Origin of the sequence: Pseudomonas morbosilactucae (genome assembly GCF_023241665.1) — a bacterium.
Classification (GTDB): Bacteria; Pseudomonadota; Gammaproteobacteria; order Pseudomonadales; family Pseudomonadaceae; genus Aquipseudomonas; species Aquipseudomonas morbosilactucae.
In genome coordinates, this window is the sequence record NZ_JALQCX010000033.1 from 111,687 (window position 1) to 168,615 (window position 56,929).

General features: G+C 62.2%; 48 protein-coding genes and 5 pseudogenes (2 of these 53 only partly in view). 39 read left to right on the forward strand and 14 right to left on the reverse strand.

All coding sequences use genetic code 11. The annotated features are described in order from the left end of the window. The 6 genes from M1B35_RS18015 to gcvH all read left to right on the forward strand — a co-directional run. On the forward strand, positions 1–149 hold the 3' portion of the coding sequence (locus M1B35_RS18015; protein ID WP_268262679.1) for a DUF4442 domain-containing protein. The gene continues 337 nt to the left of window position 1, outside the view; 149 of the gene's 486 nt are visible here — the last part of the coding sequence; its start codon lies beyond the left edge, outside the window; its stop codon occupies positions 147–149. Between the two features lie 9 nt (positions 150–158). Continuing rightward, positions 159–1,376 (forward strand): 2-octaprenyl-3-methyl-6-methoxy-1,4-benzoquinol hydroxylase, encoded by a 1,218-nt coding sequence (locus tag M1B35_RS18020; protein ID WP_268262741.1) that lies wholly within the window; start codon positions 159–161, stop codon positions 1,374–1,376. Positions 1,377–1,527: 151 nt separating this feature from the next. Next, positions 1,528–2,529, forward strand: a complete 1,002-nt coding sequence (locus M1B35_RS18025; protein ID WP_268262680.1) for an extracellular solute-binding protein — start codon at positions 1,528–1,530, stop codon at positions 2,527–2,529. A 98-nt stretch (positions 2,530–2,627) separates the two neighbouring features. Beyond that, entirely contained in the window at positions 2,628–4,244 is a 1,617-nt protein-coding gene (locus M1B35_RS18030; protein WP_268262681.1) for an ABC transporter permease, read from the forward strand. Positions 4,245–4,399: 155 nt separating this feature from the next. After that, a complete protein-coding gene (gcvT, locus tag M1B35_RS18035) occupies positions 4,400–5,482 on the forward strand; it encodes a glycine cleavage system aminomethyltransferase GcvT (protein WP_123327732.1) in 1,083 nt (360 codons plus the stop codon). 53 nt (positions 5,483–5,535) lie between these two features. Next, complete coding sequence (gene gcvH / locus M1B35_RS18040) at positions 5,536–5,919, forward strand: glycine cleavage system protein GcvH (protein ID WP_123327731.1); 384 nt, start codon at positions 5,536–5,538, stop codon at positions 5,917–5,919. Positions 5,920–5,977: 58 nt separating this feature from the next. On the opposite strand, the gene M1B35_RS18045 is transcribed toward gcvH, so the two are convergent. After that, positions 5,978–7,117 carry a DegT/DnrJ/EryC1/StrS family aminotransferase gene (locus M1B35_RS18045; RefSeq protein ID WP_268262682.1) on the reverse strand — a complete coding sequence of 380 codons (1,140 nt, stop codon included), beginning with the start codon at positions 7,115–7,117 and terminating at the stop codon, positions 5,978–5,980. 186 nt (positions 7,118–7,303) lie between these two features. On the opposite strand from M1B35_RS18045, the pseudogene gcvP reads away from it, so the two are divergent. Further along, a pseudogene (gene gcvP / locus M1B35_RS18050) lies at positions 7,304–10,176 on the forward strand (aminomethyl-transferring glycine dehydrogenase). Between the two features lie 74 nt (positions 10,177–10,250). Here gcvP and M1B35_RS18055 read toward each other — a convergent pair. Next, a complete protein-coding gene (locus M1B35_RS18055) occupies positions 10,251–10,568 on the reverse strand; it encodes a DUF2388 domain-containing protein (RefSeq protein WP_123327728.1) in 318 nt (105 codons plus the stop codon). 210 nt (positions 10,569–10,778) lie between these two features. Between M1B35_RS18055 and M1B35_RS18060 the strand changes: the two genes are divergently transcribed. Next, entirely contained in the window at positions 10,779–11,801 is a 1,023-nt protein-coding gene (locus M1B35_RS18060) for a hypothetical protein (RefSeq protein WP_268262683.1), read from the forward strand. Between the two features lie 107 nt (positions 11,802–11,908). Here M1B35_RS18060 and tfpB read toward each other — a convergent pair whose 3' ends face one another. Next, a complete protein-coding gene (gene tfpB, locus M1B35_RS18065) occupies positions 11,909–13,714 on the reverse strand; it encodes a type IV pilus assembly ATPase TfpB (RefSeq protein WP_268262684.1) in 1,806 nt (601 codons plus the stop codon). 101 nt (positions 13,715–13,815) lie between these two features. Beyond that, positions 13,816–14,145: a hypothetical protein gene (locus M1B35_RS18070; protein WP_268262685.1), complete on the reverse strand. Its 330-nt coding sequence runs from the start codon at positions 14,143–14,145 to the stop codon at positions 13,816–13,818. 124 nt (positions 14,146–14,269) lie between these two features. Here M1B35_RS18070 and M1B35_RS18075 point away from each other — a divergent pair, with 124 nt between their 5' ends. Further along, positions 14,270–14,740 (forward strand): Lrp/AsnC family transcriptional regulator, encoded by a 471-nt coding sequence (locus M1B35_RS18075; protein ID WP_123327724.1) that lies wholly within the window; start codon positions 14,270–14,272, stop codon positions 14,738–14,740. Between the two features lie 64 nt (positions 14,741–14,804). On the opposite strand, the gene M1B35_RS18080 is transcribed toward M1B35_RS18075, so the two are convergent. Further along, complete coding sequence (locus tag M1B35_RS18080; protein WP_268262686.1) at positions 14,805–16,172, reverse strand: CYTH domain-containing protein; 1,368 nt, start codon at positions 16,170–16,172, stop codon at positions 14,805–14,807. Positions 16,173–16,332: 160 nt separating this feature from the next. Between M1B35_RS18080 and argE the strand changes: the two genes are divergently transcribed. The 10 genes from argE (at position 16,333) to M1B35_RS18130 (ending at position 26,709) form a co-directional block, all read left to right on the forward strand. Continuing rightward, positions 16,333–17,490: an acetylornithine deacetylase gene (gene argE / locus M1B35_RS18085; protein WP_268262687.1), complete on the forward strand. Its 1,158-nt coding sequence runs from the start codon at positions 16,333–16,335 to the stop codon at positions 17,488–17,490. Positions 17,491–17,627: 137 nt separating this feature from the next. After that, a complete protein-coding gene (argA, locus tag M1B35_RS18090; protein WP_123327721.1) occupies positions 17,628–18,926 on the forward strand; it encodes an amino-acid N-acetyltransferase in 1,299 nt (432 codons plus the stop codon). A gap of 508 nt (positions 18,927–19,434) precedes the next feature. Then, positions 19,435–20,772, forward strand: coding sequence for an OprD family porin (locus M1B35_RS18095; RefSeq protein ID WP_123327720.1), 1,338 nt, complete (start codon positions 19,435–19,437; stop codon positions 20,770–20,772). 267 nt (positions 20,773–21,039) lie between these two features. After that, positions 21,040–21,678 (forward strand): peroxiredoxin, encoded by a 639-nt coding sequence (locus tag M1B35_RS18100; protein WP_123327719.1) that lies wholly within the window; start codon positions 21,040–21,042, stop codon positions 21,676–21,678. Positions 21,679–21,946: 268 nt separating this feature from the next. Next, positions 21,947–22,540: an NADPH-dependent FMN reductase gene (gene ssuE / locus M1B35_RS18105; protein ID WP_123327718.1), complete on the forward strand. Its 594-nt coding sequence runs from the start codon at positions 21,947–21,949 to the stop codon at positions 22,538–22,540. A gap of 103 nt (positions 22,541–22,643) precedes the next feature. Next, on the forward strand, positions 22,644–23,612 hold the full coding sequence (locus M1B35_RS18110; RefSeq protein WP_268262688.1) for a sulfonate ABC transporter substrate-binding protein: 969 nt from the start codon (positions 22,644–22,646) through the stop codon (positions 23,610–23,612). 25 nt (positions 23,613–23,637) lie between these two features. After that, on the forward strand, positions 23,638–24,786 hold the full coding sequence (gene ssuD, locus M1B35_RS18115) for an FMNH2-dependent alkanesulfonate monooxygenase (protein WP_123327716.1): 1,149 nt from the start codon (positions 23,638–23,640) through the stop codon (positions 24,784–24,786). A gap of 9 nt (positions 24,787–24,795) precedes the next feature. Next, positions 24,796–25,584, forward strand: coding sequence for an aliphatic sulfonate ABC transporter permease SsuC (gene ssuC, locus M1B35_RS18120; protein WP_123327715.1), 789 nt, complete (start codon positions 24,796–24,798; stop codon positions 25,582–25,584). Further along, positions 25,581–26,387, forward strand: coding sequence for an aliphatic sulfonates ABC transporter ATP-binding protein (gene ssuB / locus M1B35_RS18125; RefSeq protein ID WP_123327714.1), 807 nt, complete (start codon positions 25,581–25,583; stop codon positions 26,385–26,387). The genes ssuC and ssuB overlap by 4 nt, the downstream gene beginning before the upstream one ends. A gap of 106 nt (positions 26,388–26,493) precedes the next feature. Continuing rightward, positions 26,494–26,709, forward strand: coding sequence for a TOBE domain-containing protein (locus M1B35_RS18130; RefSeq protein ID WP_003213899.1), 216 nt, complete (start codon positions 26,494–26,496; stop codon positions 26,707–26,709). An 89-nt stretch (positions 26,710–26,798) separates the two neighbouring features. Here the strand turns inward: M1B35_RS18130 and M1B35_RS18135 are convergent, their stop codons facing one another. Together M1B35_RS18135 and M1B35_RS18140 are read right to left on the reverse strand one after the other, a co-directional pair. Next, complete coding sequence (locus tag M1B35_RS18135) at positions 26,799–27,428, reverse strand: TetR/AcrR family transcriptional regulator (RefSeq protein ID WP_268262689.1); 630 nt, start codon at positions 27,426–27,428, stop codon at positions 26,799–26,801. A gap of 198 nt (positions 27,429–27,626) precedes the next feature. Further along, complete coding sequence (locus tag M1B35_RS18140; protein ID WP_123327712.1) at positions 27,627–29,003, reverse strand: glutamine synthetase family protein; 1,377 nt, start codon at positions 29,001–29,003, stop codon at positions 27,627–27,629. A 278-nt stretch (positions 29,004–29,281) separates the two neighbouring features. Between M1B35_RS18140 and M1B35_RS18145 the strand changes: the two are divergent. The 8 genes and pseudogenes from M1B35_RS18145 (at position 29,282) to M1B35_RS18180 (ending at position 38,181) form a co-directional block, all read left to right on the forward strand. Then, a pseudogene (locus M1B35_RS18145) lies at positions 29,282–29,783 on the forward strand (gamma-glutamyl-gamma-aminobutyrate hydrolase family protein). A gap of 37 nt (positions 29,784–29,820) precedes the next feature. After that, positions 29,821–31,179: a glutamine synthetase family protein gene (locus tag M1B35_RS18150; RefSeq protein WP_123327711.1), complete on the forward strand. Its 1,359-nt coding sequence runs from the start codon at positions 29,821–29,823 to the stop codon at positions 31,177–31,179. A 57-nt stretch (positions 31,180–31,236) separates the two neighbouring features. Then, positions 31,237–32,601 (forward strand): aspartate aminotransferase family protein, encoded by a 1,365-nt coding sequence (locus M1B35_RS18155; protein ID WP_268262690.1) that lies wholly within the window; start codon positions 31,237–31,239, stop codon positions 32,599–32,601. Between the two features lie 184 nt (positions 32,602–32,785). Continuing rightward, a pseudogene (locus M1B35_RS18160) lies at positions 32,786–33,882 on the forward strand (polyamine ABC transporter substrate-binding protein). 188 nt (positions 33,883–34,070) lie between these two features. Then, positions 34,071–35,164, forward strand: a pseudogene (locus tag M1B35_RS18165) (polyamine ABC transporter substrate-binding protein). Between the two features lie 71 nt (positions 35,165–35,235). Continuing rightward, positions 35,236–36,377, forward strand: a pseudogene (locus M1B35_RS18170) (ABC transporter ATP-binding protein). Between the two features lie 35 nt (positions 36,378–36,412). Continuing rightward, the gene (locus M1B35_RS18175; protein WP_268262742.1) at positions 36,413–37,291 is read left to right on the forward strand and encodes an ABC transporter permease subunit; all 879 of its coding nucleotides are present in this window, start codon (positions 36,413–36,415) and stop codon (positions 37,289–37,291) included. After that, positions 37,291–38,181: an ABC transporter permease subunit gene (locus tag M1B35_RS18180; protein ID WP_268262691.1), complete on the forward strand. Its 891-nt coding sequence runs from the start codon at positions 37,291–37,293 to the stop codon at positions 38,179–38,181. The genes M1B35_RS18175 and M1B35_RS18180 overlap by 1 nt, the downstream gene beginning before the upstream one ends. Before the next feature lie 80 nt (positions 38,182–38,261). Here the strand turns inward: M1B35_RS18180 and M1B35_RS18185 are convergent, their stop codons facing one another. Continuing rightward, positions 38,262–40,673: a penicillin acylase family protein gene (locus M1B35_RS18185; RefSeq protein ID WP_268262692.1), complete on the reverse strand. Its 2,412-nt coding sequence runs from the start codon at positions 40,671–40,673 to the stop codon at positions 38,262–38,264. Positions 40,674–40,775: 102 nt separating this feature from the next. Continuing rightward, positions 40,776–41,357 (reverse strand): DUF6436 domain-containing protein, encoded by a 582-nt coding sequence (locus M1B35_RS18190; protein WP_268262693.1) that lies wholly within the window; start codon positions 41,355–41,357, stop codon positions 40,776–40,778. Positions 41,358–41,466: 109 nt separating this feature from the next. On the opposite strand from M1B35_RS18190, the gene bipL reads away from it, so the two are divergent. Next, positions 41,467–42,390: a phospholipase BipL gene (gene bipL / locus M1B35_RS18195; protein WP_268262694.1), complete on the forward strand. Its 924-nt coding sequence runs from the start codon at positions 41,467–41,469 to the stop codon at positions 42,388–42,390. Between the two features lie 90 nt (positions 42,391–42,480). Here the strand turns inward: bipL and M1B35_RS18200 are convergent, their stop codons facing one another. Then, positions 42,481–43,233 (reverse strand): hypothetical protein, encoded by a 753-nt coding sequence (locus M1B35_RS18200; protein WP_268262695.1) that lies wholly within the window; start codon positions 43,231–43,233, stop codon positions 42,481–42,483. A gap of 162 nt (positions 43,234–43,395) precedes the next feature. On the opposite strand from M1B35_RS18200, the gene M1B35_RS18205 reads away from it, so the two are divergent. Next, the gene (locus tag M1B35_RS18205) at positions 43,396–44,028 is read left to right on the forward strand and encodes a 2OG-Fe(II) oxygenase (RefSeq protein WP_268262696.1); all 633 of its coding nucleotides are present in this window, start codon (positions 43,396–43,398) and stop codon (positions 44,026–44,028) included. Positions 44,029–44,030: 2 nt separating this feature from the next. Continuing rightward, positions 44,031–44,513: a 2-thiouracil desulfurase family protein gene (locus tag M1B35_RS18210; protein ID WP_268262697.1), complete on the forward strand. Its 483-nt coding sequence runs from the start codon at positions 44,031–44,033 to the stop codon at positions 44,511–44,513. Positions 44,514–44,537: 24 nt separating this feature from the next. Here M1B35_RS18210 and M1B35_RS18215 read toward each other — a convergent pair whose 3' ends face one another. After that, positions 44,538–45,311, reverse strand: coding sequence for a transporter substrate-binding domain-containing protein (locus M1B35_RS18215; RefSeq protein WP_123327698.1), 774 nt, complete (start codon positions 45,309–45,311; stop codon positions 44,538–44,540). Positions 45,312–45,443: 132 nt separating this feature from the next. On the opposite strand from M1B35_RS18215, the gene M1B35_RS18220 reads away from it, so the two are divergent. Further along, the gene (locus tag M1B35_RS18220; protein ID WP_123327697.1) at positions 45,444–45,881 is read left to right on the forward strand and encodes a DUF4399 domain-containing protein; all 438 of its coding nucleotides are present in this window, start codon (positions 45,444–45,446) and stop codon (positions 45,879–45,881) included. 117 nt (positions 45,882–45,998) lie between these two features. On the opposite strand, the gene serA is transcribed toward M1B35_RS18220, so the two are convergent. Beyond that, positions 45,999–47,228 carry a phosphoglycerate dehydrogenase gene (gene serA, locus M1B35_RS18225; protein WP_123327696.1) on the reverse strand — a complete coding sequence of 410 codons (1,230 nt, stop codon included), beginning with the start codon at positions 47,226–47,228 and terminating at the stop codon, positions 45,999–46,001. 205 nt (positions 47,229–47,433) lie between these two features. On the opposite strand from serA, the gene M1B35_RS18230 reads away from it, so the two are divergent. From M1B35_RS18230 to M1B35_RS18245, 4 genes are all read left to right on the forward strand, one after another. Beyond that, a complete protein-coding gene (locus M1B35_RS18230) occupies positions 47,434–48,828 on the forward strand; it encodes an FAD-binding oxidoreductase (RefSeq protein ID WP_123327695.1) in 1,395 nt (464 codons plus the stop codon). 45 nt (positions 48,829–48,873) lie between these two features. Continuing rightward, a complete protein-coding gene (locus M1B35_RS18235; protein WP_123327694.1) occupies positions 48,874–49,539 on the forward strand; it encodes a fumarylacetoacetate hydrolase family protein in 666 nt (221 codons plus the stop codon). 160 nt (positions 49,540–49,699) lie between these two features. Further along, positions 49,700–50,623 (forward strand): SdiA-regulated domain-containing protein, encoded by a 924-nt coding sequence (locus M1B35_RS18240; RefSeq protein ID WP_268262698.1) that lies wholly within the window; start codon positions 49,700–49,702, stop codon positions 50,621–50,623. Between the two features lie 88 nt (positions 50,624–50,711). Next, a complete protein-coding gene (locus tag M1B35_RS18245; RefSeq protein ID WP_268262699.1) occupies positions 50,712–51,617 on the forward strand; it encodes an SdiA-regulated domain-containing protein in 906 nt (301 codons plus the stop codon). A 75-nt stretch (positions 51,618–51,692) separates the two neighbouring features. Here the strand turns inward: M1B35_RS18245 and rpiA are convergent, their stop codons facing one another. Beyond that, positions 51,693–52,364 (reverse strand): ribose-5-phosphate isomerase RpiA, encoded by a 672-nt coding sequence (rpiA, locus tag M1B35_RS18250; RefSeq protein WP_123327691.1) that lies wholly within the window; start codon positions 52,362–52,364, stop codon positions 51,693–51,695. A 182-nt stretch (positions 52,365–52,546) separates the two neighbouring features. On the opposite strand from rpiA, the gene ilvA reads away from it, so the two are divergent. From ilvA to M1B35_RS18270, 4 genes are read left to right on the forward strand one after another with little or no spacing between them, the layout of a single operon-like run. Continuing rightward, positions 52,547–54,061 (forward strand): threonine ammonia-lyase, biosynthetic, encoded by a 1,515-nt coding sequence (gene ilvA / locus M1B35_RS18255; RefSeq protein WP_123327690.1) that lies wholly within the window; start codon positions 52,547–52,549, stop codon positions 54,059–54,061. Between the two features lie 41 nt (positions 54,062–54,102). Further along, positions 54,103–54,531 (forward strand): DUF2269 domain-containing protein, encoded by a 429-nt coding sequence (locus tag M1B35_RS18260; RefSeq protein ID WP_123327689.1) that lies wholly within the window; start codon positions 54,103–54,105, stop codon positions 54,529–54,531. A 25-nt stretch (positions 54,532–54,556) separates the two neighbouring features. Then, positions 54,557–55,813: an SDR family oxidoreductase gene (locus M1B35_RS18265; protein WP_268262700.1), complete on the forward strand. Its 1,257-nt coding sequence runs from the start codon at positions 54,557–54,559 to the stop codon at positions 55,811–55,813. Beyond that, on the forward strand, positions 55,810–56,277 hold the full coding sequence (locus M1B35_RS18270) for a DUF2269 family protein (RefSeq protein WP_123327687.1): 468 nt from the start codon (positions 55,810–55,812) through the stop codon (positions 56,275–56,277). The genes M1B35_RS18265 and M1B35_RS18270 overlap by 4 nt, the downstream gene beginning before the upstream one ends. Before the next feature lie 55 nt (positions 56,278–56,332). On the opposite strand, the gene M1B35_RS18275 is transcribed toward M1B35_RS18270, so the two are convergent. Next, positions 56,333–56,929, reverse strand: the 3' portion of a protein-coding gene (locus M1B35_RS18275; RefSeq protein ID WP_123327686.1) for a histidinol-phosphatase. Its footprint extends 60 nt past the window's final position; 597 of the gene's 657 nt are visible here — the last part of the coding sequence; the start codon falls outside the window, past its right edge; it ends in the stop codon at positions 56,333–56,335.

Here is a 56,929-nt window from a genome sequence, read left to right on the forward strand (position 1 = left end):
TGCTCGACGAGATACGCCAACAAACCGCCCATGGCGACAAGTACCTGCCGCAGTTGCAGGTGGAGATCCACGACGGCGCCGGCACCTTGGTGGCGCGGGTCGATAAAACCCTTTACGTGCGGCTCAAGCCGCAAGCGAGACAGGCTTAAAGCATGGACATGCGCGCAGATCTGCTGATTGTCGGGGCCGGAATGGTCGGTAGCGCCCTGGCGCTGGCGCTGCAGGACAGCGGCCTGGACGTGCTGCTGCTGGACGGCAGCTCGCTGACGGTCAAGCCCTTCGAACCCGAGGCCGCGTTCGAGCCGCGGGTCAGTGCCTTGTCGGCTGCCAGCCAGCGGATCCTGCAACGCCTGGGGGCGTGGGACGGCGTGCTTCGGCGCCGCGCCAGCCCTTATGCGGACATGCAGGTCTGGGACGGCAGCGGCACCGGGCAGATTCACTTCTCCGCGGCCAGCGTGCATGCCGAGGTGCTCGGGCATATCGTCGAGAACCGGGTGGTGCAGGATGCGTTGCTGGAGCGCCTGCACCAGTGCGACCTGGGCATGTTGGCCAATGCTCGCCTGGAGCAGATGCGCCGCTCCGGCGATGACTGGCTGCTGACCTTGGCCGATGGCCGAACCCTGCGTGCGCCTCTGGTGATTGCCGCAGACGGCGCCAATTCGGCGGTGCGCCGCCTGACCGGTTGTGCCACCCGCGAGTGGGATTACCTGCACCACGCGATCGTCACCAGCGTGCGCAGCAGCCAGCCCCATCAACGCACGGCCTGGCAGCGCTTTACCGACAACGGCCCCTTGGCGTTCCTGCCCCTTGAGCGTGATGGGCAAGAGGATTGGTGCTCCATTGTCTGGTCGACCACCCCGACCGAGGCCGAGCGCCTGATGGCCCTGGACGATGACACGTTTTGCAGCGAGCTGGAGCGAGCCTTTGAAGGCCGCCTGGGCTCAGTGCTGAGTGCCGACCCGCGGTTGTGCGTGCCGTTGCGCCAGCGTCATGCCAAGCGCTATGTCGCCGAGGGGCTGGCCTTGATTGGCGATGCGGCCCACACCATTCACCCGTTGGCGGGGCAGGGGGTCAACCTGGGCTTTCTGGACGCGGCGGTGCTGGCCGAGGTGCTGCTGCAGGCGGCCGGCCGTGGCGAGCGGCTGGCCGATGCCAAGGTGCTGAGTCGCTACGAGCGGCGGCGCATGCCCCACAACCTGGCGCTGATGGCGGCGATGGAGGGCTTCGAGCGCTTGTTCCAGGCCGACCCGCTGCCCTTGCGCTGGTTGCGCAATACCGGGCTCAAGGTGGTCGAGCAGATGCCTGAAGCCAAGGCGCTGTTTGTGCGTCAGGCGCTGGGCCTCAGCGGTGATCTGCCGGCCCTGGCCAAAGCCTGAAGCCCGTGGCCTGAGCCGGCTTGGCGGTGATGCCGGCCGCACCTGCCAGGCCTATGCAACATCTGGTAACTCCTCGGCGCCGGGTTCGGTTGAGATGCTAAATGTGAGTCCTTATCATTTCGCCTCATTTTGAATTCGAGAGACTGCTCCCATGTTGGTACCTAAGCGTCTACTGACTGCCCTGGCACTCACCCTCATTGGCGGCACCGCCCAGGCGGCGGATGAGGTGGTGGTCTATTCCTCGCGGATCGACGAGCTGATCAAGCCGGTGTTCGATGCCTACACCGAGAAGACCGGGGTCAAGGTCAAGTTCATCACCGACAAGGAAGCCCCGTTGATGCAGCGGATCAAGGCCGAGGGCGAGAACGCCACGGCCGACCTGCTGCTCACCGTGGACGCCGGCAACCTTTGGCAAGCCGAGCAGATGGGCATTCTGCAGCCCTTCACCTCCAAGGTCATCGACGCCAACATTCCCCTGCAATACCGCGCATCTTCCCACGCCTGGACCGGCCTCAGCCTGCGGGCGCGGACCCTGGCCTACTCCACCGACCGGGTCAAACCAGCTGACCTGACCACCTACGAAGCCCTGGCCGGCAAGCAGTGGGAAGGTCGCCTGTGCCTGCGTACAGCGAAGAAGGTCTACAACCAATCGCTGACCGCCACCCTGATCGAAACCCACGGTGCGGCGAAGACCGAGGAAATCCTCAAGGGCTGGGTCAACAACCTGTCCACCGACGTGTTCTCCGATGACATCGCGGTGCTGGAGGCGATCAACGCCGGGCAATGCGATGTGGGCATCGTCAACACCTACTACTACGGCCGCCTGCACAAGCAGAAGCCGGACTTGGCGGTGAAGCTGTTCTGGCCGAACCAGGGTGACCGTGGCGTGCATGTCAACCTGTCGGGCATCGGCCTGACCAAGCACGCGCCACACCCGGAAGCCGCCAAGGCCCTGGTGGAGTGGATGACCACCCCGGAAGCGCAGAAGATCTTTGCCGACGTCAACCAGGAGTTCCCGGCCAACCCGGCGGTGAAACCGTCGGCTGAAGTGGCCAGTTGGGGCAAGTTCGTCGCCGACACCCTGCCCGTGGAAATCGCCGGCAAGCGCCAGGCCGAAGCCATTCGCTTGATGGACCGTGCTGGCTGGAACTAAGCCTGCCGTTATACTGCGCCCCGCTTCTGCGGGGCGTTTTTTTATTGGCCCCCTCACACATCGCAGGCTCATAACGCCCTGCACGAGAGAGCTTGCCCTTGGCCCATCCCGCCCAACGCCGTTGGTACCTGCCGGTTTTTGCTGTCGCCGCCCTGGTGCTGCTGCCGCTGAGCGTGCTGGTGCTGTCCTGGCAAAATATCGACCCGCAAATCTGGTCCCACTTGTGGGAAACCCAGATGCCGCGCCTGCTGGGCAACACCCTGACCCTGGTACTCGGAGTGGGCGTCGGCGTGACCCTGCTGGGTGTCAGCCTGGCGTGGCTCACCAGCCTCTGTGAATTTCCCGGGCGCCGCTGGCTGGACTGGGCCTTGATGCTGCCGTTCGCCATTCCCGCCTACGTGCTGGCCTTTGTCTTTGTCGGCCTGCTGGACTTTGCCGGCCCGGTGCAAAGCCTGTTGCGCGAGTGGTTCGGCCCGGGCCTGCGCCTGCCGCGGGTGCGCTCCACCGGCGGCGTGATCCTGGTGCTGGTGCTGGTGTTCTACCCCTACGTCTACCTGTTGGCGCGTACCGCGTTCCTGGCCCAGGGCAAGGGCCTGATGGAAGCTGCACGGGTGCTCGGGCAGTCGCCCTGGCAGGCATTCTGGCGCGTGGCCCTGCCCATGGCGCGACCGGCCATTGGCGCCGGTGTGGCCCTGGCGCTGATGGAGACCCTGGCGGATTTCGGCGCGGTGGCGGTGTTCAATTTCGACACCTTCACCACCGCCATCTACAAAACCTGGTACGGCTTCTTCAGCCTCTCCAGCGCGGCGCAACTGGCCAGCCTGTTGCTGTTGGCGGTGATGTTGGTGCTCTATGGCGAGCGTCGGGCCCGAGGGGCCAGCCGCGCGGGTAACGAACGGCCCCGGGGCAAGGCGCTGTATCACCTGCACGGGGCCAAGGCCTTGGCAGCCAGCGCCTGGTGCCTGCTGGTGTTCGCCTGCGCCTTTGTGATCCCCATGCTGCAACTGGTGGTGTGGTTCTGGCAGCGGGGGCGCTTCGACCTGGACGAGCGTTATGCCGGGCTGATTGTCCACACCTTGTACCTGGGCGGCATGGCGGCGCTGATCACCGTGTCCGTGGCGCTGCTGCTGGCCTTCGCCCGACGCCTGGCGCCGAACCGCACGATCAGCACCGGCGTCAGCCTGGCCAACCTGGGCTATGCGTTGCCGGGCTCGGTGCTGGCCGTGTCGATCATGTTGGCCTTCAGCTACCTGGATCGGGAGCTGGTGATCCCGCTGTCGAGCTGGCTCGGCGGGGCGGGCAAGCCGTTGCTGCTGGGCAGCCTCTCGGCCTTGATACTGGCGTATTTGGTGCGCTTTATCGCGGTGGCCTATGGGCCACTGGAAAGCAGCCTGGCGCGGATCCGTCCGTCCTTGCCGGAAGCTGCCCGCAGTTTGGGGGTCAGCGGGCCACGACTGTTTTTCAAAGTGTATCTACCGTTATTGCTGCCGGGGACCTTGAGCGCAGCGCTGCTGGTGTTCGTCGACGTGCTCAAGGAAATGCCCGCCACCCTGCTGATGCGCCCGTTCGGCTGGGACACGTTGGCGGTGCGGATCTTCGAGATGACCAGCGAGGGTGAGTGGGCGCGTGCATCTCTGCCGGCCCTGACCCTGGTGCTGGTGGGCCTGCTACCGGTGATTGGCCTGATTCGCCGCTCCGCCGCACGAATCGGTTAGGTGCCAGCCCACGACCTTGCGGCTACAATGCGCGGCATTCGGTGCGGTCCGCTGTATCAGCCGGGTCGCTGAAGCCGGTTGAAAGCCCGTGGACGCGAGGTTTTTACCCGTTTCAGCGTTGTCCGCACCTTCGCCACGCCCGGAAGGAGAAACCCATGGGACAGCGTACGCCTCTGTATGACCTGCACCTCGCCCTTGGCGCGAAGATGGTCGATTTTGGCGGTTGGGATATGCCCTTGCATTACGGCTCCCAGGTCGAGGAACACCATGAGGTGCGCCGTGACTGTGGGGTTTTCGATGTATCCCACATGACCGTGATCGACATCAGCGGCGCCCAGGCCACCGCCTGGCTCCAGCACTTGCTGGCCAATGACGTCGAGCGCCTGCAAAGCACCGGCAAGGCGTTGTACAGCGCCATGCTCAACGAGCAGGGCGGCATCGTCGACGACATGATTGTGTACCGCACCGAGGCCGGTTATCGCCTGGTGGTCAACGCCGCCACCCGGGACCAGGACCTGGCTTGGATGCAGGCCCAGCGCGGGGACTATCAAGTCCAGTTGCAGGAACGTCCGGAGCTGGCCATGTTGGCCATTCAAGGGCCCCAGGCGCGGCACAAGATCGCCGAACTGGTGAGCCAGTCCCGTGGCGCCCTGATTCAGCAGCTCAAGCCTTTTGAAGCCCATTTCGACGGTGACTGGTTTATTGCGCGCACCGGCTACACCGGTGAAGACGGCCTGGAGATCGCCTTGCCGGCGGACCAGGCCCCGGCTTTTTTCAACGACCTGGTCGGTGCCGGTATCTCACCGATCGGCCTGGGTGCCCGTGACACCCTGCGCCTTGAAGCCGGCATGAACCTCTACGGCCAGGACATTCATCAGACGGTATCGCCCCTGGCGGCCAATATGGCCTGGAGCATTGCCTGGGAACCCAGCTCGCGCAAATTCATCGGCCGCACTGCCCTGGAAGCCGAGCGGGCGTCCGGCGTGAAGCAGAAATTGGTGGGGTTGGTGCTGGAGGAACGCGGGGTTTTGCGCGCTCATCAGGTGGTGCGCATCGCCGATGTTGGCGAAGGTGAGATCACCAGTGGTAGTTTCTCTCCTACGTTGAGCAAATCGATCGCCCTGGCGCGGGTACCGATGGCCACCGCTGACCGTGCCGAGGTGGAGATCCGTGGCAAGTGGTACCCGGTCCGGGTGGTTAAACCGACCTTTGTGCGCCACGGCAAAACCTTGATCTAACTTATTTCCGGCGTGCGTCGAGCCGCTGACATTTCTTCTTGAGGACACAGAACATGAGCGATATCCCTGCCGACCTGCGTTTTGCCGAAAGCCATGAATGGGCCCGTCTGGAAGCCGATGGCAGCGTGACCGTGGGTATCAGCGACCACGCCCAGGAAGCCCTGGGTGACGTGGTGTTCGTCGAGCTGACCGAAGTCGGCAACCAGTTCGGTGCTGGCGACCAGGCCGGTGTGGTGGAGTCCGTGAAGGCGGCTTCCGACATCTATGCGCCGGTGGCTGGCGAGGTGATTGCAGTCAACGAAGACCTCAGCGCCAGCCCTGAATTGCTCAACAGCGACCCGTACGGCGCCTGGATCTTCAAGCTCAAGCCGAGCAACCCGGCTGACCTGGACAAGCTGCTGGACGCTGCCGGCTACAAGGCCGCTATCGGCGAGTAAGCCGCTCCCCACGAGCAAGCGGCCCTGTTGCAGGTGCACGCTTGCTTGCGTTGGCCGATCAACGTGCCAACACCTCTTTCACAGCAGCTACCGAGCGCTCCACGTCGCTCAGGCTCATGCTGCTGAACATCGGCAACGAGACGATCAAGCGACCGACCCGTTCCGCCACGCTAAACATTCCCTCCTTGAAGCCGCGTTCGCGGTACAGGCTGAGCAAGTGAATCGGTGGGTAGTGATAGCCGATGCCAATCCCCCGTTCCTGCATCTGCTCCATGAAAGTGGCTCGTGCCGGCTTGCCGTCACCGCGTTCCGGCAGCACCAGTTGGAACAAGTGCCAGTTGCTCTGGGTGAAGTCCGCGGGTGGCAATTGGGCGCCGTAGCGCGCCTCGAAGTCGCTGCCGAAACATTCGAAGTAATGCCGGGCCAGGGCCCGTCGGTGGGCGGTGAGGGCATGGATATGGGCGAACTGGCCGAGGCCGATGGCGGCGGCCACATCGGTCATATTGAACTTGCCGCCCAGCACGTCCACATCCAGGCCGTCGAAGCCGTTGCGGGTCACGCCCTGCAGGCGGTATTTCTCCGCCAGGCGCACTTCTTCGGCGTTGTTCAGCACCAGGCAGCCGCCTTCGGCGCAGGTAACGTTCTTGTTGGCCTGGAAGCTGAACGAGACAAAGTCGCCCGTGGCGCCGATGCGCTGGCCGTTCCAGCTTGACCCCAAGGCCTGGGCGGCATCTTCCACCACCCGCATGCCGTGGCGCTGGGCCAGGGCGTACAGGCGCGACATGTCCACCGGCAAGCCCGCGAGGTACACCGGGATGATGGCTTTGGTGCGGGGGGTGATGGCGGCTTCGACCTGGGCCAGGTCGATGTTGCGGGTGACCGGGTCGATATCGGCAAATACCGGGGTGGCGCCGACTTCGAGAATCACGTTGGCGGTCGCCACCCAGGAGATCGGCGTGGTAATGACCTCATCACCCGGGCCGATGCCGGCAATACGCAGGGCAATCTCCATGGTGCAGGTGCCGGAGTTGAAGGTGCGCACCGGGCGCCCGCCGAAGTACTCCGAGAGTTGTGCCTCAAACGCCTGGACCTTGGGGCCGCTGGTGATCCAGCCGGAACGCAGCACCTCGCCAACGGCGGCGATGGTGGCTTCATCGATGGTGGGTTTGGAGAACGGCAGGAAAGGCAGCTGGCTCATGACGATGGGCACCCGATAAGCGGACGATGAAGGCGTGGATAACGGCGCACCGTGGCGGCGCCAGCAAAGGCCAGCATCATGGTCCGTCTGCCGTCGCCGCGCCAGACCGTCGCTGCCGGGATCGGCTGCTATGCTGCGTTGACCGTGTTGCATCGAGGCTGAGTGCCAGCCAAGAGAGAGCCCGTCATGTCCCAGTTGTTGCCTCTGAGCCAGTTGCGCGACCCCCATGCTTTTCTGCGACGTCACCTGGGGCCCGATGCGGCCGAGCAGCAAGCCATGCTCGACAGCCTGGGGCTGGGTAGCCGGGTCGAATTGATCGAGCAGACGGTGCCGCCGGGCATCCGCCTGAATCGCCCGCTGGAGTTGCCACCCGCCCTGGATGAAGCGGCGGCGCTGGCCAGGCTGCGGGGGTATGCCGAGCAGAATGAGCTGTGGACCAGCCTGATCGGCATGGGTTACCACGGCACCCTGACGCCGACGGTAATCCTGCGCAACGTCCTGGAAAACCCGGGTTGGTACACCGCGTACACGCCTTATCAGCCGGAGATTGCCCAGGGCCGGCTGGAGGCCTTGCTCAACTTTCAGCAACTGACCATCGACCTCACCGGGCTCGACCTGGCCAACGCCTCGTTACTGGACGAGGCCACGGCAGCGGCGGAAGCCATGGCCCTGGCCAAGCGCGTGGCCAAGTCCAAGAGCAACCTGTTCTTCGTCGATGAAAACTGCCATCCCCAGACCCTGTCCGTGGTGCAGACCCGGGCCGAAGGCTTCGGCATCGAACTGGTGGTGGATACGCCGCAGAACCTGGCTGCGCATCAGGTATTCGGCGCCTTGTTGCAGTACCCGGACACCCACGGGGAGATTCTTGACCTGCGGCCGCTGATCGACCAGTTGCACGCGCAGCAGGCCCTGGCGTGTGTCGCTGCCGACTTGCTGAGCCTGTTGCTGCTGACGCCTCCCGGTGAAATGGGCGCCGATGTGGTCTTCGGTTCGTCCCAGCGCTTTGGCGTGCCCATGGGCTACGGCGGGCCCCACGCGGCGTATTTTGCCTGCCGCGACGAGTTCAAGCGGGCGATGCCCGGGCGCATCATCGGCGTCTCCCGGGACGCCCGGGCAACGTTGCCCTGCGCATGGCGCTGCAAACCCGCGAGCAACATATTCGCCGGGAGAAGGCCAACTCCAACATCTGCACGGCTCAGGTGCTGCTGGCCAATATCGCCAGCTTCTATGCCGTCTATCACGGCCCTGTGGGGCTCAAGCGCATCGCCCAACGGGTGCATCGGCTGACCTGCATCCTCGCCAGTGGCCTTGAGCGGCACGGCATCAAGCGCCTGAACCGGAGCTTCTTCGACACCCTGACCCTGGAAGTCGGCGGCAGCCAGACAGCGATTATCGAGAGCGCCAAGGCGTTGCACATCAATCTGCGGATTCTCGGGCGTGGCCATTTGGGCTTGAGCCTGGATGAAACCTGCGATGAAACCACTGTGGCCCGGTTGTTTGATGTGTTTCTCGGTGCCGACCATGGCCTGGACGTCGCGCAACTGGATGCCGAGGCGCTGGAGTCGGGCATCCCCGATGAACTGTTGCGCACCAGCCGCTACCTGACCCATCCGGTGTTCAGCGCTCACCACAGCGAAACCGAGATGCTGCGCTACCTCAAGCAGCTGGAAAACAAGGACCTGGCCCTCAACCAATCGATGATCCCCCTGGGCTCCTGCACCATGAAGCTCAATGCCAGCAGCGAGATGATCCCCATCACCTGGCCGGCCTTCGCCAACCTGCATCCGTTCGTGCCTCGCGAGCAGGCGCGGGGCTATACGTTGCTGATCGATGAGCTGGAGCGCTGGTTATGTGCGATCACCGGTTTCGATGCGGTGTGCATGCAGCCCAACTCCGGTGCCCAGGGTGAGTACGCGGGGCTGCTGGCGATTCGCAAATACCATGAAAGCCGGGGGCAGGGCGGGCGGCATATCTGCCTGATCCCGGCGTCGGCCCACGGCACCAACCCGGCATCGGCGCAAATGGCCGGCATGCACGTGGTGATCGTCGATTGCGACGAGGCTGGCAATGTCGATCTTGAAGACCTCAAGGCCAAGGCCCTGGCCGCCGGCGAGCAGTTGTCCTGCCTGATGGCGACGTACCCCTCGACCCACGGTGTCTACGAGGAAGGCATCCGCGAGATCTGTGAGGTGATCCACCGCCACGGCGGCCAGGTGTACATGGACGGCGCCAACCTCAATGCCCAGGTGGGCCTGGCCCGCCCGGCGGACATTGGTGCCGATGTGTCCCACATGAACCTGCACAAGACTTTTTGCATTCCCCATGGCGGGGGCGGGCCGGGCATGGGGCCCATCGGCGTGCGTGCGCACCTGGCGCCCTTTGTCGCCAACCACCCGGTGGTGCCGATCGACGGGCCCCTGCCGCAGAACCCTGCCGTCAGCGCCGCGCCCTGGGGCAGCGCCAGTATCTTGCCCATCAGTTGGATGTACATCGCCATGATGGGCCCGCAATTGGCGGATGCCAGCGAGGTGGCGATCCTCGCGGCCAACTACCTGGCCCAGCAACTCGGCGGTGCATTCCCGGTGCTCTACAGCGGGCGTAACGGCCGGGTGGCCCATGAATGCATTCTTGATCTGCGCCCGCTCAAGGCCCTGACTGGCATCAGCGAAGAGGACGTGGCCAAGCGCCTGATGGATTACGGTTTCCATGCCCCGACCATGTCGTTCCCGGTGCCGGGCACGCTGATGGTCGAGCCGACCGAAAGCGAGTCCAAGGCCGAGCTGGACCGGTTTGTCGAAGCCATGTTGAGCATCCGCGCGGAGATTGCCCAGGTCCAGGACGGTCATTGGCCGCCTGACAACAACCCGCTCAAGGGCGCGCCTCATACGCTGGCGGACATCACTGGCGTTTGGGAACGGCCCTACAGCATTGAGCGCGCGGTATTGCCCAGCGCCCATACCAAGGCCCACAAATATTGGCCTACGGTCAACCGGGTGGACAACGTCTATGGCGACCGCAACCTGTTTTGCGCCTGCGTACCGGTGGACGCCTACCGCTGAGCGCTGTGGCTTCGTCGGGCAAAAAAAAGCCGCTTGCCTCATAAGAGGAAGCGGCTTTTTTTAGCTTGCGCAGATCATTCCTGGGCGACGGCGTTCTTCGCCAGGATCGCGTTGGCCAGTTCCATGTCCGTGGCCTGCAGGCCCGGGTTCTCGGCACGCACTTTCTGCATGGCGGCTTCCAGGTACGGACCGCGGATGCTGCCTTCACTGGCGACAAAACTACCGGCATCGTCCTGGGCAGCAACGATCAGTTTGTGGTCCTTGAAGGTCAGGTAGGTGGAACCGGTGGTGGCACCGGAGGAAATGACGTTACGCCAGAAGCTGTCGGCCATTGCCGAACCGACAGGGAGGGAAAGCAAGGCAAGTGTTGCGACAGCTATTTTTAGACGCATGGTGAGTGACTCCGACTGGGGGGTATCTGGAATAATTTGATTACAGACGACCCGAATGAGTTCCGTGGCCGGTGCATAAGGTTTTCGACCTGCGGTGGATGCTATGCAGGCGAGTGCGCGTTTTAACGGCGCTACGTGTCATCCGCGGTATGCCCGCCGGGTAAAATTTGGCACGATGCGCGGCTTCTGCCAGAGCACGGATGTTCCCCCTTGATTTTCGGCCCCAGCCCCATCGCGCTCATGTACCTGTATCTGTTGCTGATCCTTTTCGGTGTCAGCGTGGCGGGATTGGTATCCCTGGTCATGGCGCTGCGTCACCCGGAAAAACGCCAGCGGCTGCGCAAGCGTCTGTGGCTGCACGTACCCCTGACACTGGTGATGCTGTTTTTCGTCGGCCTGGGGCTCAAGTTTGTCTGGGGCATGGTGGCGCTCTCCATCGCCCAGCAAGAGCGCACCCAGGCGCTGAACCCGCGGCTGCAAGCCGATCTGCAACTGGACGAACTGCATTTCCCGGCGGGGACTCTGGTCAAGCTCGATACCCTGGACCCGGTGGACTGGAAGGGGGAGTCGCAGCTGTCGGGCCTGCAAAGCGTTGAACATGCGACGTTCACGGCGCCGCAGACGGTGCTGGGCGTGCAGGTCAGCGAAATAGAGATGCCGCTGCATTATTACTTTTCAAAACTGTTGCTGGTGGACGACCAGCCAGTGGCGGGCTGGCCCTGCAAGGGCGGCGGCTGGGTCAGCTTTGACCGCAGCGTTGAAGACCGGACCTTTCCCAGCCGCTGGCGTTTCGATGAATGCCATCTGAGCCCGGAGGCTCGGTTGGCCGATGTCACCTGGCCCGCGGGTAGCCAGGTGTTCCACGAGTCCTCGGGCTTTATCGTGCGCACTGACGGTGAGGTGCCGCGTCCCGTGGCGTACCAGGGCATGCAGTTCCTGTCGCTGACCCTGGATCTGGATGAGAACCAGCAGTTGCGCCAATGGTCAGGAGTCCTGGCCAAGCCGGTGCAGCTTGGAGAATGGCATTACCCGGCAGGCATGCGCGTGCGCCAGGATGCGCCGGATCGTCTATTGTTCAGCCCGACCCAAGAGTCCACCGCGGTTAACCACCAGACCCGCAAGAAGCTGTCCGTGGGGCGCTCCATTCTGCAGCGGCGTGACGACGGCGCGGTGCTGGATATCCAGCCCAATGACAAGGTCGGGGTGAGCGACTGGGAGTCGTTCGGAAGCTAGGCCCTGCACGAAAACCAGCTGTGCTTCGATCATGTGGCCTTAAAAGCACGCTCGGAATGCGCATGGAGGTCCCTAAACTGCGCATCCTCTTTTTGCCTTGCCTGATCTTAGCTCGGCGAGCTTTCGTACAAACCCTGGGACTGCTCGCTCTGTGGCGTGACTCGCAACACCTCCTCCAGGGTGGTCAGGCCGGCAGCGACCTTCTGCGCACCGGATAGACGCAAGCTGCGCATGCCGTCTCTGGACGCCTGGCGGCGCAAGGCCGACAGGTCCGTGTCGCGGCTGACCAGGGCCTTGAGGCGGTCGCTGATCGGCATGATCTCGTAGACCCCGGCCCGCCCGTGGTAACCGGTGTCTCGGCACTCTGCGCAGCCGACGGCGCGACAGGCATGCTCGGGCAGGGGCAACTGCCAAGGATGGATCAGGGCCTGCCAGTCATTGGCATCGAGGTCCAGGGGCGCCTTGCAGTGCGGGCACAGGGTGCGCAGCAGGCGCTGGGCCATGACGCCCAGCAGGGTGGCCTTGATCAGGTACGGCGCGATGCCCAGTTCCAGCAGGCGGCTGATGGCGCCTGGGGCGTCGTTGGTGTGCAGGGTCGAGAGCACCAGGTGCCCGGTGAGGGCAGCCTGGATGGCCATCTCGGCGGTTTCCAGGTCGCGGATCTCGCCGATCATCAAGATGTCCGGGTCCTGGCGCATCAAGGCGCGCACGCCGCTGGCGAAGTTCAGGTCGATGTTGTGCTGGACCTGCATTTGGTTGAACGCCGGCTCGACCATTTCGATCGGGTCTTCGATGGTGCACAGGTTGACTTGGGGCGTCGCCAGCGTCTTCAGGGTGGTGTAAAGGGTGCTGGTCTTGCCCGAGCCGGTGGGCCCGGTGACCAAGACAATGCCATTGGCCTGACGGGTCATGTGCAGCCAGCGCTGCCGGTCTTCGGACGAGAAACCCAGTTGCTCGAAGTCCTTGAGCAGCACCTGTGGATCGAAGATGCGCATCACCAGTTTTTCGCCGAAGGCCGTGGGCAGGGTCGACAGCCGCAGTTCCACGGGGTTGCCCTGGGCTGTCTGGGTCTTGATCCGGCCGTCCTGGGGTTTGCGTTTTTCTGCGACGTTCATTCGGCCCAGGCTTTTCAGGCGGCTGACCATGGCGATGGTCACCTGGGGCGGGAATTGATAGACGTTGTGCAGCACGCCGTCGATGCGAAAACGCAGGGTGCCGTGCTCCCGTCGAGGCTCAAGGTGGATATCGCTGGCCCGCTGTTGAAAGGCGTACTGGAACAGCCAGTCCACGATATTGACGATGTGCGCGTCATCGGCGTCGGCCGCCTGGTCCCGGTGGCCGAGGTTGAGCAACTGTTCGACGTTGCCCGGAGAAGGGCCGTGCTGTTCGCTGTTGGCGCTGCTGACCGATTTGGCTAGGCGATAGAACTCCAGGGTGAAGCGACGGATGTCGGCCGGGTTGGCCACCACCCGCCGGATCGGTCGCTTGAGTACATGGGCCAGGTCGGCTTCCCAGCGCTGGATATAGGGTTGGGCACTGGCCACAGTCACCGCCTGGCTGTCGACAGCGACCGCCAGGATGGCGTGGCGCTGGGCGAAGGCGCAGGACATCAGCGGGGTGATGCGGGCAACGTTGATTTGCAATGGATCGATGCGCAGATAGGGCTGCCCGGCTTGGCCGGCCAGCCACAGGGTCAGGCTTTCCAGATCCAGGCGTTGGCCCGGCCGGCCGAGATCATCCAGTTGCTGGCCGGCGAGAAATTCCAGGGGGTGCTGTGTGCCCGGGTTGGCGCCGGGCCGGGCTGCGAGGGTGCGTTCGGCGCAATCCGGGCTGATGCGTTCTTGGGCGACCAGTTCCCGCAGCAGATCGTCGAGATCCAACCAGCGGTCTTGAGCGACACGGGTGACGGACATGGGGCCTTCCTTGGACCTTGGGCAATGGTTGTGACCAAGGGTAGTGCGCGGCGCCCCGAGAGCTGCCCACCAAGGGTTGCAAGACGTTGCCCCGGGGCCTCTCAGCCGGCGGCTTGCAAGCGGGAAGTCTCGGCTGGCTGCTGTTCTACCGAGCACACGCTGATCAGGTTACGAAGTTTTTCGCCGATCACTTGGGCTCGGTGCCAGCTCAGCCCATCCAGTGCCAGGTCCATGCACAGCAGCCCGTCCCGTTGTTGCACCTGAAGCTGCTGTGGCACCAGGCCCTGCAAGGCGAACGGGTTGAGCACCCGGCATAGGACGTCGGCGTCGGCTTCGGCGATCACCTGGTAATGCACGGCGCAATGGGTATTGCCGGCGTTCCAGACGTCGGCGCGGCTCGGTTCGGTGGGAACGGCTTCGAGAGGGGGCATGGTGTTCTCCAAATCAGTGGAGAAATCTTTACATGGGATGATGGGTATTTCTTATCTAATATGGTCGTTATTGGCGAATAAATGAATGGATTTATTCGTAATCTGGCTTTATAGAGGTTTATTTATGCAAAGCGAGTTGGACGCTTATGACCGGCGCATTCTGGCCTTGCTGCAAGAGGACGCCTCGCTGTCCAGTGCACAGATTGCCGAACAGGTCGGCTTGTCCCAATCCCCGTGCTGGCGCCGGATCCAGCGCATGAAGGAGGAGGGGGTGATTCGCGGCCAGGTGACCTTGCTAGACCGCAAGAAGATCGGCCTCAACACGCAGATTTTTGCCGAGGTCAAACTCAACGCCCATGGGCGCTCCAACTTCACAGAGTTCACCGAGGCGATTCGCGGTTTTCCCGAGGTGCTGGAGTGTTATGTGCTGATGGGAGCGGTGGATTTTCTGTTGCGCATCGTCACGGCGGATATCGAGGCGTATGAGCGCTTCTTCTTCGAGAAGTTATCGATGGTGCCGGGGATTCAGGAGGTGAACTCGATCGTCGCTTTGTCGGAGATCAAGTCGACCACCAGCTTGCCAGTATTGCGCTGAAACGGCTGGTGGGACTTTCGGCGACGCACCGGCTCCTGGAGGAGCCGGCGATTTACCTGAGGGGTCAGAAGCGCAGGAGGGTTTTCCAGGCGCGGTTCTGGAACACGGTGATTGCCTGTTGCTTGCGGGCGTCCAGGGCTTCGTCGCTGATGGGCTCGTTGGCCAATTGCGCCAACTTGTTCAACTCGCCGTAGAGACGGTCCAGCTCCGGGATTTCCAGCACGTTGCGCGCATGGTGCATCCAGGCCTGGATGCGTTCGATGCGCGGCAACTGCTCGGCCAGGTCTTCCGGTTGCTGCTGGTAACGCGGCAATTGCAGGGCCACGGCTTCTTCGGCCAGCAGGCGCGGTAGCCAGTTGCCCAGTTGCGCGGCGCCCTGGCGATTGCCCCGGGTGTTACGGTCGGCTGCCCAGGTGCGGGCCAGCAACCAGCGCGAGGTGTTCAGGGAGAACAGGCCCCAGCGCACGTCTTCCAGTTCTTCGATGAACTGCTCCGGTGCGGCTTTACGGACGTCTTCGTCTTCCAGGCCAGCCTGGACCAGTGGACGCCAGTCTTCCAGCAGCCCATCCAGGGAGGCGCGCAGTTCGCCCGTGGCCTGGCGCGGCGCGGCCTGACCGAGGCTGCTGACCAGGGCGCGCAGTTCGGCGAGGTTGTCGACCCAGTCCTGCAGCAGGCGCCAGTGGCCGTTGAAGCGATACTGCTCGGCCAGTCGTTGGCTGCTGCCCAGCAAGTGCCAGGTCAGGGCCGCGAAGGCGTCGTCCAGGGGCATTTCTGCGGTCAACTCCGGCGCCGGCAGGCTCAGGGAGTAGCTGTTGGCGTCGAACAGGCGATAGCCGCGCTCGGCCTTGCTGATGTCGCAAGGCATCAGCGCCAGGGTCGCGGCCAGTTCGGCGGCCAGTTCCAGCAGGGCAGCGGGCTCGCCTTCCCGCAGTTCCAGTTCCAGCTCGCAGATTTCTTCCTTCTGCTTGCCAGCGACCACATGGCCCAAGTCCAGGGCCGCTTCGATCACCACCTTGGCCTTGCCGCGACCCCAGGCAATTTCCGCGCGCTCGCGGACGAAATCGGTGGTGAAGATCGGCTTCAGGGTCTTTTTGTCCAGCTCGGCCAGTTCCGCCGGCCAGCATTCGCCGTCGAGTTTTTTTACGTCGAGCTTGGCTTTGGCCAGGTGCCAGTCGTACTCGTTGCGTTCCGACAGGCCAGCGATGCTTTGGCCGCGGGTCTTGAGGGTCTGGATCACTTCTTCACCGTCGCGGCGCAGGCGCAGGGCAACCTTGGCCCGGGCCAGGTCGCGCTCGGGGGTGTCGAAGTATTGGTTCATCAGTTCACGGCGTTCCCAGCCACTTTTGTTGCGTTTTTTCAGCAGCGGGTGCTCGCGCAGGGCGGCGAGGGTTTCGCGGCTGACGCGGAGTTTGATTTCGGTTTCTTTCTGCATGGCCGGAAAATCCAGGATCGGGAGCGCAGCCGGGGGAAGGTGTGGCTGCCAAGGCCGTGCAGTGTACAGGACTCGCTGCCTGGAGGTGCCGCGACGGTTTATTCCGCTGACAAGATGGCTCTATGATGGGCCTCATCTTGGCTCTCGGGAGACAGCGCACATGCCATTGCCGTCCATGAAAGATCAGTTCGCCGCGCTGATCGCCGCGCCGTCGGTCAGCTGTACCCAACCTGCACTGGATCAATCCAACCGGGCGGTTATCGATCTGTTGGCCAGTTGGCTGGGCGACCTGGGTTTTGCCTGCGATATCCAGCAGGTCAGCCCCGGCAAGTTCAACCTGCTGGCCAGTTTTGGCAGCGGCCCTGGTGGCCTGGTATTGGCTGGCCACAGTGACACGGTGCCCTTCGATGGCGCCCTGTGGCAGACCGACCCGCTGAAGCTCACCGAAGTCGATGGCCGCTGGGTCGGGCTCGGCAGTTGCGACATGAAGGGGTTTTTCGCCCTGGTCATCGAAGCCGTGCAGCCATTGCTGGACCAGCCCTTCAAGCAGCCGCTGCTGATCCTCGCCACGTGCGATGAAGAAAGCTCCATGGCTGGCGCCCGCGCCCTGGCCGAGGCGGGGCGACCCCTGGGGCGTGCGGCGGTGATTGGCGAGCCCACGGGCCTCAAGCCGATCCGCTTGCACAAGGGGGTGATGATGGAGCGCATCGACATCCTCGGGCGCAGCGGCCATTCCTCGGACCCGAGCCTCGGCCACAGCGCCCTGGAGGCCATGCACGACGCCATGGGCGAGCTGCGTGGCCTGCGCCTGGCCTGGCAACGCGAGTTCCGCAACCCGCAATTCAGTGTGCCTCAGCCGACCCTGAACTTTGGCTGCATCCATGGTGGCGACAACCCCAACCGCATCTGCGGGCAGTGCTCCCTGGAGTTCGACCTGCGCCCCCTGCCGGGCATGGACCCACAGGCGCTGCGCGAGGCTATTCGGCAGAAGCTGAATCCGATCGCTGAGCGCCATCAGGTGAAAATCGACTACGCGCCGTTGTTCCCGGAAGTGCCGCCCTTTGAGCAGGCAGAGGATGCCGAATTGGTCCGGGTGGCCGAAAGACTCACCGGCCATCGTGCCGAAGCAGTGGCGTTCGGCACCGAAGCGCCTTATCTTCAGCGCCTTGGTTGCGAGACCCTGGTGCTCGGCCCTGGCGACATCGCCTGTGCCCACCAACCCGGGGAATACCTCGAAATGTCACGCTTGCAGCCTACCGTGCATCTACTACGTGAACTGATCGAACATTATTGCCTGACCCCGGCCCAGCCTCGGTAAATCCTGGTTGCCCAGGTCCGTATCTATGAGGAGAGCGAGCGTGTCGCCAAGCCTGTTCCGACGATAACCATCAGCCCGATGTGCGTTTTCCGTTTCGTCCTTTCTATAGGCTGCTTTTTATTTACAGGCTCAGGTTCATGCCCGACTACGTTAATTGGCTTCGCCACGCTTCCCCGTACATCAATGCCCACCGTGATTGCACTTTCGTCGTGATGCTGCCCGGCGACGGTGTCGAGCACCCGAATTTCGGCAATATCGTTCATGACCTGGTGCTGTTGCACAGCCTGGGCGTGCGCCTGGTGCTGGTGCACGGTTCACGGCCACAGATCGAAACCCGCTTGGCGGCCCGCGGCCTGACCCCCCATTACCACCACGGGATGCGCATCACCGATGCTGCGACCCTGGAGTGCGTCATCGACGCCGTTGGCCAATTGCGCATCGCCATCGAGGCGCGGTTGTCCATGGACATGGCGTCTTCTCCGATGCAGGGCTCGCGCCTGCGGGTGGCCGGCGGCAACCTGGTGACCGCTCGTCCGATCGGTGTACTGGAAGGCGTCGACTATCACCACACCGGCGAAGTGCGGCGCGTCGACCGCAAAGGCATCAATCGCCTGCTGGATGAGCGCTCCATCGTCCTGCTTTCGCCCCTGGGCTATTCCCCCACCGGGGAAATTTTCAACCTGGCCTGTGAAGACGTGGCCACCCGCGCCGCCATCGACCTTGGGGCTGACAAGCTGCTGCTGTTCGGCGCCGACATGGGCCTGATCGATGAAAACGGCAAGCTGGTGCGTGAGTTGCGCCCGCAACAGGTGCCTGCGCATTTGCAGCGCCTGGGCGCCAACTATCAGGCCGAGTTGCTGGACGCCGCCGCCGAGGCTTGCCGGGGCGGAGTGGGGCGCAGCCATATTGTCAGTTACGCCGAAGACGGTGCCTTGCTCACCGAACTGTTCACCCGTGACGGTGGCGGCACGCTGGTGGCCCAGGAACAGTTCGAACTGGTCCGCGAGGCAGCCATTGAAGACGTGGGCGGTTTGTTGGATTTGATCAGCCCGCTGGAAGAGCAGGGGATTCTGGTGCGGCGCTCCCGAGAGGTGCTGGAGCGGGAGATCGAGCAGTTCAGCGTGGTTGAGCGTGAAGGCATGATTATCGCCTGCGCGGCGCTCTACCAGATCGCCGAGTCTGACGCCGGGGAACTGGCGTGCCTGGCGGTGAACCCGGAGTACCGTCATGGCGGTCGGGGTGACGAACTGTTGGAAAGGATCGAAACCCGGGCTCGTGCCCAGGGCCTGAAAACCCTGTTCGTGCTTACCACTCGGACTGCTCACTGGTTTCGCGAACGTGGGTTTGTGCCGAGCAGTGTCGAGCGCCTGCCTTCGGCGCGAGCGTCGCTGTACAACTACCAGCGCAACTCGAAAATCTTCGAAAAGACCCTCTGAAGGTTGCCCCCTGTCGGCCTCGAACCACTGCGTTCGAGGCCTTGCTGGCGGCTAGGCGGTGGTTGTTGCAGATGTCAGAAATAAGTCTGATCGATACAAAAACTGTAACAAATTGACGCGACCATAGGCGTTTCGCCATGATTGCGCCGATTTTTCCGATAACGCCGGCTTTTTTAGCAGGGGCATCGCCGGAAAAATCTTATCTGTACCAGGGAATATCCTTCAGGAATGGGCTTAAGCGTCGGTGGTTACACGTGCCGGCGAGGTATTGCGTCGAAGAGTCATATTCCTGAATGGTATGAAAAAGAATGAAATAATTCTTTTTGGGTTTATGGAAAGTTCATTACCCTGCAGGGACCAAAACACAGCGATTAGACCTTGGTCTTAGACACAGATAGTTACGATTGACTTGTCAGTCACTGTCTGGCGCTAATCGCGCATCTGTGGATCCGGGCATTTCGACCCAGGACCAAAGAATCACAAAAATTAGAAACGAGAGGAGCGAAACATGAATAAGTCCACCTTGGCCCTGGCTGTGGCCGTAGGGGTTTTGGCGCAACAAGCAAGCGCCGCCGGTTTTGTCGAAGACAGCAAGGCCAGCATCACTGCCCGTAACTTCTACATCAACACCGATAACCGTGATGGCACTGCCAATCCTTCCAAGCAGGAAGAATGGGGTCAGGGTTTCATCTTCAACTTCACCTCCGGCTACACCCAAGGCACCGTAGGCTTCGGCGTCGACGCCATCGGCCTGCTGGGCATCAAGTTGGACTCGGGTAAAGGCACTGCCTACAACGCCGGTAGCGCGAACAAAGGCGGCACCGTTTTCCCAAGCGACAACGATGGCCGTGCGGTCGATGACTTCAGCAGCCTCGGCCTGACCGCTAAGGTCAAGGTTTCCAAGACTGAACTGCGCCTGGGCACTCTGCAGCCAAAACTGCCAGTGGTTACCACCAACGACGGTCGTCTGCTGCCGCAAACCTTCCAGGGTGGCCAGATCACTTCCAACGACATCGACAACCTGACACTGGTTGGCGGTAAGTTGGAACACGCCAAAGGTCGTAACTCGACTAACAACGATTCGCTGACCATCGCGGGTTCCAACGGTGCGACCACCACGCCAACCGCGAACAAGCGCAGCAATGAGTTCTACTACGCGGGTGGTGACTACAAGATCACCAAAGACCTGACCGCTCAGTACTACTACGGCGAGCTGGAAAACTTCTACCAGCAACACTTCCTGGGCCTGACCCACAACCTGGCACTGCCAGTGGGTAGCTTGAAGTCGGACCTGCGTTACTTCAACAGTGACTCCGATGGCAAGAACGGCAGCCAGGAAGGTCGTATCTCCGGCTATCGTGCTAGCGGCGTCAACAATGGCGGTGAAGTGGACAACCGCACCTGGAGCGCCAAGTTCACCTATAGCCTGCAAGGCCACGCTCTCAGCGCCGGCTACCAGCGCGTGAACGGCACCAGCGACTTCCCGTTCCTGAACCAGGGTGACGGCGCCAGCAGCTACCTGATCACCGACTCGCAGATCGGCAAGTTCCAGCGCGCCGGCGAGCGCACCTGGTTGGCCCAGTACGCGTACGACTTCGCCACTGTGGGCTTGCCAGGCCTGACCACTTCCGTGGTCTACCTCAAGGGTGACAACGTCAACGTTAACGCTGGTAGCGACAAGGGTGAGTGGGAACGTGACTTCTCCCTCGGCTACGTTGTTCCGGAAGGCACTCTCAAGGGCCTGGGCCTGGCGTGGAAAAACGCCTCGCTGCGCTCCGACGTTGCTTCTCAGCGTAACCAGGACGAAAACCGTCTGATCCTCAGCTACACCCTGTCGATCTTGTAATACCGCAAAAAAACTGGCCCGGCGCAATGCCGGGCCAGTGTTGCTTCCAGTCAGGCCCACCCCCGTGAGCCCTCCTGAATCCCCTCTTTTACAGCGACTCAAGGCCTTCTCGAACCTTGTTGAGAATGGTGGTCTTCGCGTGCGCGTGAGTCCAATGAAGAGATTTTTAATATTCCTTTTGGGTCTTAATAAATCGATATTTATTCTTTTTAAATAAGCTCCAGTGCAGGCAGAGTAGCTCTATCACGCACTCACAGGAGCAGCACCATGAGCCTCAGACTGGGCGACATCGCCCCCGACTTCGAACAGGATTCCAGTGCCGGCAAGATTCGTTTCCACGAGTGGCTGGGCGATAGCTGGGGCGTGCTGTTCTCTCATCCGGCGGACTTCACCCCGGTGTGCACCACGGAGCTGGGCTTCACCGCCAAGCTCAAGGATGAATTCGCCCAGCGCGGGGTCAAGGCCATCGCCCTGTCGGTGGACCCAGTGGACTCGCACCACAAGTGGATCGAAGACATCAACGAGACCCAGAACACCCTGGTCAATTTCCCGATCCTGGCCGATGCCGACCGCAAGGTTTCGGACCTCTACGACCTGATCCACCCCAACGCCAATGACACCCTGACCGTACGTTCGTTGTTCGTCATCGACCCGAACAAGAAGGTGCGCCTGACCATCACCTACCCGGCCAGCACCGGGCGCAATTTCCACGAAATCCTGCGGGTGATCGACTCCCTGCAGCTCACCGACAACTACAAGGTGGCCACCCCGGCCAACTGGCAGGACGGTGATGAAGTAGTGATTGTGCCGTCCCTCAAGGACGAAGAGGAAATCAAGAAACGCTTCCCTAAAGGTTATCGCGCAGTGAAGCCCTACCTGCGACTGACCCCGCAGCCCAACCGCTAATCCACCTTTATCCGGGCGCCGGCTTGCCGGCGATCAGGCCGCGGCTACCCGACGCCGCGTGCCAGGTTTTTCAGATCCACAAAGCAGGGGGTTCAGGCCGTTTTGACGGCCTATTTTTTTGTCTGGAGAAAAACCCCTTACATATTCGCTTATGGAATAAACAAATGAATAAATAAGATTTATGGATATATAAATAGGCTGTTAATGTCTGCTCAACCCAGCGAGATCGCAAACCGCGAATCGCCATTGATCGCTCAAGGAAACCTGCATGTTGGTCGTCTCACTCGGTGGCAGTCCAAGCCAGCGTTCCCGCTCCGGGGTGCTGCTGGACCACGCCAAGCGCTTGTTGCAGGAACAGGGTGTGGAAGTGGTCAGCTATCAGGTACGGGACTTCCCGGCCGAAGATTTGCTGCACGCTCGCTTCGACAGCCCCAAGGTGCTTGACCTGTTGCAGCAGATTGACCAGGCCGACGGCCTGCTGATTGCCACGCCGGTGTACAAGGCTTCGTTTTCCGGCGCGCTGAAGACCCTGCTGGACCTGCTGCCCGAGCGTGCCCTGAGCCACAAGGTGGTACTGCCCATGGCTACAGGCGGCAGCATTGCCCACATGCTGGCGGTGGATTACGCCTTGAAGCCGGTGCTCTCGGCGCTCAAGGCCCAGGAGATGCTGCACGGTATCTTTGCCGAGGACAGCCAGATCGCGTACGGCGAGGGCAGTGTCCAGGCGCAGTTGGCGCCGGCTTTGGAACAACGCCTGAAAGAGGCCCTGGAACAGTTCCACAGCGCCTTGGCCCGCCGGCCAAAGCCGCTGGATCCCAATGCACTGAATGAACGTTTGTTGAGTGCTCGCTGGAGCATTTAAGCCTCACCGCTGAACCCATGATGAATCAGTAGTACTCACCTTACTCAGCCGCCAACGGCCAAGCAGGTGCAGCCTAAACCCAACAGCAAATAAGGAGAGCGCCATGCGCCCTGTGATTTTGCGTCGCGGTCTGGTCGCTCTGTTTGCTGCGGCTGTGTCCTTCGGCGCCATTGTTCAAGCTCAAGCCGCCGAGACCTTGCGGATCGGTTATCAGAAGTACGGCACCCTGGTGCTGCTCAAGGCCAAGGGCTCCTTGGAGAAGCGCCTGGCCGCGCAGGACGTGAAGGTGCAATGGACAGAGTTCCCGGGTGGCCCACAGTTGCTCGAAGGCCTTAACGTGGGCTCCATCGACTTCGGCGTCACTGGCGAAACCCCGCCGGTCTTTGCCCAGGCCGCTGGCGCGGACCTGCTGTACGTGGCCTATGAGCCGCCAGCCCCTACCAGCGAAGCGATCCTGGTGCCCAAGGATTCACCGATCAAGTCGGTGCAGGATTTGAAGGGCAAGAAAGTCGTTCTCAATAAAGGCTCCAACGTTCACTACCTGCTGGTGCGCGCTCTGGAAGACGCTGGCCTCAAGTACAGCGATATCCAGACCGTGTTCCTGCCGCCGGCCGATGCCCGCGCCGCGTTCGAGCGTGGCAGCGTCGATGCCTGGGTGATCTGGGACCCGTACCAGGCTGCTGCCGAGCAACAGCTGCAAGCCCGCACCCTGCGTGATGGCAGCGGCATCGTCGACAACCATCAGTTCTACCTGGCGACCAAGCCGTACGCCGAACACCACCCCGAGGTAATCAAGGCGCTGGTGGAAGAGGTGCGTGCCGTGGGCGAGTGGTCCAAGGCCAACCCGCAAGAGGTGACCAACCAAGTGGCGCCGCTGCTCGGCTTGCCCGCCGACATCACCCTGACCTCGGTGAAACGCCAGGGTTACGGCGCACTGTTCCTGACCCCGGAAGTGGTCGCGGCCCAGCAGAAAATCGCCGACAGCTTCTATCAGCTCAAGCTGATTCCCAAACCCTTGAGCATCAAGGACGTGATCTGGACCCCGCCAGCCGCCGTAGCCAAAGCGCCGTAATTCGAACCCCTTAGGAGACAACTCCATGAGCCTTAACATTTTCTGGTTCCTGCCTACCCACGGCGACGGCCATTACCTTGGCACCGCCGAAGGCGCTCGCGCCGTCGATCATGCGTACTTGCAGCAGATCGCCCAAGCGGCCGATCGCCTGGGTTTTGGCGGCGTGCTGATCCCCACCGGGCGGTCCTGCGAGGACTCCTGGCTGGTGGCCGCGTCGCTGATTCCGGTGACCCAGCGTTTGAAGTTTCTGGTTGCCTTGCGCCCCGGGATCATTTCCCCGACGGTGGCTGCGCGCCAGGCGGCGACCTTGGATCGTCTGTCCGGCGGTCGTGCGCTGTTCAACCTGGTGACCGGTGGCGATCCGGATGAATTGGCCGGCGATGGGTTGTTTCTCAGCCACGAAGAGCGCTATCAGGCCTCGGTGGAATTCACCCGCATCTGGCGTCGGGTGCTGGAAGGCGAAACCGTCGATTACGACGGCCAGCACATCAGCGTGAAGGGCGCCAAGTTGCTCTATCCGCCGATCCAGCAACCGCGGCCGCCGCTGTACTTCGGCGGCTCCTCGGAAGCTGCCCAGGACCTGGCCGCCGAGCAGGTGGAGATGGTGTTGACCTGGGGCGAGCCACCGGCTGCCGTGGCGGAGAAGATCCAGCAGGTTCGGGAAAAAGCCGCCAAGCTCGGGCGCACCGTGCGCTTCGGCATTCGCCTGCACGTGATCGTGCGGGAAACCAACGCCGAAGCCTGGCAGGCCGCAGAGCGCCTGATCTCCCATGTGGACGACGAGACCATTGCCCGCGCCCAGGCGTCCCTGGCGCGTTTCGACTCCGTGGGCCAGCAACGCATGGCCGCGTTGCACGGTGGTAACCGCGACAAGCTGGAAGTCAGCCCTAACCTGTGGGCCGGCGTCGGCCTGGTGCGGGGCGGTGCCGGTACGGCGCTGGTGGGCGATGGGCCGACCGTGGCCGCGCGCATGCAGGAGTACGCGGACCTGGGCATCGACACCTTTATCTTTTCCGGTTATCCCCACTTGGAAGAATCCTATCGCGTGGCCGAGCTGTTGTTCCCGCACCTGGATATCGAACGTCCCGAGCTGCCTAAAGGCGCCGGTTATGTCAGCCCGTTCGGCGAAATGGTCGCCAACGACATCATCCCCAAAGCTGCGTCCCAGAGCTGAGGCGTGGCCATGAACAGACAAAACATTCTCCATCGCCTGGCACCCTGGGCCCTGCCCGTGCTGTTGCTGGCGGTCTGGCAACTGTCGGTCTCGGCCGGCTGGTTGTCGACACGTATCCTGCCGGCCCCCAGTGCGGTGATCGAAGCCGGCGTGAGCCTGGTGCGCAGTGGCGAAATCTGGACTCACCTGGCCATCAGCGGCTGGCGTGCAGCTGTCGGCTTCGTCATCGGCGGCGGCATCGGCCTGGCCCTGGGCTTTATCACCGGCCTGTCGAAGTGGGGCGAACGCCTGCTGGACAGCTCGGTGCAGATGATCCGTAACGTGCCGCACCTGGCGCTGATTCCCCTGGTGATCCTGTGGTTCGGCATCGATGAGTCGGCGAAGATTTTCCTGGTGGCCCTCGGCACCCTGTTCCCGATCTACCTCAACACCTATCACGGCATTCGCAATGTCGACCCGGCGCTGGTGGAGATGGCGCGCAGCTACGGCCTGTCCGGGTTCGGCCTGTTCCGCCAAGTGATTTTGCCGGGGGCGCTGCCTTCGATCCTGGTGGGCGTGCGTTTTGCCCTGGGCTTTATGTGGCTGACCTTGATCGTGGCGGAAACCATCTCGGCCAGCTCCGGCATCGGCTACCTGGCGATGAACGCCCGTGAATTCCTGCAGACCGACGTGGTGGTGCTGGCCATTGTGATGTACGCCATCCTCGGCAAGCTGGCCGACCTGGCTGCTCGCGGCCTGGAGCGTGTGTGGTTGCGCTGGCATCCGGCCTATCAAGTGAATAAAGGAGGTGCGGCATGACGGCTCAACAACCTCCACGCCTGCTGCGGGGTATTCCCCTGGCGGTGCGCAAGTTGCGCAAGGCCTTTGGTGCCCGGGAGGTGCTCAAGGAGATCGACCTGCACATTCCGGCGGGCCAGTTCGTGGCCGTCGTGGGCCGCAGCGGTTGCGGTAAAAGTACCTTGCTGCGCCTGCTGGCCGGCCTCGACAAAGCCAGCGGCGGTGAGCTGCTGGCGGGTTCCGCGCCGCTCGCCGAAGCCATTGAAGACACGCGGTTGATGTTTCAGGAAGCGCGTCTGCTGCCGTGGAAAAAGATCATCGATAACGTCGGCCTGGGTCTTAAGGGCGACTGGCGTCCCAAGGCGCTGGAGGCTCTGGAGGCGGTGGGCCTGGCCGAGCGTGCCAATGAGTGGCCGGCGGCCTTGTCCGGTGGGCAGAAGCAGCGTGTGGCCCTGGCTCGCGCCTTGATCCACCAGCCGCGCCTGTTGCTGCTCGATGAGCCTTTGGGCGCGCTGGATGCCCTGACGCGTATCGAGATGCAGCAACTGATCGAGAACCTTTGGCAGAAGCACGGCTTCACCGTGTTGCTGGTGACCCACGATGTCAGCGAGGCCGTGGCCATTGCCGACCGGGTGATCCTGATTGAAGACGGCGAAATCGGCCTCGACCTGCACGTCGACCTGCCGCGTCCACGAGCCCGTGGTTCCCATCGCCTGGCGGCGCTGGAAGCCGAAGTCCTCAACCGTGTGTTGTCGTTGCCCGGCACACCGCCGGAACCCGAACCTGTTTCACCGCTGCCTACGCAATTGCGATGGGCGCAATAAAAGCAGCGGCAAGCTTTTAGCTTCAGGTGGTAAGGGAAAGCAGAGCGCTTTGACTTGCAGCCAGTCGCTAACAACTTGCAGCTATTTCAACCCCAGGAGAAATCGTATGACCATTAAAGCCATCAACGTTCGCAACCAGTTCAAAGGCACCATCAAGGAAATCGTCGAAGGCGACGTACTGTCGGAAATCGACGTGCAGACCGCGTCCGGCATCGTCACTTCCGTGATCACCACCCGTTCGGTCAAAGAGCTGGAACTGGTGATCGGCAGCGAAGTGATTGCCTTCGTGAAATCCACCGAGGTGTCGATCGCCAAACTGTGATCGCCAGTCCCTTGGGCGTTGGTTGATCGCTCACGCGCGTTGCGTGGGAGCGATCACATCGCCGACAAGCCGGCTCTGCAAGGGGCGGGTTAGCGTTTGGGCAGGTACGTGGGCAAGTAGAGCCCCACATATGCATCGAATACTCGCATCCCTTCCTCGGCCATGCGCGGGGTGATCTGCCCATGCTGATGCACCGAGCGTGCATACACACGGTCGCTCAGCTCCAGGGCCAGGGCGAATACGTCCACGTCGCTGGGTAAGGTCGGCACCTCGAAGTGGCGGTTGAACACCTCCAGCATCAAATCCCCCAATTCCAGATCATGCTGGCGGTCCGCCTGGGTGACTTCGGTCAGTCCGTGCTGGGCGAGGATCAACTGGCGCGCGGCGGCATCGTTGCTGTAGATGGTGAGCATGCGTTGTTCGACCACGTAGGACAGGTCGCGCCAGTGCTTGAGTGAATCGTGGTCGATGGGTGCCTGGATGGCGGCCCGGAAGGCCGCGTGGACATCAGCGGTCAAGGCTTCCAGCAGTGCCGGTACGCTGGCGAAGAAGTGATACACCGACGACGGCGGAATCTGCGCCCGTTCGGCCACGCTGTAGATCGACAAACTGGCCACGCCTTCGGCAGCCAGCAAGGTGCGGGCGGCGTCGAGGATCGCGTCGATCCGGGCCTGGCTGCGGGCGCGGGGTTTGCGAGGGGCGGCGGGGCGGGTTGTCATGGAAGTCTCCTACAAGGCAGCGGGCATTGTATGAGCAGGAAGGTGTGTTGTCTGCCAAACCGCTATCGCCCAGGCCGGCTCCTGCATTGAACACGCGTCAACCTGTAGGAGCTGGCTTGCCAGCGATCCGCCGCAGGCGGCCATAAAAAAAACGCCGCAGGCTGGGGAGCCTGCGGCGTTGTTTTTTGCACTGGCCGCTTACACGGTGTGCAGGTACCAGTTGTATTCGAGGTCGGAGATGGAGTGTTCGAACTCCTCCAGCTCGCTCTCTTTACAGGCCACGAAGATATCGATGTATTTCGGATCGATGTACTTGGCCATGACTTCACTGTCGTCGAGCTCGCGCAAGGCATCGCGCAAGTTGTTCGGCAGGCTTTGCTCGTTCTGTTCGTAGGAGTTGCCTTCCACCGGTGCGCCAGGCTCGATCTTGTTGGTCAGGCCGTGGTGCACGCCTGCCAGGACCGAAGCCATCAGCAGGTAAGGGTTGGCGTCGGCACCCGCCACGCGGTGTTCGATACGCACGGAGTCGGCCGTGCCGGTCGGCACACGGATCGCCACAGTGCGGTTGTCCAGGCCCCAGCACGGCGAGTTCGGCACGTAGAACTGTGCGCCGAAACGGCGGTAGGAGTTGACGTTCGGGCAGAGGAAAGCCATCTGCGCCGGTAGGGTCTCGAGCACACCGCCGATCGCGTGACGCAGTGCGGCGTTCTGCTCGGGATCCTCGCTGGCAAAGATGTTCTTGCCGTCTTTATCCAGGATCGAAATGTGTACGTGCAGACCGTTGCCCGCCTGGCCCGGGTAAGGCTTGGCCATGAAGGTGGTGTCCATTTCATGGTCGTAGGCGATGTTCTTGATCAGGCGCTTGAGCAGTACCGCGTAATCGCAGGCCTTGATCGGGTCGGCGACGTGGTGCAGGTTGACTTCGAACTGCGCCGGGGCACTTTCCTTGACGATGGCGTCGGCAGGGATGCCTTGTTCTTTGGCACCTTCCAGAATGTCCTGGAGGCAGTCGACGTATTCGTCGAGGTCGTCGATCAGGTAGACCTGTGTCGAGTGCGGACGCTTGCCGGAAATGGGCGAGCGGGGCGGCTGTGGACGGCCGTTCACGTTCTCCTGGTCGATCAGGTAGAACTCCAGTTCGAACGCAGCGCAGATGGTCAGGCCCATCTCGTCGAACTTGGTCACCACCTGGCGCAGGACTTCACGCGGGTCGGCGAAGAAGGGGTCGCCTTCGAGTTCGTGCATGGTCATTAACAGTTGCGCGGTCGGGCGCTTCTGCCAGGGTTCATTGCACAGGGTGTCGGGAATGGGATAACAGATTCGGTCAGCATCACCGATGTCCAGGCCCAGGCCGGTGCTTTCCACCGTAGAGCCGTTGATATCCAGAGCAAATAGAGAGGCCGGCAGGTTGATGCCTTTCTCGTAAACCTTGTGGAGACTGGTGCGTTCAATGCGCTTGCCGCGCACCACACCATTCATATCCGCAATCAGAAGGTCAACGTAGAGAACCTCAGGATGTTCCTTAAGGAACGCGTTCGCTTCGTTAAGCTGAACGGCACGCGGGGGTACCGACATGATGCAACACCTTTGTTGTTAAAAATATCAATCATTGATCTTTTCTGGTTTCAGTCAACCCGAACGGCATGCCGAAGTCAAGCAAGGCCTTTTTTGCCCTAATAAAGCGCTTAGGGGGCTCTTTTGGGGCAAAACAGGGCATATTTTTGTCTTCGAACTCCTCGGGCACCGCAGGCTTGAGCGGGGCGTGTTGTATTTTTTACGGGGGTGTTGTGTAAAAAAATGAACAAGGCTAAGCTCGATTCAAACCCATAACACCAATAATACCGGGGTGTTTCATGTATCGCCTGCCGTTAATCGGCGTCACCGCCTGCTCCAGGCAGATCGGTCTGCATGCTTATCACATCAGTGGCGACCCGTACGTCCATGCCGTGGCAGTCCCTGCCAAGGGCATGCCAGTCATTCTGCCTTCTCCTGCAGATGATCTGGAACCGTCCGATATTCTGGACGGTTTGGGCAGCACCCTCTTTACCAGTGACCTCTCCAATATAGAACCCCAGCCCTGCCCAGTGCCCGTCGCTGCGTCGAATTCTGCCCATGATTCTGCACGAGATATTCGCCCAGCGCCGTCGATTGGCAGCGTCGTAGTGGCCGCCATGACGCTGCCGGGCAGCGGCCGTTGCGCCGAGGGAGGCAAGGCTTTTGCTTTTAGAGGTGCAACGGCGCCCTGAATGGCAGGTAAGCTCCAACCCTCACCTGCGGGCTGTCTTCCAGGCCTGTGGTGAGGCCTGCCGCAAGCAGGCACAACAGCGCGGCGCCAATGCGTCAAACAACGCCTGACTTATAAAGAGTCAGGCAACTCAGCCTAGAGGCATTTATGAGTAACAACCTCGACCAGCTCACCGATTGGTTGAAAGACCACAAGATCACAGAAGTCGAATGCATGATCGGCGACCTCACCGGGATCACCCGGGGCAAGATTTCGCCGACCAACAAGTTCATCGCCGAAAAAGGCATGCGCCTGCCCGAGAGCGTGCTGCTGCAGACCGTGACCGGCGACTATGTCGAAGACGACATCTATTACGAACTGCTGGACCCGGCCGACATCGACATGATCTGTCGCCCGGACCAGAACGCCGTGTTCCTCGTGCCCTGGGCCATCGAACCCACCGCCCAGGTGATCCACGACACCTACGACAAGCAAGGCAACCCTATCGAGCTGTCGCCGCGCAACGTGCTGAAGAAGGTCCTCAAACTCTATGCCGACCACGGCTGGCAGCCCATCGTGGCGCCGGAGATGGAGTTCTACCTGACCAAGCGCAGCGACGACCCGGACTACCCGCTGCAACCGCCGGTGGGTCGCTCCGGCCGCCCGGAAACCGGTCGCCAATCCTTCTCCATTGAAGCCGCCAACGAATTCGACCCCTTGTTCGAAGACGTCTACGACTGGTGCGAGCTGCAGGAGCTGGACCTCGATACCCTGATCCACGAAGACGGTACGGCGCAGATGGAGATCAACTTCCGTCACGGCGACGCCCTGTCCCTGGCCGACCAGATCCTGGTGTTCAAGCGCACCATGCGTGAGGCGGCGCTCAAGCACGACGTGGCGGCGACCTTCATGGCCAAGCCCATGACCGGCGAGCCCGGCAGCGCCATGCACCTGCACCAGAGCATCATCGATATCCAGACCGGCAAGAACGTCTTCTCCAATGAAGACGGCTCCATGAGCCAGCTGTTCCTCAACCACATTGGCGGCCTGCAGAAGTTCATCCCCGAGCTGTTGCCGCTGTTCGCGCCCAACGTCAACTCGTTCCGCCGCTTCCTGCCCGATACCTCGGCGCCGGTGAACGTGGAGTGGGGCGAAGAGAACCGTACCGTGGGCCTGCGGGTGCCGGACGCCGGGCCACAGAACCGTCGGGTGGAAAACCGACTGCCGGGCGCCGACGCCAACCCGTACCTGGCAATTGCCGCCAGCCTGCTGTGTGGCTACATCGGCATGGTCGAAGGCCATAACCCCAGCGCCCCCGTGGTCGGCCGTGGTTACGAGCGTCGCAACCTGCGCCTGCCGTTGACCATTGAAGATGCCCTGGAACGCATGGAAAACAGCAAGACCATCGAGAAGTACCTGGGCCAGAAGTTCATCACCGGCTACGTCGCGGTCAAGCGGGCCGAGCATGAAAACTTCAAGCGCGTGATCAGTTCGTGGGAGCGGGAATTCCTGCTCTTCGCCGTCTGATGCGCCGGGCGCCGCGGCCACAGGCGGCGCCCTTCACCGATAGTTAGGAGAATTGGCATGACCAGCAACAACCCGCAAACCCGCGAATGGCAAGCCCTGAGCAACGATCACCACCTGGCGCCTTTCAGCGACTTCAAACAGCTTAAAGAGAAGGGCCCACGGATCATCACCAATGCCCAGGGCGTGTACCTCTGGGACAGCGAAGGCAACAAGATCCTCGATGGCATGGCCGGTCTGTGGTGCGTGGCCATCGGTTATGGCCGCGACGAGCTGGCCGATGCCGCCAGCAAGCAGATGCGCGAGTTGCCTTACTACAACCTGTTCTTCCAGACCGCGCACCCGCCGGTCCTGGAGTTGGCCAAGGCCATTGCCGATATCGCTCCGGCCGGTATGAACCATGTGTTCTTCACCGGTTCCGGTTCCGAAGGCAACGACACCATGCTGCGTATGGTCCGCCACTACTGGGCGATCAAGGGCCAGCCGAACAAGAAGACCATCATCAGCCGGGTCAACGGCTACCACGGCTCCACCGTGGCCGGTGCCAGCCTGGGCGGCATGACCTACATGCACGAGCAGGGCGATTTGCCGATTCCCGGCATCGTGCACATTCCCCAGCCTTACTGGTTCGCTGAAGGCGGCGACATGAGCCCTGAAGAGTTCGGGATCTGGGCGGCCAACCAGCTGGAAGAAAAGATTCTCGAGGTCGGCGTGGACAACGTCGGTGCCTTTATTGCCGAGCCGATCCAGGGCGCGGGCGGTGTGATCGTGCCGCCGGACAGCTACTGGCCGCGCATCAAGGAGATTCTCGCCAAGTACGACATCCTGTTTGTCGCTGACGAGGTGATCTGCGGTTTCGGTCGCACCGGCCAGTGGTTTGGCAGCGATTTCTACGACATCCAGCCGGACATGATGACCATTGCCAAGGGCCTGACCTCGGGCTACATCCCCATGGGGGGCCTGATCGTGCGCGATGAAGTGGTGGCGGTGCTTAACGAAGGCGGCGATTTCAACCACGGCTTCACCTATTCCGGGCACCCGGTGGCGGCAGCCGTGGCGCTGGAAAACATCCGCATCATGCGCGAAGAAAAAATTATCGAGCGCGTCCATGCTGAAACGGCACCCTATTTGCAAAAGCGTCTACGGGAACTGAACGATCACCCGCTGGTGGGTGAGGTTCGCGGCGTAGGGCTGTTGGGGGCCATCGAGCTGGTCCAGGACAAAGCCACCCGTGCGCGGTATGTCGGCAAAGGCGTTGGCATGATCTGCCGGCAATTCTGCTTCGACAACGGCCTGATCATGCGCGCCGTGGGCGACACCATGATCATTGCCCCGCCACTGGTGATCAGTCCGGCCGAGATCGACGAGTTGGTGAGCAAGGCGCGCAAGTGCCTGGACCTGACCTTGAGTGCCTTGCAGGGCTAAGTGCTAGGCTCAGTGCGAAGTGCCTCCCGGTACTTCGCGCTGAGTGGATATAAAGGGTGGTGCTTTCCTTGAAAGCCGACCTTGGATCTTGCCAGACTACCCGCCGTTTCAGTGGCCCGGACATTGGCCGCTGAACGAGTGGTTGAGAAGAATAATTGGAGCATTACCCATGAAGGCATTAGGTATGAAGATAGCTGGCAAGACCCTCCTCGCCATGTCCCTGATGGGCGTGATGGCGGCGGCCGCCCAGGCGGACGACAAAGTGCTGCATGTTTACAACTGGTCCGATTACATCGCCCCGGACACCATCAAGAAGTTTGAGGCCGAGTCGGGCATCAAAGTCGTGTACGACGTCTTCGACAGCAACGAAACCCTGGAAGCCAAGTTGCTGGCCGGCAAGTCCGGTTATGACGTGGTGGTACCGTCCAACAACTTCCTGGCCAAGCAGATCAAGGCCGGCGTGTACCAGGAACTGGACAAGTCCAAGTTGCCGAACTGGAAGAACCTCAACGAATCGCTGCTCAAGGCGGTATCGGTGAGCGACCCGGGCAACAAGCACGCCTTCCCGTACATGTGGGGTTCGATCGGCATCGGTTTCAACGCCGAGAAGGTCAAGGCGCCCTGGGTGCCGATGCGCCGACCAACTCCTGGGACTTGCTGTTCAAGCCTGAGAACGCCGCCAAGCTGAAGTCTTGCGGGGTCAGCTTCCTCGACTCGCCAACCGAGATGATTCCGGTGGCGCTGCACTACCTGGGTTACCCAACCGACAGCCAGGACAAGAAACAACTGGCTGAAGCAGAAGCCCTGTTCCTGAAAATTCGTCCTTCGATCGGTTACTTCCACTCCTCCAAGTACATCTCCGACCTGGCCAACGGCAACATCTGCGTGGCTGTCGGTTACTCGGGCGACATCTACCAAGCCAAGGCGCGCGCCGCTGAAGCCGGTGACAAGGTGAAAGTCAGCTACAACATTCCTAAAGAAGGGGCGGGCAGCTTCTACGACATGGTCGCCATCCCTAAGGATGCGGAAAACGTCGAGGGTGCCTACAAGTTCATGACCTTCCTGCAGAAGCCGGAAATCATGGCTGAAATCACCAACGCCGTGCGCTTCCCGAACGGCAACGCCGCGGCCACTGCCCTGGTTGATAAAGACATCACCGCCGACCCAGGCATCTACCCACCTGCCGACGTGCAGGCCAAGCTGTACGCGATTGCCGATTTGCCGGCAGCCACTCAGCGGATCCTGACCCGCAGCTGGACCAAGATCAAATCCGGTAAATAAGCCGATTTGTGGCACTGCCTGTTGTCATCCTTTGTCGGAGGATGGCAACAGGAAACAATTAAATGACAGAAAGTTTTGCTGGAATGGTTTATCGAGGGTAAGTTGCGCGCCGGTTTTGTTGCTGGGCAGCTACAGGCTGTCATGTAACGCGGGGCAACTTGGGCCCAACTATTTAAGAGGACCTTCACTTGCCTATTTCTTTGTTTCGCAAAGCCATGCTGGTTGGTGCTGGCCTGACGTTGGCCGTCAGTGCACAGGCAGCGCCCACCGTGCATATTTATAACTGGTCCGATTACATCGGTCAGAACACCCTGGCGGACTTTGAAAAAGCCTCTGGCATCAAACCCGTCTATGACGTGTTCGACTCCAACGAAACCCTGGAAGGCAAGTTGCTGGCCGGGCATACCGGCTACGACGTGGTCGTGCCGTCCAACCACTTCCTGGGCAAGCAGATCAAGGCCGGGGCTTTCCAGAAGCTCGACAAGTCGCAGTTGAGCAACTTTTCGAACCTGGACCCGGTGTTGCTCAAGCGCTTGGAAAAGAACGATCCGGGTAACCAGTACGCGGTCCCTTATCTGTGGGGCACTAACGGCATCGGTTACAACGTCGAGAAAGTCAAAGCCGCATTGGGCGTCGACAAAATCGATTCCTGGGCAGTGCTGTTCGAGCCGGAGAACATCAAGAAGCTCTCCAGCTGTGGCGTCGCGTTCCTCGACTCGGCGGACGAGATGCTCCCGGCGATGCTGAACTACATGGGCCTGTCGCCCAATAGCCAGAACCCCGAGGACTACAAGAAAGCCGAAGCCAAGTTGCTGGCGATCCGGCCGTATGTCACCTACTTCAACTCCTCCAAGTACATCTCCGATCTGGCCAATGGCGAGATCTGTGTGGCCGCCGGTTTCTCCGGTGACGTGTTCCAGGCCAAGGCGCGTGCCGCCGAGGCGGGCAAGGGCATCGATATCGCCTACGTGATTCCCAAGGAAGGCGGCAACCTCTGGTTCGACATGCTGGCCATTCCCCGGGATGCCGGCAACGTCAAGGAAGCCCATGCCTTTATCAACTACCTGCTCAAGCCTGACGTGATTGCCCAGGTCAGTGACGCGGTCGGTTATGCCAACCCCAATCCAAAGGCGGGTGAGCTGATGGATCAGGCGTGCGCACCGACCCAGCGGTTTATCCACCGCAAGAGATTGTCGACAAGCTGTACGTCAACTCCGAGTTGCCGCCCAAGATTCAGCGACTCATGACCCGTAGCTGGACCAAGGTCAAGACGGGCAAATAGCTTTAACGGCTCAAACTATCCAAGGCTCGCCCGTTTCGGGCGGGCTGCAAATTCTGTTGGGAGTTTCGCAAATGGCAGTTGCCTCCGGCGCCTATAAGAAAGCCTCGAGGGCGACCAGACACCCAAGCAGGTGCTGGTCAAAATCGACCGGGTCACGAAGAAGTTCGACGAGACGGTGGCCGTGGACGATGTGTCCCTGGAAATCAAGAAAGGCGAAATCTTCGCCTTGCTCGGCGGTTCGGGTTCGGGCAAGTCCACCTTGCTGCGGATGCTGGCCGGTTTCGAACGGCCCACGGAGGGGCGGATTTTCCTCGATGGCGTAGACATCACTGACATGCCGCCCTACGAGCGGCCGATCAACATGATGTTCCAGTCCTACGCCCTGTTCCCGCACATGACCGTGGCGCAGAACATTGCCTTCGGCCTCAAGCAGGACAAGATCCCGGCGGCGGAAGTCGACGCCCGTGTCGCGGAGATGCTCAAGCTGGTGCAGATGAGCCAGTACGCCAAGCGCAAGCCGCACCAACTGTCCGGTGGCCAGCGCCAGCGCGTGGCCCTGGCCCGCTCCCTGGCCAAGCGCCCGAAACTGCTGTTGCTCGATGAACCCATGGGCGCCCTGGACAAGAAACTGCGCTCGCAGATGCAGCTGGAGTTGGTGGAGATCATTGAGCGCGTGGGCGTGACCTGCGTGATGGTGACCCACGACCAGGAAGAGGCCATGACCATGGCCGAACGCATCGCCATCATGCACCTGGGCTGGATCGCCCAGATCGGCAGCCCGATCGACATCTATGAAACCCCCACCAGCCGCCTGGTGTGCGAGTTCATCGGCAACGTCAACATCTTCGAAGGCGAAGTGGTGGACGACGCCGAGGGCCACGCGCTGATTACCTGCAAGGACCTGGACCGCAATATCTACGTGGGCCACGGCATCAGCACCTCGGTCCAGGACAAGTCGGTGACTTACGCGATTCGCCCGGAGAAGCTGCTGGTCACCGCCGAAATGCCCACCTGCGAGCACAACTGGTCCAGCGGCAAGGTGCATGACATCGCCTATCTGGGCGGCCACTCGGTGTTCTACGTCGAGCTGCCGAGCGGCAAGCTGGTGCAGTCCTTCGTGGCCAACGCCGAACGTCGTGGCGCTCGGCCGACCTGGGGTGACCAGGTCTACGTCTGGTGGGAAGACGACAGCGGCGTGGTACTGCGCTCATGAACATGCGAAAGCTCAAGCGCCGCCTCAATCGAATAATTCCCGGTGGCCGCCAATTGGTCATCGGGGTGCCGTTCATCTGGCTGTTCCTGTTCTTCATGCTGCCGTTCTTCATCGTCTTGAAGATCAGCTTCGCCGAAGCAGACGTGGCGATCCCGCCGTACACCGAGATCTACAGCTACATCGACCAGAAGGTCCAGTTGCTGCTCAACCTCGGCAACTACTCGATGCTGGCCGGCGATGATCTGTACATCTCTGCTTACCTCGGCTCGTTGAAGATGGCGTTTTTCAGCACCATCCTCTGCCTGCTGATCGGCTATCCGATGGCCTATGCCATCGCCAGCGCCCGCAAAGAGCTGCAGACCGTGCTGGTGCTGCTGATCATGATGCCGACCTGGACCGCGATCCTGATCCGCGTCTATGCGTGGATGGGCATCCTCAGCAACAACGGCCTGCTCAACGGGTTCCTGATGTCCATGGGCCTGATCGACGAGCCGCTGCAGATCCTCAACACCAACCTGGCGGTGTACATCGGCGTGGTCTATTCCTACCTGCCGTTCATGATCCTGCCGCTGTACGCCAACCTGGTGAAACACGACACCAGCCTGCTGGAAGCTGCCTCGGACCTGGGTTCGAGTACCTTCAACAGCTTCTGGAAAATCACCGTGCCCTTGTCCAAGAACGGCATCATCGCCGGCTGCATGCTGGTGTTTATCCCGGTGGTCGGCGAGTTCGTGATTCCTGAACTGCTGGGCGGCCCGGAAACCCTGATGATCGGCAAGGTGCTGTGGCAAGAGTTCTTCAACAACCGTGACTGGCCGGTGGCGTCCGCCCTGGCGGTGGTGATGCTGGCGATCCTGATCGTGCCGATCATCCTGTTCAACCGCAGTCAGGCTAAAGAAATGGAGGGCAAGTAATGAAGCGCTTCAGTTTTTCCAGCCTGATGCTGGTGCTCGGCCTGTTGTTTATCTACCTGCCGATGCTGATCCTGGTGATCTACTCGTTCAACGCCTCCAAGCTGGTGACGGTGTGGGGCGGCTGGTCGTTCAAGTGGTACGTGGGCCTGCTGGATAACTCCCAGCTCATGGGCTCGGTGCTGCGCTCCCTGGAAATCGCCTGCTACACCGCAGTGGCGGCGGTGGCCCTGGGGACCCTGGCAGCCTTTGTGCTGACCCGGATCACCCAGTTCAAGGGCCGCACCCTGTTCGGTGGCCTGGTCACTGCGCCGCTGGTGATGCCGGAAGTGATCACCGGCTTGTCGCTGTTGCTGCTGTTCGTGGCCATGGCGCAGATGATCGGCTGGCCCCAGGAGCGCGGCATCGTCACCATCTGGATCGCCCACACCACGTTCTGCGCTGCCTATGTGGCGGTGGTGGTGTCGGCCCGCCTGCGTGAATTGGACCTGTCCATCGAAGAGGCGGCCATGGACCTGGGGGCGCGCCCGTGGAAGGTGTTCTTCCTGATCACCATTCCGATGATCGCGCCGTCCCTGGCGGCCGGCGGCATGATGTCCTTCGCCCTGTCCCTGGACGACCTGGTGCTGGCCAGTTTCGTGTCTGGCCCTGGTTCCACCACCTTGCCGATGGAAGTCTTTTCCGCCGTGCGCCTGGGGGTCAAACCGGAAATCAACGCCGTGGCCAGCCTGATTCTGCTGGCGGTGTCGCTGGTGACTTTCCTGGTCTGGTTCTTCAGTCGTCGCGCTGAAGAGGCCCGTAAGCGGGCGATCCAGCAAGCCATTGAAGAGGCGGCTGCCGACTCCTGGAAACAACCGGACGCGCGTCGCGCCCCGGCGCCGAACGCAGCCTGAGTTTCGCCTGGTACAAAAAACCTCGCCCCGTTACCGGGAGCGAGGTTTTTTATTGCCTAGGCCCAGGCATGGCAGGCCCGTCATTGGTCGGCACGGGCCGGCAGCAGCTTGAGGGTGCTGCGGGTGTTGGCGGTCACTTCCTCTTCGCTGAAGTGCGCTTGTTGATAAACCCCTTCGATGTAGGCCTCGGCCTGGTCGTCGTAGTGCTTGTCGAACAGCACGCCGCTCTGGCCCACGGGGTTGATGGTCAGGCTGTGGGCCGGGTCGGCGAAGTCGATCAGGCGCCGGGTCGAAGGGCCATAGGTGACGGGCCAGGGCGCCGGGCCAATCTTCGCCGAAAGATTGTTTGGCACTTCGTGGGTGCCGGGGGCGGCGAAGGGGCCGACGTTGAAGATCCTGTCCAGGGGCGACTGCGTGCCCAGGGGGTGGCTGTGGGTCAGGGTGTGGGCGCCGCCCCATTGCCAGCGCGCTGGGTCCTCGCCCAGGGTTTTCCTGAGGTGGGCGAGGCTGGCCTGCCAGGCGGCCTTGACCGTGTCGGCGCGGGTTTCCCGGCTGGGGGTGTCGCGGTTGTCCCACCAGGGTGAATCGGCCGTGGCCGCCAGGCGCGGCAAGGCGGCGTCGATTGCCCGGGTCTGGATCAGGGTGTCGAAGTAGCTGTCCCCCAGTTCATCGTGGAAGGCCGCGTAGGTCAGGTCGTAGAGGAACTGGTTGAACAGGGTGGCGCTGGTGGAGTCCAGCGGGTAGTCGCCTTGCCACTGGGCCAGCTGTTCCAGCAACTTCAGCTCCTGCGGGGCGCTGACCACCTCGCGCAGCACTGGCAGCAGCGGCGCCAGCAGGCGTGGGGCATAGGCGGTGGTGGTGCCCAGTTGCAGCTTCTGGCTGCGCTCGATGTCCCACTTTACTGTTTTATCGCTGAGCTGGCGGTCCAACTGCTGGCCACGATCCGCCAGGTTGTAGTAACCCGGGATCTCCATGCCGGTGGGCGACACCGGTTGAAAGTTGGCCGAGACAATGTAGCCCCGGGCCGGGTTCTCTTCCTGGGGGTTGGCGCTGAAGGGGTAGTAGCCGCTCTTGTCTGCCTGGGCGCTGCTGCCGTCGAGGATGAAGTACGGATTGGCGCCGGCCGGGCGCTTGGGCATCAGCGCCGCGGCCCACCAGCCGATGTCACCCTTGGCGCTGGCCCAGACAATATTCAGCCCCGGCGCGTGGACCTTGCTTGCCGCCGCGCGGGCCTTGGCCAGGGTGTCGGCACGGTTGAGCTGGTAAAAACCGTCGAGGATCGGGTTCGGCGTCTCCAGGAAGCCCCACCACATGGCGATCGGCGTCTTGCCGGCCGTAGCGCCGAGCACATCGTTGATGATCGGGCCGTGGGGCGACTGGCGCAGCACCAGGGTGACGGGCTCTTGGCCTTTGACGTCGATCTGCTGCTCGCTGCGGGTCAGGTCGACCCATTGGTCGCGGTACCACACCTGGTTGGCGTTCTCTGGATTGGTCTTCTCGGCGATCAGGTCGAGGTCGTCGTTCTGGAACATGGTCAGGCTCCAGCCGAAGTCCAGGTTGTGCCCCAGGAAAGCGAACGGCACCAGGGCCTGGTGATGGCCGTACAACTCAAAGCCCGGCGCCGACAGTTGGGCTTCGTACCACACCGAAGGCACCGAGAAGCGAATGTGCGGATCCCCCGCCAGCAACGGCTTGCCGCTTTGTGTGCGCGCGCCGGACAGGGCCCAGGCGTTGCTGCCCTCGTACTGTGGCAGGCCGGCGTCGATCAAGGCTTGCTGGCTCAATTGGGCCAGGGCGCCCAGGTCTTCCCAGTCACTGGCGCTAAGGGGCGGGGCGAGCGGTTTTTTGCTGTTAGCGAGCACGCCCCTGGGTTGCCAGTCGAGGTCGAACACCTTCAGGTAATCGGCACCCAGCTGATCGCGCACATAGGTCAGCACCGGCTCGGTGCGCAAGCCTGCGGCAAAGCTGTAGGCCATGAAGCCGGCGACGCTGATGGTGTCCTCGGCGGTGAAGGGGCGCTTGGGGATCCCCAGGGCTTCGAACTCCAAGGGCCGGCTGTGGCTGTCCTGGTACTGGTTGATTCCGTCCAGATAGGCTTCCAGGGCTTTCCACGCCGGGGACTGGCGATCCAGGCCGGCGACGTAGCTCGCGGCGCGGTCACGGATACGCAGACTGCGGAACAGCTTGTCGGTGTCCAGGAGTTTCGGGCCGAGGATCTGCGCCAGTTCGCCCCGGGCCAGGCGCCGCAGGACTTCCATTTGGAATAGCCGGTCCTGGGCATGCACATAGCCCAGGGCCCGGTACAGGTCGGCTTCGTTTTCGGCTCGCAGGTGGGGCACCCCGCGTTCGTCGTAGCGCACCGTCACCGAGCCCTGCAGGCCGTTCAGTTCCACCAGGCCCTGGCGCACCGGCAGCTTGCTGTACAGGTAGCCGCCGGCGCCCAGCAGCAGCGCGAGAATCAACACGACGAGTACGGTCAGGCTGCGTTTCATGCGGGCTCCTTGGGGTGGCGGTGGCCTCGTGGCGATCACTGCGAACATTTAGCACAAGTCTCGGCCGCCGCGTATCGCCGTCCTTGAATAGTCGCGAATGCCTTAGCTGGGCTTCGGGTTCGGCCAGGGGCAATAACAGCCCACGGCCAAGGTGTGGGTGGCGTTCACCGGGCGCCCGTCCTGCAAGGCCTTGAGGATGGGCTCGATAAAGCTGTTGCTGCTGTTGCAGGTCAGGCCCTCGCTGTAGGGGCCGAAGTAGGCCAGCTTGCCGTTGCGGTCCCAGATCGCCACCGCCGGGCTGGCGGGGATCTGCTCGGCGCCTGGCAGAGTGGGCAGGTGCTTGAGGCGCTCCAGGTTGGCGGGCAACTGGCCGTGGCTGCCGGTTTTTTGCACCCCGTAGAATTCCACGCCCTGGGCGCCGTAGTGTTCGATCAGCTCGGCCAGGTGTTGCTGGTTGCCGACATTGCACGGGCAGGCCGGGTCCCAGAAGTGCACCAGGCGGATGGGCCCGGGGCCGGCCAGCTCGGCGGGCAGTTGCAGGGCATCGCCGGAAAACACCGCCGTGTGCTCGTTGAAGGCCCGCAGATAGCGGCCCTGGAACCAGTCATAAGCCGCCCACAGCACTGCGGCACAGACAAGGGCGAGCAGGCTGGCAAGCAAGGGTGTGCGGTAGCGCTGGAGCATGGGCGTCGGTCCTCGAAGGTCGCGTAGCTTGCCATGCTTGCCGCGACAGATGAATATCGCAGGCCTATAAAGCCCGTTCTGCTCCAGCCGCCACTCTTTGGAAATTGTCATGTCCGCGACGTTCGACCCCGATCACTTGCGCGCCAGCCTGCAGTCACTGGACGCCTGCCAGCCACTGTCGGCCCAGGCCCAGGCCTATCAGCGCTTCTATGGGCTGGATTTGCCGGTGGCCAGTCGCCTGGGGCGCTTTCAGGTTGGGGCGTACGAGGTGGTCAGCCAGGTCTGGTGGCCCGAGCAGCCGGTGGCCACGATGTTTCTGTTCCACGGTTTCTACGACCACATGGGCCTGTACCGGCACGTGATCGAGTGGGCTCTGGCGCGGCAGTTCGTGGTGATTGCCTGCGACCTGCCGGGCCATGGCTTATCCAGCGGCGAGCGGGCGAGCATCGACGACTTCGCGGTCTATCAGGCGGTGATGGAGGGATTGTTCGAGCAGGCTCGCTCCCTGGCATTGCCACAGCCCTGGCACCTGTTCGGGCAGAGCACGGGCGGGGCGATTGTCATTGACCACCTGCTCAACCACGGCGCGCAAAGCCCGGCCCAGGGCCAGGTGATTCTGCTGTCGCCCCTGGTGCGGCCGCGCTCCTGGGGCTGGTCGATCCTCAGTTACTACTTGCTCAGGCCCTTCGTCACCGGCATTGCCCGGCGCTTCAGCGAGAACTCCCATGACCTGGGGTTTCTCTCCTTCCTGCAGGCCGATCCCTTGCAACCCTTGCGTCTGCCTACGGCGTGGGTCGGTGCCTTGGCGCGCTGGATCAAGCGTTTGGAAGCGGCGCCTTCCAGTTCGCGCCGCCCACTGATCGTGCAGGGGCAGCAAGACATGACGGTGGACTGGCAGCACAACCTGCAGGTGATCTGCGGCAAGTTCGATCAGCCCGAGGTGTTGATGCTGCCCGAGGCCCGGCATCACCTGGCCAACGAGACGGCGAACTTCCGCCAGCAGTACTTTGCTTTCCTGACCCAGCGCTTGTAGCGAGGCAGCCCGCTTGCCGAGCGCGGGCGTCATGCCCGCCCTGAAAGGGGCTGGTGGTGGAGGGATGGCGCCCGTAGACGCCGGCCCGGCTCAGGGCGCCAGGCTGGAGGTGCTTTGGCCGACCGCCAGGCCCGCGCGGATCGCTGCCAGGGCGGCCTGGTAGTAGGCCTTGCCTTCGGTGGACTCGGCAAAGGTCGCGAACTCTTCCAGCTCGGTGTCGGACAGGTCGCGGTAGACGTACAGCAAGGTGTTGTTCAGGTCATTGCCGATCTGCTCCATCAGGCGCTGGCGCTGGCCGTTGAGCATGCCTTGGGCCTGGCCGCCGCCGAGCAGCCCGGGAATCATCTGGCTCAGGCTGTCCGCCGCGACGCCGGCAATCGCCAGGCTCACTTCGGCGCCGGCTTCCCGGGCCGGCAGGGCCTGGGCCAGGTGGCCAATGATCAGTTGGCGGTTGTCGCTGGCCTGGATTTTCGGCAGGCCCTGGGCGTTCTTGGCCAGTTGGTCGCGCCGGGTGGCCAGCAGTTCGGCCGCGACGATCTTGCGCCCCAGCGCCGACTGGAAGAACGCCAGCGCCGGTTTCGGGTCCGCCAGGTTCTTGCGCAGTTGCGCTTCGGCGCGGCGGTCCACCGCCTGGGGGGCAAAGCGCTGGTTACTGTTGCTCACCAAGGTCTGGTAGACCGCCGGCGGCAGGCTGTTCTGGTAGCGCTGCTGGGCCGCACTCAAGGCATCGTTGAAATGCGCGCGTTGTTCCGGCCAGCCGGCGACCTTGTACAACTGGTCGTGGCTGTCTGCCCAGACGGGCAAAGCGCAGAACATCAACAGTGAAAAAAGCAAACGGCGCATAAGGACTCCTGTCGGCAGGCCACTATTCTCCGGGGCATGACGGTGGTTGTCGAGAATTCGTATCAGCTTCGAGGCGCAAAGTGCCCGCCGGCTGTGAAGGGCTAAAAAAACCCACGTTCCTCCGCTCTGCGGCGCTGTCAGATTTACCTGAGGCTGGATACTATGCGCGCCATGCAAATACCCTCCGATCACCCACTGCTGCTGCGTATTGTCGACGATCTGGCCGCGTGCGGCTGGTCGCAGCAGAGCATCTTCCTGCCAGAGGCTCTGACCCTGGAACTGGCGGCTGAGTGCCGTAAACGTGCAGCCGAAGGCGAACTGGCCCCGGCAGCCGTGGGGCGAGGGCCGTCCCAGGAGATTCGCGAAGGCATCCGCGGCGACCATATCCAATGGATCGAGCCCGGCCAGGCTGAGGCCTGCGACGTATACATGGGCTTGATGGACAGCTTGCGCGAAGCTCTGAACCGCGGTCTGTTCCTGGGGCTGGAGGACTTCGAAAGCCATTTCGCCCTTTATCCCCCGGGTGCGTTCTACCTGCGCCATGTCGACCGGTTTCGCGATGATGACCGGCGCATGGTCTCGGCGGTGATCTACCTCAATCAGGACTGGCTGCCCGAGCACGGCGGGCAGTTACGCATGTACCTCAAGGACGAGGGCGAGTACGAAGTGGTTCCGACAGGCGGCCGTTTGGTGGTGTTCCTGTCGGGTGAAGTCCCCCATGAAGTCCTGCCTGCGACCCGCGAACGCCTATCGTTGACGGGCTGGTTTCGGCGGCGTGGCAACGAGTTGTTTTGACGATGGAAAAGATCCTGGTCAGTCGCTGCCTGCTGGGCCACCGCGTGCGTTATGACGGCGGTGCCAGCGGTCCTTTCGATCAATTGGCTCGTTGGCTGGCAGAAGGGCGGGTGGTTGCGCTGTGCCCGGAAGTGGCTGGTGGCTTGCCGACGCCCCGTGCGGCGGCCGAGATTCCGGGCGGGCAGGGCGTCGAGGTGCTAGAGGGGCGTGCCCCGGTGCTGACTAGCGATGGTCAGGACGTCAGCGCCGAATTTCTTTCCGGCGCCCACCAAGCCCTGGTGCTGGTGGAACAACACGGCATTCGCATCGCCGTGCTCAAGGCCAACAGCCCGTCCTGCGGCAACCTGCTGACCTATGACGGCACCTTCAGTGGCATCAAGGTGCCGGGTGAGGGCGTGACGGCGGCGCTGTTGCGGCGCGCCGGGGTGCGGGTCTTCAGTGAGTTGGAACTGCCTGAGGCGGCCGCCGCCCTGGCTCGCCTCTGATGCCTGGGCCTGCGGGCCCGGGGCTTACTCTTTGGGCGGTTTGCTCGCGTCCATGCCAAACCATTTCTCCGACAGCGCCATCAATCGGCCGTCGGCCTTGATCCGCTGCAAGGCGCTGTCCAGGCTGGCCTGGAAGGCCGGATTACCCTTCTGGAACGGAATCGCCAGGCTCAAGGTCGGCCCGACTTTGGCCCCTTCTTTCACTGGCAACTGGCTGTCGCGAATGGCGTAGGGGATCAGCAGGCGGTCGCTGATGGCCGCGTCGATCTGTTTGTCCGCCACGTCTTTCAGGGGTTGTTGCGCGTCGGCGTAGCTGCGCAGGTTGATGCCTTCGACGCTGCGCGCCTGGTCGACGAACTGGCTGCCTTGGGCCACGCCCAGGGCCTGGCCGCGCAGGGCTTGCAGGGTGCCCAGGGGGCGCTGCTCTTCCTTGCGCACCACCAATTGTGCGTTGGAGTAGCTATAAGGCTCGCTGAAGTCGAAACGATCCTGGAGTTCCGGGGTCACTGCTATGTGGTTGATGGCGACGTCGTACTTGCCGCTTTCAACCCCAGGCAGCAAGTCGGTGTTGTCAGTGACCACAAAGTCCGCACGCACATCCAGCTCGGTGGCCAGCAGTTGCCCCAGCTCGACCTCGAAGCCTGTGAGTTTGCCGTCATCCTTGAAGTTGAATGGCGGGGCATCGGCCTCCAGGGCGATGCGCAGTTCCCCGCGGTCGTTGACGTCGTCCATCAGTTCGGCTTGAGCGTAAGTGCTCACAAGGGGTAGCAAAAGTATCAGGCCAGGCAGGAAACGCATGGTCACTCCTTGAATTTATATGGGCGCTGCGCCGTTCAGGCTCGCTTTGCTATGGTTCTGAGTGCCTTCGACAACGAATCGCCACGAAGTTGTCATAACCGTAAATAAATTGCGGAAAAACTGGAGAAGATAATGAAAGCCTTTATGTCTCGTGCTGCATTGGCCGGTCTGTTGCTGGGAGCTTCGATGCTGGCCAGTGCCGCGGATATTCCTCGTACCCCCGCACCTGCCGATGCAAAAGTGTTTATTGTTTCCCCCGCCGATGGCGCCACCGTGGACAAGACCTTCAAGGTCAAATTCGCCGTCGAAGGCATCGCCCTGGCACCGGCGGGCGACCAGACCGCCAACACCGGCCACCATCACCTGCTGATCGACGTCGACACCTTGCCGGCCGAGAACATGCCGATCCCGATGGACGCCAATCACCTGCACTTCGGCAAGGCCCAGACCGAAACCGAAGTGACCCTGGCCCCCGGCAAACACACTCTACAGCTGGAACTGGGTGACAAGAACCACGTGCCATTCAACCCCGTCGTGGTTTCCAAGAAAATCACAGTCACTGTGAAATAAGCGTAAACCCAGCCAGAAAAAAGGGAGCCCGAAGGCTCCCTTTTTTGTACTCACCAGCAGCAAGGTCTTAGCGTCAAGCCGGGCTTGCAGCTCGCAACTTACCGCTCGCCGCTGCTCTTAGAACAACACCCGGCAACGGATGGTGCCATTGATGTGCTGCAGCTTTTCCTGGGCCAGGTCCGAGTATTCGGCGTCGACGTCGATCACCACGTAACCGACTTTCTCGTTGGTCTGCAGGAACTGACCGGAGATGTTGATGCCGTTTTCGGCGAAGACCTTGTTGATCTCGCTCATCACACCCGGGATGTTCTCGTGGATGTGCAGCAGGCGGTGTTTGCCAGGGTGAGCCGGCAAGGCCACTTCCGGGAAGTTCACGGACGATACCGAAGTACCGTTGTCGCTGTACTTGACCAGTTTCTCTGCCACTTCCAGACCGATGTTGGCCTGAGCTTCGGCAGTGGAACCACCGATGTGCGGAGTCAGGATCACGTTGTCCAGGCCACGCAGCGGGCTTTCGAACTCTTCGTCGTTGGAGCGAGGCTCCACCGGGAATACGTCGATGGCCGCGCCGATCAGGTGCTTGTCCTTGATGGCAGCTGCCAGGTGGTCCAGCTCGACCACGGTGCCGCGCGCGGCGTTGATCAGGATCCCGCCCTTCTTGATGGCGCGGATTTCCTTCTCGCCGATCATCCACTGGGTGGCGGCGGTTTCCGGTACGTGCAGGGTGACGATGTCGGACATGCCCAACAGGTCGTGCAGGTTGCCGACTTGGGTGGCGTTCCCCAAAGGCAGCTTGGTCACGGTGTCATAGAAGAACACCTGCATGCCCAGGCCTTCAGCCAGGACCGACAACTGGGTGCCGATCGAGCCGTAACCGACGATGCCCAGCTTCTTGCCGCGGATCTCGAAGGAATTGGCGGCGCTCTTGATCCAGCCACCACGGTGGCAGGAAGCGTTTTTCTCCGGGATGCCGCGCAGCAGCAGGATGGCCTCGGCCAGCACCAGCTCGGCAACGGAGCGGGTGTTGGAGTAAGGCGCGTTGAACACAGCGATCCCGCGTTCGCGAGCGGCGTTCAGGTCAACCTGGTTGGTGCCGATGCAGAAGCAGCCTACAGCGACCAGTTTCTTCGCGTGATCGAAGATCTCTTCGGTCAGCTGGGTGCGGGAGCGAATGCCGATGAAGTGAGCGTCAGCAATCTTTTCCTTGAGCTGGGCTTCCGGCAAGGAGCCTGTCAGGTACTCGATGCTGGTGTAGCCCGCGGCCTTGAGGACCTCGACTGCGGATTGGTGGACGCCTTCGAGAAGAAGGAACTTGATCTTGCTCTTATCGAGAGAAGTCTTGCTCATCTGCGTAAACCTGTGTCCCGGAGAAAAATGGCAGGGGGAGTGGACAGCTTGAGCTGACCTGAACGGCAACAACGCCGACACCGCAGAACGGCTTTGGGCTCTATCCTGCGGGGGCGGTATGCTAGCATACGCGCCCCGCTAAACACTCATTCCTGCGACGTGAAGCGTCCTCAGGATGACCATGAATTGTTCGAGAGTTCTATCGATGACCAATCCTGCCCTTATTGATGAGCTGAAGACCCTGGTTGAGCCTGGCAAGGTGCTGACCGACGCTGACTCCCTGAATGCTTATGGCAAGGATTGGACCAAGCATTTCGCCCCGGCCCCAACGGCCATCGTATTTCCCAAGACCACTGAGCAGGTCCAGGCCATTGTGCGCTGGGCCAATGCCCATCAGGTGGCGCTGGTGCCGTCCGGCGGTCGTACCGGCTTGTCGGCGGCGGCAGTGGCGGCCAACGGTGAAGTGGTGGTGTCGTTCGACTATATGAACCAGATCCTCGACCTGAACATGACCGACCGCACGGCCGTCTGTCAGCCAGGCGTGGTCACCGAGCAGTTGCAGAACCTGGCCGAAGAAAACGGCCTGTACTACCCAGTGGACTTCGCTTCCGCCGGTTCCAGCCAGATTGGCGGCAATATCGGCACCAATGCCGGCGGGATCAAGGTGATTCGCTACGGCATGACCCGCAACTGGGTGGCCGGCATGAAAGTGGTTACCGGCAAGGGCGACCTGCTGGAGTTGAACAAGGACCTGATCAAGAACGCCACCGGCTACGACCTGCGTCAGCTGTTCATCGGCGCTGAAGGCACCCTGGGCTTTGTGGTCGAGGCCACCATGCGCTTGGACCGGGCGCCGAAGAACCTCACCGCGATGGTCCTCGGCACCGCCGATTTCGACTCGATCATGCCGGTGCTGCACGCTTTCCAGAGCAAGCTCGACCTGACCGCCTTCGAATTCTTCTCCGACAAGGCCCTGGCCAAGGTCCTGGCTCGCGGTGACGTGCCAGCACCGTTCGAGTCCGACTGCCCGTTCTACGCGTTGCTGGAATTCGAAGCCACCACCGAAGAAGTGGCCAACCATGCCCTGGAAACCTTTGAGCACTGCGTCGAGCAGGGCTGGGTCCTGGATGGCGTGATGAGCCAGAGCGAAACCCAGTTGCAGAACCTGTGGAAGCTGCGCGAGTACATCTCCGAGACCATCTCCCACTGGACCCCGTACAAAAACGATATTTCGGTCACCGTGTCGAAAGTCCCGGCGTTCTTGAAGGAAATCGACGCGATCGTCGGTCAACACTATCCAGACTTCGAAATCGTCTGGTTCGGCCACATCGGCGACGGCAACCTGCACCTGAACATCCTCAAGCCGGACAACCTGAGCAAGGACGAGTTCTTCGCCAAGTGCGCCACGGTCAACAAGTGGGTGTTTGAAACCGTCGAGAAGTACAACGGTTCGATTTCTGCCGAACACGGTGTGGGCATGACCAAGCGCGACTACCTGACCTACAGCCGTTCGCCGGTTGAAATCGAGTACATGAAAGCGGTCAAGGCGGTGTTCGACCCTAACGGCATCATGAACCCGGGCAAGATTTTCGCTGTTTGATCCGAAGCAGCGGTCCCTGATGAATCAAACGAGCAGGAGTCGGTAATGAGCTATCAGCACCAGTATGTCGACGGAACCCGGATCCACTTCCCGGTGGGCAAGGTGGTGTGCATCGGCCGTAACTACGCCGAGCACGCCAAGGAACTGGATAACCCGGTGCCCACCGAGCCGCTGCTGTTTATCAAGCCGGGCAGTTGCGTGGTGCCTCTGGAAGGCGGTTTTGCCATTCCTACCGAGCGCGGTTCGGTGCATTACGAAGCGGAAATCGCCGTGTTGATCGGCAAGCCGCTGTCCACCAAACCGAGCCGCGAAGAAGTGCTGGATGCCATTTCCGGCTTCGCCCCAGCCCTGGACTTGACCCTGCGCGACAAGCAGGCCGAGCTCAAGGCCAAGGGCCTGCCATGGGAAATCGCCAAGTCCTTCGACGGTGCGGCGGTGATTGCGCCCTTCGTGGTAGGCAGCAGCTTTGCCGACCTGACCGACATCGGCATCCGCCTGACCATCAACGGTGAGGTCCGTCAGGACGGTAACAGCGCCGCCATGCTCAACCCCATCGTGCCGATGATCCAGCACATGGCTGGCTGCTTCTCCCTGCAGGCGGGCGACGTCATCCTCACGGGCACGCCGGTTGGTGTAGGCCCGCTCAACGTGGGTGATGAGCTGGTCCTGGAATTGCCGGGCGTCAGCCGTTTCAGCAGCAGCGTGCGCTGATCGGAGCTTGATGCAGGGGCGAATTCTTTCGCTCCTGCAGCTTTACCTCCCTGGTTTTGCCATTTTTTTCACATATGTTCCGGATAATTCGTAGTTTTGTAGTTCACGCATCCGAATGCTGTGTGCTATTACCTATGGCTGACCCTCTGGGATCTATGTGATGGACGTGCACCCCCTCCCTAAGCTGCAGAACGTTCGTCGTTCCTGGTTTCGCATGCGCTGGTATTCCTGGTTGTTGCTGGTGGGCACCCTGTCCTATGGCGTCGCCAATCTGATGCATTGGGACGACCGGGGCGTGCTTTGGATGCTGGAAGGTTTCGTCAGCCCGACGCAGCGCACCGCCAGTGTCTGGCTGCCGGACTACCGTGCGGTGATCGACGCCAAGGTTCTGCCGGGCATGGAAAAGGACGAAGCGTCCGACCTGTCCTACAACCCCCAGACCAAAACCCTGTTCTCCGTCATGGGCAAGCGCCCGTTCCTGGTGGAACTGAGCCTGCAGGGCGACGTGCTGCGCAAGATTCCGCTGATCGGCTGGAGCAACCCTGAAGGGGTGGCGGTGATGGAGAACGGCTTGATGGCCATTGTCGATGAGCGCGATCACTCGCTGGTCATCGTCAAAGTAGATGGCGCCACCACCGAACTGAACATCGCGGACTTCCCGAAGCACGACCTGGGCCCTTCCAAGGACCAGAACAAGGCCTTTGAAGCCGTGGCCTGGAACCCTCGCAAGCAACAGTTGCTGCTGGGGGAAGAGCGCCCGGCGGCGCTGTTTACCCTGGGCAGTGATGGTCAAGACATCAAGGGGGAGAAACAGGCGTTGGCCAGTGATGAGCTGGACCTGCGCAACCTCTCGGCCCTGAGTATCGACCCGCGCACCGGTCATACCCTGGCCTTGTCTGCCGACTCCCATCTGTTGCTGGAGCTGGATGAAAACGGCCAGCAAGTCAGCTTCATGGCCCTGCTCGGTGGCTTCAACGGCCTGGACGACACCATCCCCCGTGCGGAAGGCGTGGCCATGGACGAGGCCGGGACCTTGTACATGGTCAGCGAACCCAATCTGTTCTATCGCTTCGAGAAGCACTGAGGCGACCGGGGCCAATGATGGCAATTTAAGTTTAAATTCAGTCAGATGTGATATTTCACCTGCCTGACATGACTTTGAGCCTGCCTGAATGCGCCGACTTGCCCGCCGTAAACCTGTTCTCCTGATCCTTTTCCTACTGGCTGTGCCGCTGGCGTTGTTCGCCCAGCACCATCGCCTGTTCGAGCGTGCCTGGTTCAACTGGCAGTCCTTTTGGCAGCCCACGGATGCGCGCTCCATGGGCCTGGACACGTATCGCGTGGCGCTGGAAGCCCAGCCCATCGAGGGCTTGGACGATGTCTCGGCCCTGACCTACGACCCGTTGCGCAAAAGCCTGTTTACCGTCACCAACAACAATGCCGAGCTGATCGAGTTGTCGCTGGAAGGGCGCATCTTGCGACGCATTGCCTTGGTGGGCTTCGGGGATCCCGAGGCGGTGGAGTTCATCAGTGCCGACACCTACGTGGTCAGCGACGAGCGCCAGCAACGGCTGATCAAAATCCATCTGGATGAGGACACGCGGTTTGTCGATGCGGCGGATGCCGAGCAGATCACCCTCGGTGTGCACATGAGCAGCAACAAGGGCTTTGAAGGCCTGGCCTACGATTCCGTGGGCAAGCGCCTGTTCGTGGCCAAGGAGCGGGACCCGATGCTGATCTACGAGGTCCAGGGCTTTCCCCATTACGATCCGGAAAAATCCTACGCGGTGCACGTGGTCAACAACCCCAAGCGCGATGCCGGGCTGTTTGTTCGCGACCTGTCCAGCCTGCAATACGACGAGCGCAGCGGGCATTTGCTGGCGCTGTCGGATGAGTCGCGGCTGGTGCTGGAGTTGGACGTAGACGGTCGGCCGCTGACCACCCTGTCGCTCAGCAAGGGCCGTCAAGGCTTGAAGGCCACCGTACCGCAGGCCGAAGGCATCGCCATGGACGACGAGGGCGCCCTGTACCTGGTGAGTGAGCCGAACCTGTTCTACATCTTCAAGAAGCCCGACTGACGGGTTGCCGTCGGGCACCTTCTTGCGTGCCGGCGATGGCGGCCAGAGGGTCGCCATCGCCAGCCATGGGCAGGGTCAGGCTGTCAGGCTTTTCACGCCTTCAGGGGTGCCCAGCAGCAGCACATCGGCCGGGCGGGCGGCGAACAGGCCATTGGTGACCACGCCGACAATGGCGTTGATCTGGGTTTCCAGTTCCACCGGGTTGGTGATGTTCATGTTGTGCACGTCGAGGATGATGTTGCCGTTGTCGGTCAACACGCCTTCGCGGTACACCGGGTCGCCGCCCAGTTTCACCAGCTCGCGGGCCACGTGGCTGCGGGCCATGGGGATCACTTCCACCGGCAGCGGGAAAGCGCCCAGCACGGGCACCAGCTTGCTGGCGTCTGCGATGCAGATAAAGGTCTTGGCCACGGCCGCGACGATCTTCTCCCGGGTCAGGGCTGCGCCGCCGCCCTTGATCAGGTTCAGGTGCTCGTCGCTTTCGTCGGCGCCGTCGATGTAGAACTCCAGCTCGCTGACGGTGTTCAGCTCGTACACCGGAATTCCGTGGCCCTTGAGGCGCGCGGCGGTGGCTTCGGAGCTGGCCACCGCGCCGTCGAAGGCGCCCTTGTGTTGAGCCAGGGCATCGATAAAGCAGTTGGCGGTAGAGCCGGTGCCGACCCCGACGATGCTCTTGTCATCGAGTTTCGGGAGGATGAGGTCGACGGCTGCCTGAGCGACGGCCTGTTTGAGTTGATCCTGGGTCATGCGGGCTCCGGAGGCGGGCAAGGGGGGAACGCAAAGGCGGGCATTATAGGCGCGCAGGCGGGTCAGGTCATTGCCCGTTTGGCATGCGCGGACGCTTAAAACCTCGGTAATCGTGTGGTCGCCCGGGCAAACGCTGGGTTAGACTCCTTGGCCCTGCCCAACCCGCCCAGTGATGCTTTCCGATGCTCGAACAGTACGTCAAGAAGATCCTCACCTCGCGCGTTTATGACGTTGCCGTAGAAACCCCATTGCAGAGTGCCCGCCAGCTTTCCGAGCGGCTGGGCAATCAGGTCTGGCTCAAGCGCGAAGACTTGCAGCCGGTGTTCTCGTTCAAGATTCGTGGCGCCTACAACAAGCTGACCCAGCTCAGCGACGAAGAGCGCGCCCGTGGCGTGGTCACCGCGTCGGCCGGCAACCATGCCCAGGGCTTGGCCCTGGCGGCCAAGGTGCTGGGGGTCAAGGCCACTATCGTGATGCCCAAGACCACCCCGGAGATCAAGGTCGAAGGCGTGCGCTCGCGTGGCGGCAAAGTGGTTCTGCACGGTGATTCCTTTCCTGAAGCCCTGGCCTACTCGCTGAAGCTGGTGGATGAAAAAGGCTACGTCTATATCCACCCGTACGATGATCCCCACACCATTGCCGGGCAGGGCACGGTGGCCATGGAGATTCTGCGTCAGCACCCGGGGCGCCTGGATGCGATTTTCGTTCCTGTGGGCGGCGGCGGCCTGATTGCTGGCATTGCCGCCTATGTGAAGTACCTGCGGCCCGAGATCAAGATCATTGGCGTCGAGCCCGATGATTCCAACTGCCTGCAAATGGCCATGGCGGCTGGCGAACGCGTGGTCTTGCCCACCGTGGGCATCTTCGCCGACGGCGTGGCGGTGGCGCAGATCGGCCAGCACACCTTCGACATCTGCAAGGACTATGTGGACGAAGTGATTACCGTCAGCACCGACGAGATCTGTGCGGCGATCAAGGATATCTACGACGATACCCGCTCAATCACCGAGCCTGCTGGCGCGTTGGGCGTGGCGGGGATCAAGAAGTACGTCGAGCAGCGTGGCATCAGCGGGCAGACCCTGGTGGCCATCGACTCCGGTGCCAACGTCAACTTCGACCGCCTGCGCCATGTGGCCGAGCGCGCCGAACTGGGCGAGGGCCGTGAAGCCATCATCGCCGTGACCATTCCCGAGAAGCCCGGCAGCTTCAAGGCCTTTTGCGAGGCCATTGGCAAGCGCCAGATCACTGAATTCAACTACCGCTACAACACCGGCAGCGAGGCGCACATCTTTGTCGGCGTGCAGACGCACCCGGAAAACGATCCGCGCAGCGCATTGATTGCCAGCTTGAGCGAGCAGGGTTTCCCGGTCATCGACCTGACCGACAACGAACTGGCCAAGCTGCACATCCGCTACATGGTGGGCGGCCACGCGGAAAAGGTCAGCGACGAAGTGGTGCTGCGCTTCGAGTTTCCGGAGCGTCCGGGGGCCTTGTTCAACTTCCTCAACAAGCTGGGCGGGCGTTGGAACATCTCGATGTTCCACTACCGCAACCATGGCGCGGCCGATGGCCGTGTGGTGGCGGGCCTGCAGGTTCCGGCCGACGAGCGTCATCTGGTGCCGGCGGCGCTGGAAGAGATCGGCTACCCGTACTGGGATGAAAGCGATAACCCGGCGTACCAACTGTTCCTGGGTTGAGCGGCTACGCTCAGGGGCGGGGCCTCTAAGGAAGAGACACGATGGAAATGCTGACCACGCTGAAGACGCTTCATGTGCTGGCCACGGTGCTGCTGTTGGGCAGTGCCCTGGGGCTGGTGATCTGGATCTGGCGGGCACGGCGCCAGGGCGATGGCGCCCTGTACAGCCGGATATTGCAGCGTCCTGCGCTGTTCGCCTGGGCCTTGATGGCGGTCTGCCTGTTCAGCTTGCCGTTCACCGGCTGGCAACTGGCCCATCGGGTGGGCTGGCCGTTGGGGCAAATCTGGATTCTGGGCTCCAGCGTGCTCTACACCCTGGGTGCGCTGGCCTGGTTGTGGCTGCTGGTGCGGCTCAACCGGCTGCGGGTGGCCAAGGCTGCCAGTGGCCTGAGGTTCACCCTGGTCTTGGCGGTGTTCAGCTTCATCTGCTTTTTCGCGATTGCCGGCTTGATGGGCGCCAAGCCGGTGTAGGCCACCTCGCAAGATAGGGATTGTCATGAAAGTTTTGTTGGTGGGGGCCACGGGGTTCGTCGGTCGCCACCTGTTGGTGGCCCTGCATGCCGCCGGTCATCAGCTTGTCGCCACCAGTCGTTATCCACAGCCCGAGGGTTTGCCCGGCGTGCAGTGGCTGGCGCTGGACCTGGATCGGCTGGCGCTTGACCCCGGGCACTTTGTCTTTCCCGCGGATATCGATGTGCTGATCAACGCCGCCGGCCTGCTGAGCAATCAGCCCTCGGCGCTGGCCTTGACCCAGGATGCCGGGGCCCGGGCCTTGTTCGATCAGGCCGCGCAACAGGGCGTGCGGGTATTGCAGATATCGGCATTGGGGGCCGGGGAGCAGGCGGACGTGCCGTTTCTGGCCACCAAGGCACTGGCCGATCAGCACCTGCTGGACCTGGGCCTGTCGGCGGTGGTGTTGCGCCCGTCGCTGGTGCTGGGTGCCGGCGGTGCCAGCAGCCAGTGGCTGGCGCGCTTGTCGCCCTGGGCGCTGATCCCCTTGCTGGACCTCAAGGCGCAATTGCAGCCTCTGCACATCGACGACCTGTGCGGGGCGGTCCTGGCCTTGTTGCGCCACTGGCCTGAGGGTGCGCGGATTTTGCCGCTGGTCGGGCCTGAACGCCTGACTTTGGCGCAATTGCTCGACCGGCTGCGCGCTGCCCAGGGTTGGGCGCCGGGGCGCTACGTCCAAGTGCCCAGCGTGATGTCAGCCATGGGCGGCTGGCTGGGCGAGCGCCTGGGCTGGCGCGCCTTGAGCGGGCAAAGCCTGCGCATGGCCCGACGCGATAACCTGGCTGACCCCGAGATCCTGGCGAATGCCTGCGGTTATCGCGCTGCGCCGATTGCGGCGCGTCTGCAAGGGTGGCCGGACGCGGCCCAGAGCAGCCAGTTGAGCCTGCGGCCGTTGATGCTGGCGGTGTTGCTGCTGATCTGGCTGGGCACTGCGGTGGTCAGTGTCGGGCCGGGCTACGACTGGGGGCTGCGGATTCTTGCCGAGGCTGGTGTGCAGGGCTGGATCGCAAGCCTGGCGGTGTTCGCCGGAGCGCTCTGCGACGGTGTCCTGGGGCTGGGCCTGTTGCTGCGACGTTGGCGTCGCCGAGCCTTGCAGGCGCAGTGGCTGCTGATGTTCGCCTACACCCTGATCATCAGCCTGATCCTGCCCCATTACTGGTTTGACCCTTATGCCGCCGTGGCCAAGAACCTGGTGTTGATGGTGGCGACCCTTTGGCTGCTGTGGACCGAGCCCCGTCGATGAGCCTTTATCTGCTGCTGAAAACCCTGCATATCCTGTCCTCGACCATCCTGTTCGGCCTGGGCGCCGGTTCGGCTTATTACGCACTGCGCGCCTGGCGCAGCGGCAAGGTCGAAGTGATCGCCGTGACCTTCAAGCACCTGGTGTTCGCCGATTGGGCCTTTACCGCGACCACGGCAGTGTTCCAGCCATTGAGCGGGCTGGGGCTGATGCACTTGGCGGGCTGGCCGATCCAGCAGGGCTGGCTGATGTGGAGCCTGGGGCTTTATGCGCTGGCGGGGGTGTGCTGGCTGCCAGTGGTCTGGTTGCAGATCCGCGTGCACAAAATGGCCGAGCAGGCCTTGCGTGACGGTACGCCGATACCGATGAAGGCAAGCCTTTATATGCGCTGGTGGTTCGCGTTGGGCTGGCCGGCGTTTCTGGCGTTCATGGCGATCTTTTATCTGATGGTGGCCAAGCCGGCCTGAAGCTGTTCGCCGGCCCACCCGTTCCCGTAGGAGCCGGCTTGCCGGCGAAGCATGCTCAATCCCGCAAGCTGATCACCGGCCAGCCGCGTTTCTCGGCTTCGGCCCGCAGGTTCGGGTCCGGGTCCACGGCCACCGGGTTGGCCACTTGCTCCAGCAGCGGCAGGTCGTTCATCGAGTCGCTGTAGAAGTAGCTGTCGTCCAGGTTGTGGCCGGTTTCTTCCAGCCAGCGCGCCAGGCGCGTGACCTTGCCTTCGCGAAAGCACGGGACATCGGTGCTGCGTCCGGTGTAGCGGCCGTCGAGCATTTCGCACTCGGTGGCGATCAGGTGCTCCACGCCCAGGCGCTCGGCAATCGGCGCGGTGACGAAACGGTTGGTGGCGGTGATGATCACCAGCTTGTCACCGGCTTCGCGGTGCTTGGCCAGCAGTGCCAAGGCCTTGGGCAGCACGATGGGTTCGATGCAGTCACGCATGTAGTCGCGGTGCCATTGGTCGAGCACGGCCATGTCGGTGCGACCGAGGATTTCCAGGCAGAAGTTCAGGTACGCGGCGTTGTCCAGCTTGCCGGCCAGGTAGTCCTGGTAGAACTCGTCGTTGCGGGTCTTGTAGGTGACGGCGTCGAGGAAGCCTCGTTCGCACAGGTAATCGCCCCA

What these genes read in the sequence shown, in the direction of transcription:
- M1B35_RS18070 (WP_268262685.1), bottom strand. Translation starts at nt 14,145, where the DNA reads ATGCCCCCTCTCGAAGCCGTTCCCACCGAACCGAGCCGCGCCGACGTC.
- gcvT (WP_123327732.1), top strand. Translation starts at nt 4,400, where the DNA reads ATGGGACAGCGTACGCCTCTGTATGACCTGCACCTCGCCCTTGGCGCG.
- M1B35_RS18055 (WP_123327728.1), bottom strand. Translation starts at nt 10,568, where the DNA reads ATGCGTCTAAAAATAGCTGTCGCAACACTTGCCTTGCTTTCCCTCCCT.
- M1B35_RS18135 (WP_268262689.1), bottom strand. Translation starts at nt 27,428, where the DNA reads ATGACAACCCGCCCCGCCGCCCCTCGCAAACCCCGCGCCCGCAGCCAG.
- M1B35_RS18260 (WP_123327689.1), top strand. Translation starts at nt 54,103, where the DNA reads ATGGAAATGCTGACCACGCTGAAGACGCTTCATGTGCTGGCCACGGTG.
- M1B35_RS18095 (WP_123327720.1), top strand. Translation starts at nt 19,435, where the DNA reads ATGAATAAGTCCACCTTGGCCCTGGCTGTGGCCGTAGGGGTTTTGGCG.
- M1B35_RS18075 (WP_123327724.1), top strand. Translation starts at nt 14,270, where the DNA reads ATGCAAAGCGAGTTGGACGCTTATGACCGGCGCATTCTGGCCTTGCTG.
- M1B35_RS18180 (WP_268262691.1), top strand. Translation starts at nt 37,291, where the DNA reads ATGAAGCGCTTCAGTTTTTCCAGCCTGATGCTGGTGCTCGGCCTGTTG.
- M1B35_RS18020 (WP_268262741.1), top strand. Translation starts at nt 159, where the DNA reads ATGCGCGCAGATCTGCTGATTGTCGGGGCCGGAATGGTCGGTAGCGCC.
- tfpB (WP_268262684.1), bottom strand. Translation starts at nt 13,714, where the DNA reads ATGTCCGTCACCCGTGTCGCTCAAGACCGCTGGTTGGATCTCGACGAT.
- gcvH (WP_123327731.1), top strand. Translation starts at nt 5,536, where the DNA reads ATGAGCGATATCCCTGCCGACCTGCGTTTTGCCGAAAGCCATGAATGG.
- M1B35_RS18100 (WP_123327719.1), top strand. Translation starts at nt 21,040, where the DNA reads ATGAGCCTCAGACTGGGCGACATCGCCCCCGACTTCGAACAGGATTCC.
- M1B35_RS18025 (WP_268262680.1), top strand. Translation starts at nt 1,528, where the DNA reads ATGTTGGTACCTAAGCGTCTACTGACTGCCCTGGCACTCACCCTCATT.
- M1B35_RS18185 (WP_268262692.1), bottom strand. Translation starts at nt 40,673, where the DNA reads ATGAAACGCAGCCTGACCGTACTCGTCGTGTTGATTCTCGCGCTGCTG.
- M1B35_RS18240 (WP_268262698.1), top strand. Translation starts at nt 49,700, where the DNA reads ATGGACGTGCACCCCCTCCCTAAGCTGCAGAACGTTCGTCGTTCCTGG.
- M1B35_RS18150 (WP_123327711.1), top strand. Translation starts at nt 29,821, where the DNA reads ATGAGTAACAACCTCGACCAGCTCACCGATTGGTTGAAAGACCACAAG.
- argE (WP_268262687.1), top strand. Translation starts at nt 16,333, where the DNA reads ATGCCATTGCCGTCCATGAAAGATCAGTTCGCCGCGCTGATCGCCGCG.
- argA (WP_123327721.1), top strand. Translation starts at nt 17,628, where the DNA reads ATGCCCGACTACGTTAATTGGCTTCGCCACGCTTCCCCGTACATCAAT.
- M1B35_RS18235 (WP_123327694.1), top strand. Translation starts at nt 48,874, where the DNA reads ATGAGCTATCAGCACCAGTATGTCGACGGAACCCGGATCCACTTCCCG.
- bipL (WP_268262694.1), top strand. Translation starts at nt 41,467, where the DNA reads ATGTCCGCGACGTTCGACCCCGATCACTTGCGCGCCAGCCTGCAGTCA.
- ssuE (WP_123327718.1), top strand. Translation starts at nt 21,947, where the DNA reads ATGTTGGTCGTCTCACTCGGTGGCAGTCCAAGCCAGCGTTCCCGCTCC.
- ssuC (WP_123327715.1), top strand. Translation starts at nt 24,796, where the DNA reads ATGAACAGACAAAACATTCTCCATCGCCTGGCACCCTGGGCCCTGCCC.
- M1B35_RS18080 (WP_268262686.1), bottom strand. Translation starts at nt 16,172, where the DNA reads ATGCAGAAAGAAACCGAAATCAAACTCCGCGTCAGCCGCGAAACCCTC.
- ssuD (WP_123327716.1), top strand. Translation starts at nt 23,638, where the DNA reads ATGAGCCTTAACATTTTCTGGTTCCTGCCTACCCACGGCGACGGCCAT.
- M1B35_RS18200 (WP_268262695.1), bottom strand. Translation starts at nt 43,233, where the DNA reads ATGCGCCGTTTGCTTTTTTCACTGTTGATGTTCTGCGCTTTGCCCGTC.
- M1B35_RS18220 (WP_123327697.1), top strand. Translation starts at nt 45,444, where the DNA reads ATGAAAGCCTTTATGTCTCGTGCTGCATTGGCCGGTCTGTTGCTGGGA.
- M1B35_RS18215 (WP_123327698.1), bottom strand. Translation starts at nt 45,311, where the DNA reads ATGCGTTTCCTGCCTGGCCTGATACTTTTGCTACCCCTTGTGAGCACT.
- M1B35_RS18045 (WP_268262682.1), bottom strand. Translation starts at nt 7,117, where the DNA reads ATGAGCCAGCTGCCTTTCCTGCCGTTCTCCAAACCCACCATCGATGAA.
- rpiA (WP_123327691.1), bottom strand. Translation starts at nt 52,364, where the DNA reads ATGACCCAGGATCAACTCAAACAGGCCGTCGCTCAGGCAGCCGTCGAC.
- ssuB (WP_123327714.1), top strand. Translation starts at nt 25,581, where the DNA reads ATGACGGCTCAACAACCTCCACGCCTGCTGCGGGGTATTCCCCTGGCG.
- M1B35_RS18130 (WP_003213899.1), top strand. Translation starts at nt 26,494, where the DNA reads ATGACCATTAAAGCCATCAACGTTCGCAACCAGTTCAAAGGCACCATC.
- M1B35_RS18270 (WP_123327687.1), top strand. Translation starts at nt 55,810, where the DNA reads ATGAGCCTTTATCTGCTGCTGAAAACCCTGCATATCCTGTCCTCGACC.
- M1B35_RS18230 (WP_123327695.1), top strand. Translation starts at nt 47,434, where the DNA reads ATGACCAATCCTGCCCTTATTGATGAGCTGAAGACCCTGGTTGAGCCT.
- M1B35_RS18140 (WP_123327712.1), bottom strand. Translation starts at nt 29,003, where the DNA reads ATGTCGGTACCCCCGCGTGCCGTTCAGCTTAACGAAGCGAACGCGTTC.
- ilvA (WP_123327690.1), top strand. Translation starts at nt 52,547, where the DNA reads ATGCTCGAACAGTACGTCAAGAAGATCCTCACCTCGCGCGTTTATGAC.
- M1B35_RS18265 (WP_268262700.1), top strand. Translation starts at nt 54,557, where the DNA reads ATGAAAGTTTTGTTGGTGGGGGCCACGGGGTTCGTCGGTCGCCACCTG.
- M1B35_RS18155 (WP_268262690.1), top strand. Translation starts at nt 31,237, where the DNA reads ATGACCAGCAACAACCCGCAAACCCGCGAATGGCAAGCCCTGAGCAAC.
- M1B35_RS18205 (WP_268262696.1), top strand. Translation starts at nt 43,396, where the DNA reads ATGCGCGCCATGCAAATACCCTCCGATCACCCACTGCTGCTGCGTATT.
- M1B35_RS18245 (WP_268262699.1), top strand. Translation starts at nt 50,712, where the DNA reads ATGCGCCGACTTGCCCGCCGTAAACCTGTTCTCCTGATCCTTTTCCTA.
- M1B35_RS18110 (WP_268262688.1), top strand. Translation starts at nt 22,644, where the DNA reads ATGCGCCCTGTGATTTTGCGTCGCGGTCTGGTCGCTCTGTTTGCTGCG.
- M1B35_RS18190 (WP_268262693.1), bottom strand. Translation starts at nt 41,357, where the DNA reads ATGCTCCAGCGCTACCGCACACCCTTGCTTGCCAGCCTGCTCGCCCTT.
- M1B35_RS18210 (WP_268262697.1), top strand. Translation starts at nt 44,031, where the DNA reads ATGGAAAAGATCCTGGTCAGTCGCTGCCTGCTGGGCCACCGCGTGCGT.
- serA (WP_123327696.1), bottom strand. Translation starts at nt 47,228, where the DNA reads ATGAGCAAGACTTCTCTCGATAAGAGCAAGATCAAGTTCCTTCTTCTC.